51 protein-coding genes (2 of these 51 cut by a window edge) are annotated in these 57,671 nt (G+C 61.2%); 31 read left to right on the top strand and 20 right to left on the bottom strand.

The window, feature by feature from the left end; genetic code table 11:
- The 15 genes from FX982_RS10420 to FX982_RS10350 all read left to right on the top strand — a co-directional run.
- Window positions 1-198 carry the 3' portion of a DUF2946 domain-containing protein gene (locus tag FX982_RS10420; protein WP_172613025.1) on the top strand. It extends 270 nt beyond the left edge of the window, so 198 of the gene's 468 nt are visible here — the last part of the coding sequence; its start codon lies beyond the left edge, outside the window; it ends in the stop codon at window positions 196-198.
- An 83-nt stretch (window positions 199-281) separates the two neighbouring features.
- Window positions 282-1,655, top strand: a complete 1,374-nt coding sequence (locus FX982_RS10415; RefSeq protein ID WP_172610575.1) for a PepSY-associated TM helix domain-containing protein — start codon at window positions 282-284, stop codon at window positions 1,653-1,655.
- A 264-nt stretch (window positions 1,656-1,919) separates the two neighbouring features.
- The gene (locus FX982_RS10410; protein WP_172610574.1) at window positions 1,920-5,384 is read left to right on the top strand and encodes a dermonecrotic toxin domain-containing protein; all 3,465 of its coding nucleotides are present in this window, start codon (window positions 1,920-1,922) and stop codon (window positions 5,382-5,384) included.
- Window positions 5,385-5,631: 247 nt separating this feature from the next.
- Window positions 5,632-6,897 (top strand): urea ABC transporter substrate-binding protein, encoded by a 1,266-nt coding sequence (gene urtA, locus FX982_RS10405; RefSeq protein WP_172610573.1) that lies wholly within the window; start codon window positions 5,632-5,634, stop codon window positions 6,895-6,897.
- Between the two features lie 185 nt (window positions 6,898-7,082).
- Window positions 7,083-8,669, top strand: a complete 1,587-nt coding sequence (urtB, locus tag FX982_RS10400; RefSeq protein ID WP_172610572.1) for an urea ABC transporter permease subunit UrtB — start codon at window positions 7,083-7,085, stop codon at window positions 8,667-8,669.
- The gene (urtC, locus tag FX982_RS10395) at window positions 8,669-9,748 is read left to right on the top strand and encodes an urea ABC transporter permease subunit UrtC (RefSeq protein ID WP_122625656.1); all 1,080 of its coding nucleotides are present in this window, start codon (window positions 8,669-8,671) and stop codon (window positions 9,746-9,748) included. Before urtB ends, urtC begins: the two co-directional genes overlap by 1 nt.
- Window positions 9,745-10,599: an urea ABC transporter ATP-binding protein UrtD gene (gene urtD, locus FX982_RS10390; protein WP_172610571.1), complete on the top strand. Its 855-nt coding sequence runs from the start codon at window positions 9,745-9,747 to the stop codon at window positions 10,597-10,599. The genes urtC and urtD overlap by 4 nt, the downstream gene beginning before the upstream one ends.
- A gap of 154 nt (window positions 10,600-10,753) precedes the next feature.
- Window positions 10,754-11,452, top strand: a complete 699-nt coding sequence (gene urtE / locus FX982_RS10385) for an urea ABC transporter ATP-binding subunit UrtE (RefSeq protein WP_172610570.1) — start codon at window positions 10,754-10,756, stop codon at window positions 11,450-11,452.
- 53 nt (window positions 11,453-11,505) lie between these two features.
- The gene (locus FX982_RS10380; protein ID WP_172610569.1) at window positions 11,506-12,351 is read left to right on the top strand and encodes an urease accessory protein UreD; all 846 of its coding nucleotides are present in this window, start codon (window positions 11,506-11,508) and stop codon (window positions 12,349-12,351) included.
- Window positions 12,352-12,537: 186 nt separating this feature from the next.
- The gene (locus tag FX982_RS10375) at window positions 12,538-12,840 is read left to right on the top strand and encodes an urease subunit gamma (protein ID WP_065987752.1); all 303 of its coding nucleotides are present in this window, start codon (window positions 12,538-12,540) and stop codon (window positions 12,838-12,840) included.
- A gap of 61 nt (window positions 12,841-12,901) precedes the next feature.
- A complete protein-coding gene (locus FX982_RS10370) occupies window positions 12,902-13,453 on the top strand; it encodes a GNAT family N-acetyltransferase (protein ID WP_172610568.1) in 552 nt (183 codons plus the stop codon).
- 26 nt (window positions 13,454-13,479) lie between these two features.
- On the top strand, window positions 13,480-14,016 hold the full coding sequence (locus FX982_RS10365) for a GNAT family N-acetyltransferase (RefSeq protein ID WP_172610567.1): 537 nt from the start codon (window positions 13,480-13,482) through the stop codon (window positions 14,014-14,016).
- Window positions 14,013-14,318: an urease subunit beta gene (locus tag FX982_RS10360; protein WP_065987755.1), complete on the top strand. Its 306-nt coding sequence runs from the start codon at window positions 14,013-14,015 to the stop codon at window positions 14,316-14,318. The genes FX982_RS10365 and FX982_RS10360 overlap by 4 nt, the downstream gene beginning before the upstream one ends.
- Window positions 14,319-14,459: 141 nt before the next feature.
- Window positions 14,460-16,160: an urease subunit alpha gene (gene ureC, locus FX982_RS10355; protein WP_172610566.1), complete on the top strand. Its 1,701-nt coding sequence runs from the start codon at window positions 14,460-14,462 to the stop codon at window positions 16,158-16,160.
- 273 nt (window positions 16,161-16,433) lie between these two features.
- Entirely contained in the window at window positions 16,434-17,567 is a 1,134-nt protein-coding gene (locus tag FX982_RS10350; protein ID WP_172610565.1) for a sensor histidine kinase, read from the top strand.
- Between the two features lie 514 nt (window positions 17,568-18,081).
- Here FX982_RS10350 and FX982_RS10345 read toward each other — a convergent pair.
- Together FX982_RS10345 and cbpA are read right to left on the bottom strand one after the other, a co-directional pair.
- Entirely contained in the window at window positions 18,082-18,378 is a 297-nt protein-coding gene (locus tag FX982_RS10345) for a chaperone modulator CbpM (RefSeq protein ID WP_172610564.1), read from the bottom strand.
- Between the two features lie 2 nt (window positions 18,379-18,380).
- Window positions 18,381-19,340 carry a curved DNA-binding protein gene (gene cbpA, locus FX982_RS10340; protein ID WP_172610563.1) on the bottom strand — a complete coding sequence of 320 codons (960 nt, stop codon included), beginning with the start codon at window positions 19,338-19,340 and terminating at the stop codon, window positions 18,381-18,383.
- 294 nt (window positions 19,341-19,634) lie between these two features.
- On the opposite strand from cbpA, the gene FX982_RS10335 reads away from it, so the two are divergent.
- Window positions 19,635-20,900, top strand: a complete 1,266-nt coding sequence (locus FX982_RS10335) for an Hsp70 family protein (RefSeq protein ID WP_172610562.1) — start codon at window positions 19,635-19,637, stop codon at window positions 20,898-20,900.
- A 169-nt stretch (window positions 20,901-21,069) separates the two neighbouring features.
- On the opposite strand, the gene FX982_RS10330 is transcribed toward FX982_RS10335, so the two are convergent.
- A complete protein-coding gene (locus FX982_RS10330) occupies window positions 21,070-22,080 on the bottom strand; it encodes an AI-2E family transporter (protein ID WP_122533783.1) in 1,011 nt (336 codons plus the stop codon).
- 188 nt (window positions 22,081-22,268) lie between these two features.
- A complete protein-coding gene (locus FX982_RS10325; RefSeq protein ID WP_172610561.1) occupies window positions 22,269-22,559 on the bottom strand; it encodes a PsiF family protein in 291 nt (96 codons plus the stop codon).
- 151 nt (window positions 22,560-22,710) lie between these two features.
- On the opposite strand from FX982_RS10325, the gene FX982_RS10320 reads away from it, so the two are divergent.
- Window positions 22,711-23,595 (top strand): DMT family transporter, encoded by an 885-nt coding sequence (locus FX982_RS10320; protein ID WP_172613024.1) that lies wholly within the window; start codon window positions 22,711-22,713, stop codon window positions 23,593-23,595.
- 26 nt (window positions 23,596-23,621) lie between these two features.
- Here the strand turns inward: FX982_RS10320 and FX982_RS10315 are convergent, their stop codons facing one another.
- Both FX982_RS10315 and FX982_RS10310 read right to left on the bottom strand, forming a co-directional pair.
- The gene (locus tag FX982_RS10315; RefSeq protein ID WP_037015625.1) at window positions 23,622-23,858 is read right to left on the bottom strand and encodes a hypothetical protein; all 237 of its coding nucleotides are present in this window, start codon (window positions 23,856-23,858) and stop codon (window positions 23,622-23,624) included.
- Window positions 23,859-23,916: 58 nt separating this feature from the next.
- On the bottom strand, window positions 23,917-24,807 hold the full coding sequence (locus tag FX982_RS10310; protein WP_172610560.1) for an esterase/lipase family protein: 891 nt from the start codon (window positions 24,805-24,807) through the stop codon (window positions 23,917-23,919).
- Between the two features lie 185 nt (window positions 24,808-24,992).
- Here FX982_RS10310 and osmE point away from each other — a divergent pair, with 185 nt between their 5' ends.
- Window positions 24,993-25,331 carry an osmotically-inducible lipoprotein OsmE gene (gene osmE, locus FX982_RS10305; RefSeq protein WP_122533787.1) on the top strand — a complete coding sequence of 113 codons (339 nt, stop codon included), beginning with the start codon at window positions 24,993-24,995 and terminating at the stop codon, window positions 25,329-25,331.
- Between the two features lie 282 nt (window positions 25,332-25,613).
- Window positions 25,614-26,147, top strand: coding sequence for a ferritin-like domain-containing protein (locus tag FX982_RS10300; protein WP_172610559.1), 534 nt, complete (start codon window positions 25,614-25,616; stop codon window positions 26,145-26,147).
- Window positions 26,148-26,427: 280 nt separating this feature from the next.
- Here FX982_RS10300 and FX982_RS10295 read toward each other — a convergent pair whose 3' ends face one another.
- A complete protein-coding gene (locus FX982_RS10295) occupies window positions 26,428-28,497 on the bottom strand; it encodes an AsmA family protein (protein ID WP_172610558.1) in 2,070 nt (689 codons plus the stop codon).
- A 316-nt stretch (window positions 28,498-28,813) separates the two neighbouring features.
- Between FX982_RS10295 and FX982_RS10290 the strand changes: the two genes are divergently transcribed.
- The 7 genes from FX982_RS10290 (at window position 28,814) to FX982_RS10260 (ending at window position 33,817) form a co-directional block, all read left to right on the top strand.
- Complete coding sequence (locus tag FX982_RS10290) at window positions 28,814-29,035, top strand: hypothetical protein (protein WP_122533791.1); 222 nt, start codon at window positions 28,814-28,816, stop codon at window positions 29,033-29,035.
- 247 nt (window positions 29,036-29,282) lie between these two features.
- Window positions 29,283-29,915, top strand: a complete 633-nt coding sequence (locus tag FX982_RS10285) for a TetR family transcriptional regulator (protein WP_122533792.1) — start codon at window positions 29,283-29,285, stop codon at window positions 29,913-29,915.
- A gap of 207 nt (window positions 29,916-30,122) precedes the next feature.
- Complete coding sequence (gene ureE, locus FX982_RS10280; RefSeq protein WP_172610557.1) at window positions 30,123-30,623, top strand: urease accessory protein UreE; 501 nt, start codon at window positions 30,123-30,125, stop codon at window positions 30,621-30,623.
- Complete coding sequence (locus FX982_RS10275; protein ID WP_122533794.1) at window positions 30,620-31,294, top strand: urease accessory protein UreF; 675 nt, start codon at window positions 30,620-30,622, stop codon at window positions 31,292-31,294. The genes ureE and FX982_RS10275 overlap by 4 nt, the downstream gene beginning before the upstream one ends.
- Window positions 31,295-31,352: 58 nt before the next feature.
- Window positions 31,353-31,967, top strand: a complete 615-nt coding sequence (ureG, locus tag FX982_RS10270) for an urease accessory protein UreG (RefSeq protein WP_172610556.1) — start codon at window positions 31,353-31,355, stop codon at window positions 31,965-31,967.
- A 33-nt stretch (window positions 31,968-32,000) separates the two neighbouring features.
- Complete coding sequence (locus FX982_RS10265) at window positions 32,001-32,573, top strand: HupE/UreJ family protein (protein ID WP_172610555.1); 573 nt, start codon at window positions 32,001-32,003, stop codon at window positions 32,571-32,573.
- Between the two features lie 107 nt (window positions 32,574-32,680).
- Window positions 32,681-33,817 carry an AGE family epimerase/isomerase gene (locus FX982_RS10260; protein WP_172610554.1) on the top strand — a complete coding sequence of 379 codons (1,137 nt, stop codon included), beginning with the start codon at window positions 32,681-32,683 and terminating at the stop codon, window positions 33,815-33,817.
- Between the two features lie 163 nt (window positions 33,818-33,980).
- On the opposite strand, the gene FX982_RS10255 is transcribed toward FX982_RS10260, so the two are convergent.
- The 8 genes from FX982_RS10255 to amaB form a co-directional block, all read right to left on the bottom strand.
- The gene (locus FX982_RS10255; protein ID WP_172610553.1) at window positions 33,981-34,751 is read right to left on the bottom strand and encodes an SDR family oxidoreductase; all 771 of its coding nucleotides are present in this window, start codon (window positions 34,749-34,751) and stop codon (window positions 33,981-33,983) included.
- 771 nt (window positions 34,752-35,522) lie between these two features.
- Window positions 35,523-36,239, bottom strand: a complete 717-nt coding sequence (locus FX982_RS10250) for an ABC transporter ATP-binding protein (protein WP_065987777.1) — start codon at window positions 36,237-36,239, stop codon at window positions 35,523-35,525.
- Window positions 36,236-37,111, bottom strand: coding sequence for an ABC transporter ATP-binding protein (locus FX982_RS10245; RefSeq protein WP_172610552.1), 876 nt, complete (start codon window positions 37,109-37,111; stop codon window positions 36,236-36,238). Before FX982_RS10245 ends, FX982_RS10250 begins: the two co-directional genes overlap by 4 nt.
- The gene (gene livM, locus FX982_RS10240; RefSeq protein ID WP_122533799.1) at window positions 37,111-38,406 is read right to left on the bottom strand and encodes a high-affinity branched-chain amino acid ABC transporter permease LivM; all 1,296 of its coding nucleotides are present in this window, start codon (window positions 38,404-38,406) and stop codon (window positions 37,111-37,113) included. The genes FX982_RS10245 and livM overlap by 1 nt, the downstream gene beginning before the upstream one ends.
- 2 nt (window positions 38,407-38,408) lie before the next feature.
- Entirely contained in the window at window positions 38,409-39,323 is a 915-nt protein-coding gene (locus FX982_RS10235; RefSeq protein WP_037015668.1) for an ABC transporter permease subunit, read from the bottom strand.
- Between the two features lie 184 nt (window positions 39,324-39,507).
- Window positions 39,508-40,644 (bottom strand): ABC transporter substrate-binding protein, encoded by a 1,137-nt coding sequence (locus tag FX982_RS10230; protein ID WP_122625637.1) that lies wholly within the window; start codon window positions 40,642-40,644, stop codon window positions 39,508-39,510.
- A 356-nt stretch (window positions 40,645-41,000) separates the two neighbouring features.
- A complete protein-coding gene (amaA, locus tag FX982_RS10225; RefSeq protein ID WP_172610551.1) occupies window positions 41,001-42,284 on the bottom strand; it encodes an L-pipecolate oxidase in 1,284 nt (427 codons plus the stop codon).
- A 169-nt stretch (window positions 42,285-42,453) separates the two neighbouring features.
- The gene (amaB, locus tag FX982_RS10220; protein ID WP_172610550.1) at window positions 42,454-43,944 is read right to left on the bottom strand and encodes an L-piperidine-6-carboxylate dehydrogenase; all 1,491 of its coding nucleotides are present in this window, start codon (window positions 43,942-43,944) and stop codon (window positions 42,454-42,456) included.
- Between the two features lie 156 nt (window positions 43,945-44,100).
- Here amaB and FX982_RS10215 point away from each other — a divergent pair, with 156 nt between their 5' ends.
- The 4 genes from FX982_RS10215 (at window position 44,101) to FX982_RS10200 (ending at window position 48,614) form a co-directional block, all read left to right on the top strand.
- Window positions 44,101-45,006 carry a LysR family transcriptional regulator gene (locus FX982_RS10215; RefSeq protein WP_172610549.1) on the top strand — a complete coding sequence of 302 codons (906 nt, stop codon included), beginning with the start codon at window positions 44,101-44,103 and terminating at the stop codon, window positions 45,004-45,006.
- Between the two features lie 327 nt (window positions 45,007-45,333).
- Window positions 45,334-46,533 (top strand): nicotinate phosphoribosyltransferase, encoded by a 1,200-nt coding sequence (pncB, locus tag FX982_RS10210; RefSeq protein WP_122533803.1) that lies wholly within the window; start codon window positions 45,334-45,336, stop codon window positions 46,531-46,533.
- Between the two features lie 60 nt (window positions 46,534-46,593).
- A complete protein-coding gene (gene nadE, locus FX982_RS10205) occupies window positions 46,594-47,421 on the top strand; it encodes an ammonia-dependent NAD(+) synthetase (RefSeq protein ID WP_172610548.1) in 828 nt (275 codons plus the stop codon).
- Window positions 47,422-47,585: 164 nt separating this feature from the next.
- Entirely contained in the window at window positions 47,586-48,614 is a 1,029-nt protein-coding gene (locus FX982_RS10200; protein ID WP_172610547.1) for a DUF1338 domain-containing protein, read from the top strand.
- On the opposite strand, the gene azu is transcribed toward FX982_RS10200, so the two are convergent.
- Window positions 48,615-49,061: an azurin gene (azu, locus tag FX982_RS10195; protein ID WP_172610546.1), complete on the bottom strand. Its 447-nt coding sequence runs from the start codon at window positions 49,059-49,061 to the stop codon at window positions 48,615-48,617.
- Window positions 49,062-49,486: 425 nt separating this feature from the next.
- Here azu and FX982_RS10190 point away from each other — a divergent pair, with 425 nt between their 5' ends.
- Window positions 49,487-49,699, top strand: a complete 213-nt coding sequence (locus FX982_RS10190; protein WP_122533807.1) for a hypothetical protein — start codon at window positions 49,487-49,489, stop codon at window positions 49,697-49,699.
- A gap of 157 nt (window positions 49,700-49,856) precedes the next feature.
- Here the strand turns inward: FX982_RS10190 and FX982_RS10185 are convergent, their stop codons facing one another.
- From FX982_RS10185 to FX982_RS10170, 4 genes are all read right to left on the bottom strand, one after another.
- Window positions 49,857-50,753, bottom strand: coding sequence for a transglutaminase family protein (locus tag FX982_RS10185; protein ID WP_172610545.1), 897 nt, complete (start codon window positions 50,751-50,753; stop codon window positions 49,857-49,859).
- Window positions 50,753-53,254, bottom strand: coding sequence for a circularly permuted type 2 ATP-grasp protein (locus FX982_RS10180; protein ID WP_172610544.1), 2,502 nt, complete (start codon window positions 53,252-53,254; stop codon window positions 50,753-50,755). The genes FX982_RS10185 and FX982_RS10180 overlap by 1 nt, the downstream gene beginning before the upstream one ends.
- Window positions 53,255-53,392: 138 nt before the next feature.
- The gene (locus FX982_RS10175) at window positions 53,393-56,686 is read right to left on the bottom strand and encodes a DUF2126 domain-containing protein (RefSeq protein ID WP_172610543.1); all 3,294 of its coding nucleotides are present in this window, start codon (window positions 56,684-56,686) and stop codon (window positions 53,393-53,395) included.
- A 244-nt stretch (window positions 56,687-56,930) separates the two neighbouring features.
- Window positions 56,931-57,671, bottom strand: the final stretch of a protein-coding gene (locus FX982_RS10170; RefSeq protein ID WP_172610542.1) for a YgiQ family radical SAM protein. It continues 1,560 nt past the right edge of the window; only the last 741 of its 2,301 coding nucleotides appear in the window; its start codon lies beyond the right edge, outside the window — the gene reads right to left on this strand; the stop codon is at window positions 56,931-56,933.

The following is a 57,671-nucleotide window of genomic DNA, read 5'->3' as shown; positions in this document are numbered from 1 at the left end:
CACATCATCTGGGCAAAGTGCGGGTATTGCACGCTGCTGTTCAGCTGCCCGGCGCTGACCAAAACCGTGGCCGTCCTGGCGCCTGTCCCGCCGAGACCCGCCGACTTCTACAACGAGGCCACCCAACTCGGCCACGCCCAGCGCAGCGTCTTCCTTAACGCCCGCAGTCGCGCACCGCCCTTCTCGTCAGTCGCCTGAATACCAAATTTAATCGCACCCGCTGACGGCTTTATGGCCGTCCGCGGGTTGCGGCGTGTTTTCCCTGACGGGAGCGTTGCACCATGTCCAAACCGAATGTGTCTTTCTACAACCTGGCGTGGCGATGGCATTTCTATGCCGGCCTGTTCGTCGCGCCATTCATGATCCTGCTGGCGGTCACCGGGATCATCTACTTGTTCAAGCCGCAGCTTGACGCGCTGATGTACGGCGACCTGCTGACGGTCAAACCCGCTCACCACTCACTCAGTGCCGACGACCTGCAAAAGCGCGTGCTGACGACTTATCCGCAGGCCCAGGTGAGCAAATACCTGCCGCCGCTGAATGCCGAGGGCAGCGCGCAGTTCGTGGTCAACAATGACGGCCGCGAGGTGAACGTGTTCATCGATCCGTACAGCGGCACGGTGCTTGGCACTCAGGACGCAAAGCAAAACCTGCAAGCCATCGCGCGCGAACTGCACGGCGAACTGATGATCGGCACGGTCGGCGATCGGCTGGTAGAACTGGCCGCCGGCTGGGGCATCGTGTTGGTGGTTTCAGGTGTGTATCTGTGGTGGCCGCGAGGTCGATCACCGGCCGGCGTGCTCTGGCCTCGCGTCAGCGCGCGAGGTCGCATTCTCTGGCGTGACCTGCACGCGGTGACCGGATTCTGGGGGTCGGTGGCGCTGCTGTTCATGCTGCTGAGCGGCATGACCTGGACCGGCATGTGGGGAAAGGTCTACGCCGATGTCTGGAACACTTTTCCGCCGGCCATGTGGAATGACGTGCCCAAGTCGGGCAAACAGGCTGGCGCCTTGAACAGTGCCAGCGCGCAAACGGTTCCGTGGGCCATGGAAAACACGCCGATGCCGGTGTCGTCGGGGGATCACGCCGAGCACATGAATCACGCGCACATGTCCAGCGCTCCTGCGGCGCCGGGCATTTCCCTTCAGCAAGTGGTGGACATCGCCAGGGCGCGCAACATCGAGCCGGGCTACAGCATCACCCAACCGAAAACGGCTGACGGCGTGTTCACCGTTTCCGTGTTCGCCGATGACCCGCGCAACGACGCCACGCTGCATGTGGATCAGTACACCGGCAAGGTGCTGGCGGATGTGCGTTACAGCGATTACAGCACCGTGTCCAAAGCCACCGAACTGGGCGTAATGCTGCACGAAGGCAAGATGTACGGCTGGGTAAACCAGCTGCTGATTCTGTTCATCTGCCTGATGGTGCTGCTGAGTTCGGTGAGCGGGATCGTGATCTGGTGGAAGCGTCGCCCGCAAAACGGCTTCGGCGTTCCGCCCCTGCGTCATGACCTGCCACGCTGGAAAACCGCAACAGTAGTGATGATCCTGCTGGGCCTCGCGTTTCCGCTGGTGGGCGTTTCAATGCTGGCGGTGTGGCTGCTCGATCGAATAGTGCGTTCGCGCTTTGCCAAAACAGCGACAACAGCTTAGATTGCGTCTCGCGGGGCCTGGAACCCTCTTTGGGTGGTTTAGTGATGAATTCCTCCTCATTCCGGGTTTCAGGTTCCGCACCTGTTTTTTCTGTTCATTAAATGCCCTCCTCCTCCGCGAAAAATCCTACCTGCCTGGTTGCGTTTCCTTCGCGTCCAGAGCTGTCCCCACCTACAGACGCACGCCTCACGCCTTGACTACATGAAACGAGTCGCCGAACCCGTCGGTTCTGCGAGTCATCCCTCATGTATATGAACAGGCGCCATGAATTCCACGAACGTTACCGCTACACCCCTGCTCGACGTCGACAGCTCTGCCTTGACGATTTACACCCTTCCCGATTTCAACCAGGCCCTGGAGCAGACGCTCACTGACTGCCTTCGCCTGAGCCACCCCGAGCTCGCGTTTGATTACGCCAGTGCATGGCTTGTCTGCCAGGAGCGAAGCATCGAACCCGGCGTCACGGAAGTCACCACCCACAGCCCGCTGCTTGCCAGCCTGACAGCGCACTTCACCGGGTTCTTTCGGTGGCAGAACGTCGTGTCTGCCGGGCTCTACACCACTGAGTTTCCTTCGCCGGAAACGTCCCCCATTGGCGGGCTGGACCGCGACGCACTGGCTGCTCTTTATGCAGCCGTCGCGCAAGATCTGCCCGATCGCTATAAACAAACACTCTCGGATCACTGGGCAGAGGTTCAGCCCTCCGGAAAAACGCGGCGTGAGGACTTCCTCGCGGACCGGGTCAAACTGCTCAGGCTGGAAGGCCAGATGCGGGTCGAAAAAGGCGAGTTTCGTCCGCATCTGTTCAGCATGCTCAACGCCACACTGGATTACGGCATGGACACCTCGGCTGATCCCCTGCAGAAACACGACGTGTTCAACCTGTGGCTGGGGACGAGCTCTACTGCACTTTTTCCCCTGACCGGGGCATTTGTGATCACCGAGCAACGCACCGATCAGGTGCCGGCAACCGACGACGAGTCAGTCGGCGAGGTCGTTCTTTACACCCCTGCTGGCAGTCTGGAACGTTTCGATTCAGTGCATCAGCTCACCGACACCCTCACCCGTCGGCTTGCCGACACAACTCAACGCCGCCAATTGCTGGGCCATCTCAGGCTGGACGACGTTGTCGCAATGGCGCTTCCCAATTCTGACAGTGAGCAGCCCCCCATACGCTGGGGCTTGCAAAAGCTGGGCAATAATTTCATGAGCCTGCTGCTGACCTCGCAGGTCATCAAACAGAAGGCAGACTTCGATCACGCGGTGAACATCGCTCAGTCCCTGAGTCTCAATCCACCGTCCTTTCAGCGCCTCATTCTAGACTTGATGGCATCGGATCAACTGTTCGATAACCACCGCATCGAGCAACAGCTGGACTGTGATGTGGTCCGCGAACAGATGCCCGACTGGTGGGGAAAAATGAGTGAGGAGCAGCAGGTCGAATGGACCCGCGATGCGACGGCTTACGCTCAGTCTATCCAGTCCATTCGGCGCATCAGCCTGGACCACTTCAACACGCCGCAAGCTGACAGCGCCCACGTCATCACCGCATACGTCGATGCAACGGTCACCGCCGCACTGGCAGAGAAAAACATTCAACTGTCGCCCCGACAGATTCTGGTAACCGCGATGTTCCACCAGCCCATCCCGGCGCGCTTTTACCCTGTCACCGTGCTGGAAACCGAGACTCACTCGCAGACCTTCTCGCTGCACGCACTGGCCCACGACAACACACTGCGGGCGACAGCTCAGGATGCCAGCGAGTTGCGGGTTGCAGACGAACACGGTGTAGCGATACCGGGACTCTCAGAGGCGTTCGTGAAAGAACTACTGGCGCGAATCGAGATTCCAAAGCGGCTGGATGACTACCTTGCCGAACACCTTGATCACTCCGAGTACGCTGTGCAGTTGAAGCAACAGCACCGCGAGTTGCTGTTGGCACGACTGGGCATGGCGTATAGGGAGAGTCAGCTCAACGGATTTCCCGAGAATCGTCTGCGCTGGATCAAAGCGGCACTGGACGGCCCCGATTCGGAGCAGCGTCAGAAGGTGGACGGGGTCAGCATCGAAGTACGATTACTGCACATCGGTGGGGTCAAGATCCCGGACGTCATGCTGATTGCCCCGGCCGGCAGATTCGACAAGGGGCCTCTGGCCCTTTGCACCCTCAATGCGCCAGATAACGTGGTGTTCCGCGCCTTCAACAGCATGTTCCACCTCACACAGACTTTTCTGGAACACGACACGTACAAATCCTACATGGCGAGGCTGCTGCCCCTGTCGGACAGGCGCCAGGCTCGGCAGATGCTCGATTATGAGGAGTGGCTCAAGCACTGGCGCCTCCCTGACGTACTGACGTCGCTGCCGGGGCCGGTTCCCGTTCCGTCCCACTTGACGCACCCCGTGGTGTTTGTGCCGCAGAAGGGCGATCTGTTGGACGAGTATTTCGCCGTCAGGATCCGCCAGTTGAAAGAGCAGGCGAAATCGCTGCTGACCCCGCCCGACGATGGCGGGTCCCGCTGGCAAAACTTCGACATGGCCGTGAGCGTGTCGCTGTTGCTGTTGCCCGCGCCCGTCATGATTCCCCTCGCCCTCGGAATGGGACTGGCTAATGCCTGGAGCGGCTTTCAGAAAGTGAACGAAAACGACTGGGACGGTGCCGCACAGGAATTCCTCGACGCCGCCGGATATCTGCTGACGGCGGGTATCGGCAAGGCCAGCGGCGCCGCCGTGAAGGGCCATCACCTGACGATGATAAAACGTCCGCATCTGGTTCGCCGCACCGGACGCGGAGGACAGGTGCAGATCGGCTATCTGATGTCCCCCGCCGGAGCGCCCTACTTTGCCGAGTCCGGCATGATCACGCGGCTGGACCCGAATAAATTCACCGAGATTACCCTCGGTTCCGAAACGGGTTACGTGACTCGACGCTTCAACCTGTTCGGACGGTCTCGCCTGTATCGCCTCCATCCTCGGGACCCCGCGCTGCTGATCCATGAAGACGAGTACGTCGTGCGATCAAGCGCCGGTAGCTGGAGGAAACTTTCGCAGCCGTTCGCTCGCCTGAGCCCGCAGGCCGATCGACAGGCCCGGCGTGAGCTGAGGCTGTTGCTCACCGGATGGCCGTTCCCGTCTGAAGGCATCACCCTCGTTGAGCCATCCCTTGATGAACCCCGGTTCCTGGCCCTGGCCGAGCGAGCGCGAGCAGAGCTGTACCCCGACTTGTTGGACTACATAGAAGGCGGTTCTGCAGAGATCAACCAACTCCTGAGAAGCGGAGCGCGAACGCCCAAGACGAAAGCGTTTCTCAACCAGTTCTACCGCCTGCGGTCCTGGAAAGGCGATGCATTCCGTGCCGCGCGCATCACGGACGAGGGTCTGCAGCAGCTGCGCCGCGAGCTGGGTGCAGTATTTGTCGACGCAGGGGTGCAGTCGGCTTCCATCAGCCGGGGAAATGCCGTGCGATGGAGCCTCGACGCATTCGTGACGGACCAGGCACCGAGCAATACGCATCCAGGGTTTCTGATCTTTGCGCCGTCTGTACCGAAGAAGAACATGTTCTCGGGCTTTCTCGCCGACCACGTCGCTATCCCGCCCGGCACTCGCCTGCAACTCAGGGCATTACACGAAGTGAACGGACAGGCATTCGCCTACTTCACCGCGCCGGACACGATGGTGTACGAAACCTTTGATCTATTTACCGGGGAGCGCGAGCTGTTCGTGAGATAGCCGCGTTATCCGGGTGCCTCAACCCCCACCCCGCGGCACCGAACGGTGTCGCACCACTTGAGCGCGCAGGACGCACCAGCCGCCGTACACCGATCCACGTTGGTGCGCGGCGCCCGTTGCAGGCGACGTTTTCATTCCATTTCGCGACGTAAGCAGCCTTGGCCCAGCGTTTGCTAAAGCCTAAGCAGACTCAACTCTGCACCGCCAACAGCCGTCATCTAAAAAAATCAAAGAATGGAGCTAGCCAATGAAGCGTCGTAGTTTGCTGAAAGCGTTCACTTTGTCTGCATCGATCGCAGCGATGGGTTTGACCTGGACCGCTCAGGCGGCCGAGACCATCAAGGTCGGCATTCTGCATTCTTTGTCCGGCACCATGGCCATCTCCGAGACCTCGCTCAAGGACATGGCGCTGATGACCATTGATGAGATCAACGCCAAGGGCGGCGTCAACGGCAAGATGCTTGAGCCGGTGGTGGTCGACCCGGCGTCGAACTGGCCGTTGTTTGCGGAGAAAGGGCGTCAGTTGCTGACTCAGGACAAGGTCGCCGTGGTGTTCGGCTGCTGGACCTCGGTGTCGCGCAAGTCGGTGTTGCCGGTCTTTGAAGAGCTGAACGGCCTGCTGTTCTACCCGGTGCAGTACGAAGGCGAAGAGATGTCACCGAACGTGTTCTACACCGGCGCCGCGCCTAACCAGCAGGCCATTCCTGCGGTTGAATACCTGATGAGCGAAGACGGCGGCGCGGCCAAACGCTTCTTCCTGCTGGGGACCGACTACGTCTACCCACGCACCACCAACAAGATTCTGCGCTCGTTCCTGCACTCCAAAGGTGTCGCGGACAAGGACATCGAAGAGGTCTACACCCCGTTCGGTCACAGCGATTACCAGACCATCGTGTCGAACATCAAGAAGTTCGCGGCGGGCGGCAAGACGGCGGTGATCTCCACGGTCAACGGCGACTCCAACGTGCCGTTCTACAAAGAGCTGGGCAATCAGGGCCTGAAAGCCACCGACGTACCGGTGGTGGCGTTCTCGGTCGGCGAAGAAGAACTGCGCGGCGTCGACACCAAACCGCTGGTAGGCAACCTGGCGGCGTGGAACTACTTCGAATCGGTGAAGAACCCAGTCAACACCAAGTTCGTCGCCGACTGGAAGGCCTACGCCAAGGCGCACAACCTGCCGAACGCCGACAAGGCCGTGACCAACGACCCGATGGAAGCCACGTACGTGGGTATCCACATGTGGGCTCAAGCGGTCGAGAAAGCCAAGTCCACCGATGTGGATAAAGTCCGCGACGCCATGGCCGGCCAGACCTTCGCCGCGCCGTCGGGCTTCACCCTGACCATGGACAAGACCAACCACCACCTGCACAAGCCGGTGATGATCGGCGAAATCAAGGCCGACGGTCAGTTCAACGTGGTCTGGCAGACCAAAGAGCCGATTCGTGCCCAGCCTTGGAGTCCGTTCATTCCGGGCAACGACAAAAAGCCTGACTATGCGGTGAAGAGCAACTAAGCGGCACAGGGTAAACGGTCGGCTGAAATGTTCCGGCTGAACCTATCCCTGTAGGAGTGAGCTCGCTCGCGATTGCGATCTGCCTGTGACGATGATGTCGGCTGGTATACCGCGATCGCGAGCAAGCTCACTCCTACAGGTTCCCCGTCTGACGTTACGTCGCGCGGGTGCTTCCAGGACTCGATATGCCCAGATATTTCCACCTTCTTCTCGCGCTGTGCCTTTGGCTGCCTTTCGCCGCCCACGCCAGCGATGCCGGCGACTTTGTCGCGGCCGACTCCTCCGCGCGCGCCCAACTGCTGGAAAGCTGGGCCGCCAGGCCTGATCCGGCGCGCGTTGAATTACTGGTTGCCCTGCAGGATGGCCGCGTCGCTGCCGACAGCAGCAACCGGCCGTTCATCCAGAACGGCGACAGTTTCATCGCCGTCGACCCTGACGCCCCCGCGCTGGCCGATGCGCCCAACCCAGATACACCCCAAGCCATCAGCCTGAACAACCGTCTGCGCGGCCTGATCAACACCGCGCTCGCAAGCCATCAGCTGCTCGCTGCCGACCCCAAGGTTCGCCTGGCCGCCGCGCAAATCCTGCAAAAAAGCGCCCGCCCGGCGCAGTTGCCCTTGCTGGTGCAACAAGTGGCGAGCGAGCAGGACGACAGCGTTCACTCTGCGCTGAACCTGGCACTGGCCAACCTGCAGTTAGTCGACGTCAGCCCCACCGTGCGCCTCGCCGCCGTGCGCCTGCTCGGTGAAACCGGCGATCCACTGGCCCGCACCCGTCTCGAAACCCTGCTCGAACCCAACGTCGAAACTGACCCCAGCGTGCGTCTGGCGGCGGAGACGAGTCTGGCTCAGGTCAAACGCAAATTGATGTTCGGCGAGATCCTCGGGCAAGCCTTTGCCGGCCTGTCGCTCGGGTCGATTCTGCTGCTGGCGGCGCTGGGACTGGCGATCACCTTCGGCCTGCTCGGCGTGATCAACATGGCCCACGGCGAGATGCTGATGCTTGGCGCCTACGCCACCTACGTCGTGCAGATGATGTTTCAGCGTTACGCCCCCGGGGCCCTTGAGTTTTATCCGCTGGTGGCGCTGCCCATCGCGTTTTTCGTCACCGCCTGCATCGGTATGGCACTGGAACGCACGGTCATACGCCACTTGTACGGTCGCCCGCTGGAAACCCTGCTGGCGACGTGGGGCATCAGCCTGATGCTGATTCAACTGATTCGCGTCGTGTTCGGCGCGCAGAACGTCGAAGTGGCGAACCCGGAATGGCTGTCGGGCGGCATTCAAGTGCTGCCCAATCTCGTGCTGCCCTGGAACCGCATCGTCATCATCGCCTTCGCGCTGTTCGTCGTTGTGCTGACCTGGCTGCTGCTGAACAAAACCCGCCTGGGCCTGAACGTGCGCGCCGTGACCCAGAACCGCAACATGGCCGCCTGCTGCGGCGTGCCCACCGGGCGCATCGACATGATGGCCTTCGGGCTCGGCTCCGGCATCGCCGGGCTGGGTGGCGTGGCGCTGAGCCAGATCGGTAACGTCGGTCCTGACCTGGGCCAGAGCTACATCATCGACTCCTTCCTGGTGGTCGTACTCGGCGGCGTCGGTCAACTGGCCGGCAGCGTCACGGCGGCCTTCGGGCTGGGCATCGCCAACAAGATTCTCGAACCGCAGATCGGCGCCGTACTGGGCAAGATCCTGATCCTGGCGCTGATCATTCTGTTTATTCAGAAACGTCCGCAAGGCCTCTTCGCACTCAAAGGACGGGTGATCGACTGATGAATCAGCCACTGATGGTCACTGCCGCGCAACGCGCCGGCACCCAAGTTACGGTCGCGGTCGGCGTGGTGATTCTCGCCCTGCTGATCGCTTTGCCGTTGCTCTCCCTGCTGCCTGAAAGCAACAGTCTGCAAGTCTCGGCTTACACGCTGACCCTGGTAGGCAAAATCCTCTGCTACGCGATCGTTGCGCTGGCACTGGATCTGGTCTGGGGTTACGCCGGTCTGCTGTCCCTGGGCCACGGGCTGTTCTTCGCCCTGGGCGGCTACGCGATGGGCATGTACCTGATGCGTGAGGCGTCGGGCGATAGCCTGCCGGCGTTCATGACGTTCCTGTCGTGGACCGAACTGCCGTGGTACTGGGTTGGCACGCAGCATTTCCTCTGGGCCATGTGCCTGGTGGTACTGGCGCCGGGGTTGCTGGCGCTGGTGTTCGGCTTCTTCGCCTTCCGTTCGCGGATCAAGGGCGTGTATTTCTCGATCATGACCCAAGCCCTGACCTTCGCCGGGATGCTGCTGTTCTTCCGCAACGAAACCGGCTTTGGCGGCAATAACGGTTTCACCAACTTTCGCAGCATTCTGGGTTTCAGCATCACCTCCCAGGGCACCCGCGCGGTGTTGTTTCTGCTCACGGTAGCGTTGCTCGCGGGCAGCCTGTTCGTCGGCTGGCGTCTGGCGCGCAGCAAGTTCGGGCGCGTGTTGACCGCCGTGCGTGACGCCGAAAACCGCCTGATGTTCTGCGGCTACGACCCGCGCGGCTTCAAGCTGTTCGTGTGGGTGTTGAGCGCGGTGTTGTGCGGCTTGGCCGGGGCGTTGTACGTGCCGCAGGTCGGCATCATCAACCCCAGCGAAATGTCGCCGACCAACTCCATTGAAGCGGCCGTCTGGGTCGCCCTGGGCGGTCGCGGCACGCTGATCGGCCCGCTGCTCGGCGCCGGTGTGGTCAATGGCATGAAGAGCTGGTTCACCGTGGCCTTCCCTGAATACTGGCTGTTCTTCCTCGGCGCGCTGTTCATCGTAGTGACGCTGTACCTGCCCAAAGGCGTGATCGGCCTGATCAAGAAAAGGGGCGACCAATGAAAAGCACTCCGACGCCCGCATTCGATCCAGTGCTCGACCCGAACAGCGATGCCGGCACCAGCCGCGACGCCATCGGTCTCGGTCAGGTGGCTGGCAAAGGGCTGAACACGCTGCACGGCACGATCCTCACGCTGGAAGACATCAGCGTCAGTTTCGATGGCTTCAAGGCCCTCAACGATCTGAATCTGTACATCCGTGTCGGCGAGCTGCGTTGCATCATCGGCCCCAATGGCGCGGGCAAGACCACGCTGATGGACGTGATCACCGGCAAGACCCGCCCCAGTCACGGCAAGGCCTGGTTCGGCGAAACCCTCGACCTGACCAAGATGAGCGAAGTGCAGATCGCTCAGGCCGGGATCGGCCGCAAGTTTCAAAAGCCCACGGTGTTCGAAGCCCTGAGCGTGTTCGAGAACCTGGAGCTGGCGCAGAAGACCGACAAGTCGGTATGGGCCAGCCTGCGGGCGAAGCTCAACGGCGAACAGCGCGACCGCATCGACGAGGTGCTGGAAACCATTCGCCTGACTTCATCGATGTCGCGCCCCGCCGGGCTGTTGTCCCACGGTCAGAAGCAGTTTCTGGAGATCGGCATGTTGCTGGTCCAGGACCCGCAACTGCTGCTGCTCGACGAGCCCGTCGCCGGCATGACCGACGCCGAAACCGAATTCACCGCCGAGCTGTTCAAGCGCCTGGCCGGCAAGCACTCGCTGATGGTGGTCGAGCACGACATGGGCTTCGTCGGCACCATCGCCGACCACGTCACCGTCCTGCACCAGGGCAGCGTGCTGGCGGAGGGGTCACTGGAAGACGTGCAGGCGGATGAACGGGTGATTGAGGTGTATCTGGGGCGGTGAACCGCCCAGCGGCAAGCTTTTAGCGGCAAGCGACAAGCTAGAAGCGCGCACTCCGATCGGCTTTTTCTTGCAGCTTGAAGCTTGGGGCTTACAGCTTGTGAGGAACGAACGCTTTTTCTTGCAGCTTGCAGCTGATGAATCCGAGGAAATCAAATTGTTAACCGTCACTCAGCTGCATCAGTTCTACGGCGGCAGCCACATCCTCCGAGGTCTGTCGTTTGACGTGAAGATCGGCGAGGTCACCTGCCTGCTCGGTCGTAACGGCGTGGGCAAGACCACGCTGTTGAAAGTGCTGATGGGGCTGCTACCGGCCAAAGAAGGCGTGGTGCAGTGGGACGCCAAGCCGATCACCGGCTTCAAGCCCCACCAGCGCGTGCATTCCGGGATCGCCTACGTGCCCCAGGGCCGGGAGATTTTTGGCCGACTGACCGTTGAAGAAAACCTGCTGATGGGCCTGTCGCGGTTCCCGGGCGCGGAGGCCAAGGAAGTCCCGCCGTTCATTTACGAGCTGTTCCCGGTGTTGCTGCAGATGAAGCATCGGCGTGGCGGTGACTTGTCCGGCGGCCAGCAACAGCAACTGGCGATCGGTCGCGCTCTGGCCAGTCGCCCTCGACTGCTGATTCTCGACGAGCCCACTGAAGGCATTCAGCCCTCGGTGATTAAGGAAATCGGCGCGGTGATCAAAAAGCTCGCCGCCCGCGGTGACATGGCGATCCTGCTGGTCGAGCAGTTCTACGACTTTGCCGCCGAGCTGGCGGATCAGTACATCGTCATGTCCCGCGGCGAGATCGTCCAGCAGGGCCGCGGCGAAAACATGGAGGCCGAAGGCGTTCGGGGTCTGGTCACCATTTAATTAATGCGCCGATCAGCTAAGGTACTGACCTTCGATAAAACGATAATCGACTTATGAATCTTCCTGCCCACACCGCCCTGTTCACCCCCAGCTGGCATGCCGAGCTGGAGCTGGCGTATGGGCGTTTCGGCGACAGTACGCGCCCGACCCAGCGACGCCACAAAGGTCCGTTGCGGGTGCAAAAGCATCTGTACGCCGAAGGCCCGCAGGTCTGCCAGCACATCATCGTTCACCCGCCGGGCGGCATTGCCGGCGGCGATCGGCTGGACATCAGCGCCAGCGTCGGCGCCAATGCCTGGGCGCAACTGACCAGCCCCGGCGCCGCGAAGTGGTACCGCGCGGCAGGGCCGGCTTATCAACAGCTGGACATCAAGGTCGCTGCAGGCGGCACGCTGGAGTGGCTGCCGCAGGAGAGCATCGTGTTCAGCGAGGCCAAGGCTGAACTGACCACGCGGATCGATCTGGAAGGCGACGCCCGGCTGTTCTACTGGGACGTGGTGGCGCTGGGCAGGCCGGCCAGTGGCGAGCGTTTCGATCAGGGGCATTTTCAGGCGCATCTGGACATTCGGCGTGACGGCAGCCTGCTGTGGCACGAGCGCCAGCGCATCGTCGGCAATGACGGTTTGCTGGATTCGCCCATCGGCCTGGGCGGCAAGCCAGTGTTCGCGACGCTGATCGTGACCGGAGAAATCGACGCTGAATTGATGGAGCGCTGCCGCGAGCTGGCGGAGCATTCTCCCGTGCGCGGCGACCTGAGCCAGTTGCCCGGCCTGATCATCGCCCGTTGCCTGGCAGCCGAAGCACTGCACGCGCGGGCCTGGCTGCTCGAATTATGGAAACTTCTGCGCCCTGCCCTGCTGGGCCGGGAAGCGGTGGCGCCGAGGATTTGGAGTACATGATGGGCCGCGTTCCCCGATCCGCGCCCTCGGGAACACGCATAGACATCCTGTAGGAGTGAGCTTGCTCGCGATAGCGATCCGTCAGATAGGAATATGTCTCTGACACACCGCAAATCGCGAGCAAGCTCACTCCTACAGATACATTGCAGCGCTGACTCATTCAGTTATTTGAAACGGACAAGACCCATGGATCTGACCCCACGCGAAAAAGACAAGATGCTGATCTTCACCGCAGGCCTGGTCGCCGAGCGGCGGCTGGCACGCGGTGTGAAGCTCAATTACCCGGAAGCGATGGCCTTCATTTCCGCCGCCCTGCTGGAAGGTGCGCGCGACGGCCAGACCGTTGCTGACCTGATGCACTACGGCACCACCCTGCTGACCCGTGACCAAGTGATGGAAGGCATCCCGGAAATGATCCCGGAAATCCAGGTCGAGGCCACCTTTCCGGATGGCACCAAGCTTGTCACCGTGCATCAGCCCATCGCCTGAGCTGCGCATTGAAGCTGAGATGCCCACTGAAACAGCCACACAGGAACCCGTGGAAACGAACATGACCTATTCGATTCGTGACGCATTGCCGACGGACATGCCGGCCGTGCTGGCCATCTACAACGACGCCGTGCTCAACACCACGGCGATCTGGAACGAGCAACCGGTGGACCTCGCCAACCGCGAAGCCTGGTTCGCCGCGCGCCAGGCCCAGGCGTACCCGATTCTGGTGGCGGTCGACGCCGACGATCAGGTGCTGGGCTATTCGTCGTTCGGCGACTGGCGGCCATTCGAAGGCTTTCGCCACACCGTTGAGCACTCGGTTTACGTGCGTGCCGATCAACGGGGCAACGGCCTGGGTCCGCTGCTCATGAAAGCGCTGATCGAACGCGCCCGCGCCTGCGACAAGCACATGATGGTCGCGGCCATCGAAAGCGGAAACGCAGCGTCGATTCACCTGCACGCGCGCGAGGGTTTCATCACCACCGGGCAGATGCCCCAGGTCGGCACCAAGTTCGGCCGCTGGCTGGACCTGACCTTCATGCAGCTGGACCTGTCGCCAGGCGCCTCTGCTCCACCCTCGCAAGCGCCCGGCATCAAGCCTGTCGCCTGAATGTTCATTCTGAAAGGATTTCGCCCATGAATGCCGCCCACTTACGCCGTGTCACGCCAGAAAGTTTTGCCCACTACCGCCCGGGGCTGGTGGCGCTATTGCTCGACGCCGTGCAAGACGGCGCGTCGGTCGGGTTCATGGCGGATCTAGGCGCCGAGGAGGCTGCCGACTGGTGGGACGGCGTCAAAGCCGAGGTCAAGCAGGGCAACGTGCTGCTGTGGGTGGTGGCAGAAGAAGACCAGGTGCTGGCGACGGTGCAATTGGCGCTGTGCCAGAAGGCCAACGGCCTGAACCGCGCGGAGGTGCAGAAATTGCTGGTGCTCAGTCAGGCGCGTCGGCGCGGGCTGGCAACTCAATTGATGACAGCGGTCGAGCAAGCGGCCCAGCAGCATCAGCGCGGGCTGTTGTTTCTGGACACGCTGGCAGGTTCCGATGCTGAAGATTTCTATCGTGCGCTGGGTTACGAGCTGTCGGGTCTGCTGCCGGACTACGCCTGCAACCCTGACGGCGAATACAAGGCCACGGCCATTTACTACAAGTTACTGTCGAGGAAGAGCGCATGATTCCTGGTGAGTACCAGATCCAACCCGGCGACATCGAGCTCAACGCCGGTCGCCGCACCATCACCCTGAGCGTCGCCAACAGCGGCGACCGGCCGATTCAGGTCGGCTCGCACTTTCATTTTTTCGAGACCAACGACGCCCTGACCTTCGACCGCGCCGCCAGCCGGGGCATGCGCCTGAACATCCCGGCCGGCACCGCCGTGCGCTTCGAGCCAGGGCAGGCGCGGGAAGTGGAACTGGTGGACCTGGCCGGGTTGCGGCGGGTTTTCGGGTTTGCCGGAAGAGTTATGGGTGAACTGTAAAACGCGTCCACTTTCCAGCCAGGTCAAGCTGCAAGCGCCAAGCCACAAGCGCCAATCACAGCAGTCCGCGGCGTACACAACATTCGCTTTTACTTGCAGCTTGCCGCTTGAGGCTTGCCGCTTTGATTCGAGGAACGAAGTATGAAGATCAGCCGACAAGCCTACGCCGACATGTTCGGCCCCACTGTCGGCGACCGTGTGCGTCTGGCCGACACCGAGCTGTGGATCGAGGTCGAGCAGGATTTCACCGTCTATGGCGAGGAAGTGAAGTTCGGCGGTGGCAAGGTCATTCGTGACGGCATGGGCCAGGGCCAGGGCGTGGCTGCCGAAGTCGTCGACACGCTGATCACCAACGCACTGATCGTCGATCACTGGGGCATCGTCAAAGCCGACGTCGGCCTCAAGGACGGGCGCATCGCGGCCATCGGCAAGGCCGGCAACCCGGACATCCAGCCCGGCGTGACCATCGCCATCGGCGCTGCGACCGAAGTGATTGCGGGCGAAGGCATGATCCTCACCGCCGGCGGCGTCGACACCCACATCCACTTCATCTGCCCGCAGCAGATCGAAGAAGCGTTGATGAGCGGCGTCACCACCATGATCGGCGGCGGCACCGGCCCCGCGACAGGCACCAACGCGACCACGGTCACGCCCGGCAAGTGGCACATGATGCGCATGCTGCAGGCCGCCGAAGCGTTCCCCATGAACATCGGCTTCACCGGCAAAGGCAACGTCAGCCTGCCCGAGCCGCTGATCGAGCAGGTCAAGGCCGGCGCCATCGGCCTCAAGCTGCACGAAGACTGGGGCACCACGCCGGCGGCCATCGACAACTGCCTGAGCGTTGCTGATCAGTACGACGTGCAGGTGGCGATCCACACCGACACCCTGAACGAATCCGGCTTCGTCGAAACCACCCTGGCGGCGTTCAAGAACCGCACCATTCACACCTACCACACCGAAGGCGCCGGCGGCGGTCACGCACCGGACATCATCAAGGCCTGCGGCTTCCCTAACGTGCTGCCGAGCTCGACCAACCCGACCCGGCCGTTCACCCGCAACACCATCGACGAGCACCTGGACATGCTGATGGTCTGCCATCACTTGGACCCGAGCATCGCCGAAGACGTCGCGTTCGCCGAGAGCCGCATCCGCCGCGAAACCATTGCCGCCGAGGACATTCTTCATGATCTGGGCGCATTCTCGATGCTCAGCTCCGACAGCCAGGCCATGGGCCGCGTCGGCGAAGTGATCATGCGCACCTGGCAGACCGCCGACAAAATGAAACGCCAGCGCGGGCCATTGCCTGGTGACGGCGAGGGAAATGACAACTTCCGCGCCAAACGCTACATCGCCAAATACACCATCAACCCGGCGATCACCCACGGCATCAGCCATGAAGTGGGCTCGGTGGAAGTGGGCAAATGGGCTGACCTGGTGCTCTGGCGCCCGGCTTTCTTCGGCGTGAAACCGACGCTGATCCTCAAAGGCGGGTCGATTGCCGCGAGTCTGATGGGCGACGCCAACGCCTCGATCCCGACCCCGCAGCCGGTTCACTACCGCCCGATGTTCGCCAGCTACGGCAGCTCGTTGCACGCCAGCAGCCTGACCTTCATCAGCCAGGCGGCCTTTGATGCCGGCGTTCCGGAGCAGCTGGGGCTGAAGAAACAGATCGGCGTGGTGAAGGGCTGCCGCAGCGTGACCAAAGCCGACCTCATCCACAACGACTACCTGCCGAACATCGACGTCGACCCGCAGACCTATCAGGTCAAGGCGGACGGCGTGCTGTTGTGGTGCGAACCGGCCGAGGTCTTGCCGATGGCGCAGCGGTATTTTCTGTTCTAAGCGGAGAACTCACTTCCTTGTGGGAGCGAGCTTGCTCGCGAAGGGGCCGGCGCATCCACCCACCCTTTCAGTGGCTGAAATGCCGCCTTGGTGAGCACGGCGGAGCGCGACCCCGGTCTCCTACATGGCTTGTTTTGGCTGCCTGACAGCGCTTCAACTGGACGGCAAGCCGACGCTAAAAGGAAGCGCACGCAAATGCGTGATGCTTCCTGCAACAACATGGCGGTACTATGCGCGCTCTCATTCAGCGCCCCGCCAGCAAGGTAGTCCCCCATGCGTCTTTCGGACTTCATCGTTCAGAATGTGGATCGCATCGTCGATGAGTGGGAACGGTTTGCGGCCACGCTGACGCCCGCAGCCGCCCAGATGAGTTCAGTCGAGCTGCGCGACCACGCCGAGGCGATCCTTCTCGCGGCGGCCCGTGACATGAACACCGCCCAGACCAAAGCCGAGCGCATCGCCAAGGCTCAGGGCGAAGACATCGGCAAAACCCCGACACTCGATCAGGCCGCCTCCAGTCATGGTGAGCTGCGGCATATCGTCGGGTTTGATCTGGTGCAGATGACGTCTGAATTCCGTCACCTTCGGGCCACGGTCGTGCGCTTTTGGGCAGAAAGCCAGAAAGAACCACAGGCCAGTCACCTCACTGACATGATTCGCTTCAACGAAGCCATCGACGAAGCCCTGGCCGAGTCGACGGCCGCCTACGCCGATCGCGTGACGCGTTCCCGTGACATCTTTCTCGCCATTCTCGGCCACGACCTGCGCGCGCCCTTGCAGGCCATCGGCATGTCGTCCGAAGTGCTGATGCGCAAAACCGCGCTGACGGACGCCGATCTTGCGTATATCAAGCGCATCAAGAGCAGCAGTCTGTTGATGGGAACGATGATCAGCGATTTGCTGGAGTTCGTTCGAAGCCGTCTCGGCGTCACGTTGCCGGTCGAACGCAAGCCGATGGAGATGACCCTCGCCTGCCGTGAAGCCATTGACGCGGCCACGGCGGGGCAGCCCGATTGCAACGCAGTGTTCACCAGCACCGGTGAGACCCGGGGCGAGTGGGATCAGGCACGCATCGCGCAGTTGCTGCAGAACCTGATTGGCAACGCCTTGCAGCATGGCGCGGCGACGCGTCGGGTCACCGTCACGCTCACCGGCAGCGAAAACCACGTGAGCCTCTCGGTGCACAACGACGGCGAGCCGATTGCGGAAGAAGCCATCGGCAGCATCTTCGACCCGCTGGTGCGCTCGGCCAATGAAAAGGCCGGCGTCCACAACCCGTCCACCAGCCTGGGCCTGGGACTGTTCATCGTAAAAGAAGTGGTGAACGCCCATGGCGGGGGCATCACGGTCGTGTCCAACGTCGGAGACGGTACGACGTTTACCGTGGAGTTGCCGAAGAAAGGCTAGCAAGCGACTGCGCGAAATCCGCCAAACACCGCGCTGTTGCAGGGGCGCTCGATACCTGTGGAAGTGAGCTTGCTCACGAAGGCGGCAGTCCTGCCGCCGAAGATGTAACGAATGAGAAGGCCTCTTCGCGAGCAAGCTCGCTCCCACAATGACGTCGTCAGCAGGAAGATCGCTATCTGGCAGAAACGCAGCACTGTGGGAATGAGCTTGCTCACGAAGACTGCATCCCTGCTGCCGAAGATGTAGCGGATGGAAGGGCCTATTCGTGAGCAAGCTCACTCCCACAATGACGTCGTCAGCAGGAAGATCGCTATCTGGCAGAAACGCAGCACTTGTGGGAGTGAGCTTGCTCACGAAGGCGGCAGTCCTGCCGCCGAAGATGTAACGAATGAGAAGGCCTCTTCGCGAGCAAGCTCGCTCCCACAGGTTCGTGGTCAGCAGGAAAATCAGCGAGTCGATCCGATTCCTGATAGCAGGCGCCAGCCCGGCTCCGCAAACTTCCTGTGGCGGCCCTTCACTCGAGAAACCGCCCCAGCCGCTGCCTGAGCATGCGGTTTTCCGCCCTCACGTGTTCAAGCTCGTCGAGCAGGTTCAGCGCCAGGGCGACGCCGTCCCACTCCAGCTGCAATTCGTGATGCAATTTGACCGCGCGTTTGGCGATCGACAGCGCCGCGCTATCGAACAGCCATTCGTCCGGCTGCCTTCCCTGGGGTTCGAGGATGCCATGTTCGACAATCTCGATGACGAAGGCGGCCGGCAGGTCGACCACCTGACAGAACTCCTGCATGTCGATGACCAGGGTGTTGCTCATGATCAGTTACTCCATTGAGCCCTCGGATCGAACGCGGCCTGTTCGGCCAGCTTCTCCCACAGCGCTTTGGTAGCCTCATCGGTGGATTTGGGCATGACGATTTTCAGTTGTGCGTACAGATCGCCGCGCTGGCCTTGCTTGTTCAACAGGCCATTGCCTTTGACCCGCAGCCGCTGGCCGTTCTGACTGTCTGGGCGGATGGTCAGGTTGATCTTGCCGGTCAGTGTTGGTACGGCGACCTTGGTGCCCAGCGCCGCTTCCCACGGCGCGATCGGCACCGTGATGATCAGGTCGTGGCCCTCGACGTCGAACATCGGGTGCGGCGCCAGACGGATGATCAGATAGAGATCGCCCTTCTCGCCACCGGCCACGCCGGGAGCGCCCTGCCCTTTCAACCGGATGCGCTCGCCATCGGTGACGCCCGCCGGGATCTTCACGTTCAGCGTCTTGGTGATGTCCGCCATGCGCTGGCCGTTGGCGCTGTGCTGCGGCACCTTGAAGCTGATCTGCTTGGACTCGGTGGAGAGTGTCTCCTCCAGAAACACCGCCAGTTCCATCTCCACATCCTGCCCTCGACGCCCCGGGCTCTGCGCCCGACCGCCTTGCTGCCCCCCGCGATTGCCGAAGATGGAACTGAAGAAGTCGGAGAAATCGCCGTCCTCGAAGCCACCGCCACCAAAGCCCGGACCCGCGCCCGCGCCGCCACGGCCCTGCCAGCCAGGCGGCGGCTGGAACCGGCCCTGACTGCCGTATTTGCGGATCTCGTCGTATTCGGCACGTTTTTCCGGATCGCTCAGCGCTTCATACGCCTCGGAAGCCTCTTTGAATTTGTCTTCCGCGCCAGGCTCTTTGCTGACGTCGGGGTGATACTTGCGCGCGAGCTTGCGATAGGCGGTCTTGATTGTCTTCTCGTCCGCTGTCGGCTCTACGCCAAGAATCTTGTAATAGTCTTTGAAGTCCATCTGACGGTCACCCAATTCTGGAATATCCAGCCCAGTCCGCAGCGTGTTTCACATGTGAATGCTGGCTGCGTTGAACGTTGCAAGGTTATCGGCACGCAGTCTCGCGAATGAAACGCTGTCCAGACCGGCCAAAAAACATGAAGAGTTGCCTGCTAGATTGGGGCTAGACGGCTCAGTTCAAGACACGCACGCGAAATAGATACCGGGCATGCGATAAACCGACGTTTCGCGCTACGCATCCGGCGCGCACTCGCATACACTGCGCGGCCGTTTTTTGACTGGTATGCAAAGCAGATGAGCACTCCATCCCCGGCCCGTGCCCTTGGCATCGACTTCGGCACGTCCAACTCCACGGTCGGCTGGCTACGCCCTGGAGTGGAAACGCTGATCGCACTGGAAGACGACAAGATCACGCTGCCTTCGGTGGTGTTTTTCAACATTGAAGAGCGCCGCCCGGTATACGGTCGCCTCGCCCTTCACGAATACCTCGAGGGCTACGAAGGCCGCCTGATGCGCTCGCTCAAGAGCCTGCTGGGTTCCAAGCTGATCAAGCACGACACCAGCGTGCTGGGTACGGCGATGCCGTTCAAGGACTTGCTCGGGCTATTCATCGGTGAACTGAAAAAGCGCGCCGAAGCCGCTGCCGGCCACTCCTTCGAGCAAGTCGTGCTGGGCCGCCCGGTGCATTTCGTCGATGACGACGCTGCCGCCGATCAGGAAGCCGAAGACACACTGGCCGACGTCGCACGCAAGATCGGTTTCAAGGACGTTTCTTTCCAGTTCGAGCCGATTGCAGCGGCGTTTGACTACGAGTCGACGCTGGACCGTGAAGAGCTGGTGCTGATCGTCGACATCGGCGGCGGTACGTCAGACTTCTCGCTGGTGCGTCTGTCGCCGGAACGTCGTCTGATCGATGACCGTCATAGCGACATCCTCGCCACCGGTGGCGTGCACATTGGCGGTACCGACTTTGACAAGCAACTGAGCCTGCAGGGCGTGATGCCGCTGTTTGGTTATGGCAGCCGGATGAAAAGCGGCGCGTACATGCCGACCAGCACGCACATGAACCTGGCGACCTGGCACACGATCAACTCGGTGTATTCGCAAAAGTCGCAACTGGCGCTGGGCAGCATGCGCTATGACATCGAAGACACCCAGGGCATCGACCGGCTGTTCAAGCTGATCGAGCAACGCGCCGGCCACTGGCTGGCGATGGAAGTGGAAGAGACCAAGATCCAGCTGACCGAAGCGGACAGCCGCCCGGTGCCGATGGACCGCGTCGAGCCCGGCTTGAGCGTCGACCTGACGCGGCAGTTGTTCGAATCGTCCATCGATGCGCTGCTCGAACGCGTGCGCGGTAGCGTGACGAACCTGTTGAATCAGGCAGGCGTGGGCGTGACCGATGTCGACACCGTGTTCTTCACCGGCGGCTCCAGCGGCATCCCGGCCCTGCGCAACAGCGTCGCCGCCATGCTGCCCAAGGCCCGCCACGTTGAAGGCAACATCTTCGGCAGCATCGGCAGCGGCCTGGCGATCGAAGCGAAGAAGCGCTACGGCTGACTCGCGGCTGTCCCGCTTTTTTAGTGGGACCGGCTTTAGCCGGGAAGGCGCCGGGCGTCACGCCGCAAATCTTATGCTGTCCTACCTGGCCTCTTTCCGGCTGACGCCGGTCCCACAAAAACACCGCATGCCGCCGTGAAACGGGTGCACATCTTTTGAGCACCAATCGCTATACCAACTCCGCCCGGCGCAGTTCGCTCTTCAGGTACGCGTAATAAATCGGTCCAGCCACCACCCCCGGCAGGCCGAACGCGGCTTCGAAGATCAGCATCGCCAGCAGCAATTCCCACGATTTGGCGCTGATCTGCCCGCCGACAATCCGTGCGTTGAGGAAATACTCGACCTTGTGGATCACGATCAGATACCCCAACGCCGCCACCGCCACCCAGATCGACAACGACATGCCGACGATAAAGATCAGCGTGTTGGACATCAGATTCCCGACCACCGGAAGCAGGCCCAGCAGGAAGGTCAGCACAATCAGGGTTTTGGTCAGCGGCAAGTGCACGCCACACAGCGGCAGGATCACCGCCAGAAAGATCGAGGTGAACGCCGTGTTCAGGAGCGAGATTTTGATCTGCGCGAAGACGATATTCCGGAACGCCTGACTCAGCAGGTGCAGACGCTCGAACAGCGCCGCCGCCAATGGCTTGCGCTTGGTGACATCGGGGATGCGCTGCAGGGCGATGATCGCGCCCAGCACCATGCCGATCAGCAGGGTGACGAACATGTGCGCCGCGCCTTTGCCGAGCAACTGGAGTTCACCGAGGTGCTTGGTCAGCCAGGCGCTGAGCGACACTTGAAACTCGGTGGCGCTGGCCGGCAGGTAGTTGTCGATAAAGGGCGGCAGCTGACCGCGGGCGCGGTCCACCAGAATCATGAATTTATCCAGCGACGCGCCGGGGTTTTCCGCTTCGTGCAGCAAAAAACTGATCGCGCCGGCAAACAGCAACGCCAATACGGTCACCACCAGAGTGCCCAGCAACGCCACCGCCAGCCACCGCGCGCGTTCGCCGGCAATCAGCCGTTGCAGCTGCGGCGTGAGCATGTCGACCAGTTCGTACACCAGCAAACCCGCCAGCAGACTGGGCAAAAGATTGAGCGGCAGCACCAGCAGCAGCCCGCCGAACACGAGAATGCAACTGGCCAGATAGACTTGACGGGGCGTAAACGTTGGCATACAGCCTCAAAACGAGCGGCGTGAAGGATGGGCAGTCTGCCAGCGTTCTGAGTGGAGAACCAGCGACGCGAAAGCCCTTGAGAGCTCAAGCGTTGGGAGGCTGCGATTGCAGGCCAGATCATCGGCCGCAATCGCTGAAAGTGCAGGGGCTGGCGCCGGAAATCGACGCCCGCGGTTGGCCTGGAAAATTATTTCTTTTTAAGACAATCGCTCATGAAGGCCTTGCGTGCATCGCCCTTGAGCGCCTGAGTGCTGGCCGTGGCGTTGCAGGTCTTCATCTTCTCCTGCTGGGTCACGGCAGGCGCAGGCGTGGCCTTTAAACAGGTGCTCATGAATGCCTTGCGCTCATCGCCCTTCAGCGATTTGGCCGAGGCATCGGCGTTGCAAGTGGTCATCTTGTTTTGTTGCGCGGTGGCGGCAAAACCCTGAGCGCTCAACAGCAAGCCCATCACCAGCAGAGGAATACGCAGCATCGTCATCGGTTCTCTCCGGAAGCGCCACGCACCGGCATGGCTTTAAAGCCAGTGTAGCCAAAGAATGTTGCTGCATATTTCTGCAAATGCGAAGCGTGCGCTGGACGTGCGGACTGACAGGCCGATAATGGCGCCTCATTCAGCCGCCGGTCCGGTCATGCAATACCTTTATCCACTGCTCACCGTCATGATCTGGGCGGGCAACAACGTCATCACCAAAGCCGCCGCCGGGCGTATTTTCCCGGCCGAGATCGGCTTTTACCGCTGGCTGCTGGCGGGCCTGCTGTTCACGCCGTTTCTGCTCGGCCCCGTGCTGCGCAATCGGGCGCAGATCAGGCCGATTATCGGCAAAGTCGTAGTGCTTGGCGTGCTGGGCATGGCGATTTATCAAAGCCTGGCGTATTACGCGGCGAACATCACCACGGCCACGAACATGGGCATCATTCTGTCGCTGGTGCCAGTGATGACCCTGGGCATGTCGATCGCCAGCCTTGGCACACGGCTGACAGCCGGCGCGCTGGTCGGTGCATTCGTGTCATTCGCCGGTGTGTTGTGGGTGGTGTCGCAGGGGAGCTGGAGTTTGCTGGTTGCCCATGGCATCAACGTGGGCGATGTCATGATGCTTGTCGCGACGCTGGCGTATGCGACCTACAGCACGCTGCTGAAGAAATGGCAATTGCGCATGCCGCCGTTGCAGTTGCTCTATCTGCAGATTCTGGTGGCGATCATTGCGCTGTTCCCGCTGTTCCTGATTTCACCGAAAACCGGTTTGAACGCGAGCAACATTCCGTTGGTGCTCTATGCGTGTATTCCGACTTCAATGCTCGCGCCGTTGCTGTGGATGAAAGCGATTTCCATCCTCGGGCCAAGTCGTACCACGTTGTTTTTCAACCTGGTGCCGATCTTGACGGCGCTGGTTGCCGCACTCGCGCTGGGCGAGCAGCTGGCCTCGTATCACTTCATCGGCGGTGCCCTGACGCTGGGCGGAGTGATCCTGGCAGAACGCTGGACCACACCGCTGCGCAAGGCCGCAATCCGTTAAACCTGCCCGTCGGATGAACCAGACCGTCAGGCCTTGTCGTGATCCTCAGCAGCGTGAATCGACACATCGGTAATGCCCAGCACGTGGGGCAGGCCGATGGTGTCTTCACCGGTATCGAACGGATCATCTTCAACGGCCACGTTGTGCTTGAGCGCCAGCTCGTGCACGACCTCGATGATTGGCACGTCGAGGTTTTCAATCAGATCGACATGGTGCTCACCGGCCAGCGTGTACTCGATTTCATAAAGCTCTTTATCGCTCATCGCATCACTTCCTACGCGACCTCACGGGTCGACAGATCACGAACTACGGCCAAATAAGTCAAAGACCGGCGGCTTTGAGGCGCACGGCATGTTCAAGGAACAACCCCACGGGATCGGCTCCCTTGCCCACCAGACCGAAGTGCTGGTTGACGATGTCGAAATGGTCGAGGGGGTAGTCGTCACCGATAACTTTACCCAGGTGAGAACTGAATCTCCCGACCATGCCATCAGATTGACCTCGCTCTTTCGTGAACGTGCGAGCAAATATTCGGCAGGTGAGATTTGACGTATCGAAGAGGTTTTTACCCCGATTGGTGCGTCCTGATTGCAGCGTCCCGGACCACGAGTAATAGCGCACGCCGTTGACCTCTTCGTCACCCTCCGCGCCCCAGTGTTCAGGCAGTCCTTGCGGGAACAGCCGGTTGAATCGCGCTACGCCGCTGGTGGTCAGCGAATGGTGCGCGGCGTTGACATCCACCGGCAGGCGCGAGCCGCGATAACCGGTGTCGAGCAGGCTGGTGATGAGGGTCGTGAGACGAATGGCAGCGTTGACCGCACGCCCTTTCATGGTATGAGGCGGGTAATGCTCCTCGAAGTAATCGGCCAGTTCGGAACCATGATTGGGCCCGGCGATTGAGGTAACTGAGGCGACCAGGTCCGGACGAACGCCCGCGACATACCGAATGGTCAGCGCACCCTGACTGTGACCGATCAGGTTGACCTTGGCCGCGCCGGTTTGCGCGAGGATTTCTTCAACGCGGGCCAGCAGTTGCTCTCCGCGTATCTCGGTGGAATTCACCGCCGAGACCATGACCGGAATCACCTGCGCGCCGCCCCGACGCAGGGCCGGTACGATGCCAAACCAATAGGGATAGATCACCAACTTCACGAAACCCATTAATCCCGGCACCAGGACGATCGGGTAGCGCGTGGCCTGTTCTTGCGGCATAAGAGAGGCGATTCCTGAGGGGCATCGTTGATCAAGGCAGTCAGGTGACGGTAGCCGGGAAACATTCATGAAACATGACAACCAACGGTAATGCCCCATCGCCATCAATTTGATCGAACTCTTTTGCCACTTCAACGCTCCTAACAGCAACGGGCCAACAATGGCCTTTTCGCGGAGCGATTCGAATGTTCAAGCAATCCCTGGCAGTAGTGATTTCCATGGCCGCATTGGCTGGTTGTGCATCGACCACCCTGCCGAACCCGGTTGATTACGCGACCTATCGCAATGAGCCGCTGGTCAAGCAAGTTGAAGAAGGCATGACCAAGGAACAGGTTCTGACCATCGGCGGTACGCCATCGACGACTGTTCAGCGTCGCGCCCACCCAGGCACCTGCAACAACTACGTGCTGAACCGCGAAGGCCATCAGCAGGCTTACTACGTTACCTTCGACAACAATGGCCGCGTCAACAGCAAGGGTTTCATGACCTGCGAGCAGCGTGACACCAACGAACGCGCCATGTGATCTGATGCCATTCGTTTGAATGGTTGATCCCGCCCGCGATCACGAGCGCAGGGGCATCGCAAGGATGCCCCGTATTGCCATGAACGCGGGCGGTCCGCTGTAAGGATCCTTCCCCGGCCCCAGCGGCAAACTGCCTCCGCGTCAAAAAGTCCCCGAACAAAAATCAAACTTTTGCCAGTCGCCACCACTCACACCTTAAGACCCGATCCTGCCGGGCGCCTGCTTTACGCATGGCGCAACAGAGCGCGACGGAAAAAACCGTAAAAGCCCTGGAGAAATCTGATGATCAATCTGCACCCAATGACCGACGTCGCTACCCTGCGAGAGCGCGCGCGCAAAAACGTTGAAGACGGCGCCGTCACTGAAAGCTATAACGCTGACCGTGAAGAGGTCCTGCGTTTGCTGAACGCGTCGCTCGCGACTGAACTGGTCTGCACCCTGCGTTACAAGCGTCACTACTTCATGGCCAAGGGCATCAAGTCCCACGCTGCGGCGGATGAGTTTCTGGAACACGCCAATCAAGAGCTCGAACACGCAGACAAGCTAGCCGAGCGCATCGTGCAACTGGGCGGCGAGCCGGAATTCAACCCGGACCTGCTGAGCCAGAATTCACACGCGCAGTATGTGGCCGGTAACACGCTGAAAGAGATGATCACTGAAGACCTGGTGGCCGAGCGCATCGCAATCGACAGCTACCGCGAAATCATTCAGTACATCGGCGACCAAGACCCGACCACCCGCCGCATCTTCGAAGAGATCCTGGCGCAGGAAGAAGAGCACGCCGACGACATGGCCGACTTGCTCGACGGCCTCTGATACGCACCACGCAATGCAAAAAGCCAGGGCACATGCCCTGGCTTTTTTGTGGGTAACTTTCAGGCGGGATGTGTGGATTCAAGGGTTCCTTCGCGAGCAAGCTCGCTCCCACAGGGCAGTGGTTGACTCGATATCTCGGGCGCGCCACTGGAACTGTGGGAGTGAGCTTGCTCGCGAAGAGGCCAGTACATCCCGGACATCTCATGTGTCTGGAATGCAGTCTTCGCGAGCAAGCTCACTCCTACACGAGCGGACTATGGCGCTGAATCATCTGCCGTACTTATTTCACCGTCTTCGGCGCCTTGCCCGAGCGCATCTGCTCCAGCAATGCGGTGCACTGGTTAGGCGCATCCCCGCTGCTGGGCGCTACGAGTGCCAGCAATCCCGCCGCCGGTCCGACGGCCGCGCCCAACAGCACCATGCCTGCGCCACGCAGCAACAGCGGACCTGACTCGACACCCGCATTGGGCTTGCTGAACGGCCCGCGCACATACAGCGGCGAACGCAGGGAGAAGACCCGGAAGCCTTTGGATTCGGGCGTGATCTTCATGTCCAACTGCTCGCTCTTCAGGTTCGCCGTACCATCGACATAAATGATCGCGTTCTCGGTATCGAACACAAACACTTTGGTGCTCGCCAAGCCGTCCTTGAAGCCCACATCAGTGGCCGCACAGTTGATCTTCACGTCCTTGTCGCCAAACAGCTTGCCGACCACGTAATTGCCCACGTTAAGCCCGGCGATCTCCATCAGGCCACGGCTGACAGCGCCGTCATTGACCAGCATTTTCAACTCGCCGTTTGAGGTGCCCAACAACGCCGCGACCGAATTGCCACGACCGCTGAGGTCCGCGTCACCGTTAAGCTCGCCAAAGCTGGTCTTCATCGGTTCGAAGGTCGGGAACAATTGCTTGAGCTTGAAGCCGCGTGCCGACAGCTTTGCGCGTCCTTCCAGTGGCTGAGTGTGACCATTGAGCTTGATGTCCGCGTCGAGCTTGCCGCCCGCCACACCGAAACGCAGAGGCTCCAGACTCAACACGCCGTCGTTAAGCACCACATGGGTATAAAGGTCGGTGAATGGCAGGTCGGCGCTCTGCACGATGCGTTTGCCAGTGAACTCTACATCGGCGTCCATGGCCGCCCAGCGATCGGTCTTGAACTCCTCGACCGGCAGCACTTTGTCCGTGGGTTGCTTGCTCTCGCCGCCCCGGGTTTTCTGCTCGGCATTGGAGTCGGCGCCGATCAGCGGCTTGAGGTCCGCCATCAGCAATTGATTGGACACCAGCGCGCCGGTGAGCTTGGGACGGGGTTCGCTGGCGACAAAGCCCAGGTCGCCATGGATATCGCTGTCGCCGATCTTGCCGTTGAAGCCCTTGTACTGGAACGACGCACCCGCCGGGTCATGCAGTTTGGCGATCAGACGGCCATCGGTGGAGTACGGCGGGGAATCCGGCAAAGTGACGCCCGTCAGCGGATACAGATTGCTGAGGCTGTCGCCGGAGAGTTTCAGGCGCAGATCCAGTTCTCCCAGGTTCTGCGGATCGGTCACGGTGCCCGCGACGGCAACACGCAAGGCGCCAGCACTGACATCTGCCTGTACCGGGAATGGCAGCGCGGCGTCTTTCAGCGCCAACAGCCCGCCTACCTTGCCGCTGCCGTTAAGTTTCTGGCCGTGGTACTGGCCTTTGGCGGTGAAGCCGAAGGCGTAATCCTGCGCCGAAGCGCCCTTGTCCTGGACCTTCTTCGCCTCGCTACTGCCGACAATGTCGCTGTACGGAATCGGCTTGCCCAGCATATCGATGACGACATCGACGGCCGTGTTGATCTTCTGGTCGTTGTAGCTCACGAAGCCCTTATCGAATCCGATCGTGCCGATGTCGATCACCCAGCTCGACGGCTCGGCGTTCGGGTCGCTCTTGGGCAGATCAAACACCCAATTGGCGCGGCCATCGGCCAGACGCTCGATTTTCGCGTTGGGCTCGGTCAGGTTGATGCGCGGAATGACGACGCGCTGGGCGAGCAACGGCAAGGGAGACAAGCGCAGATCGACGCGTTTGAGCGTGACCATCTGCGGCGTCTTCGACCATTCCGGGTTGCCCAGTGCGATGTCTTCCGCCGACATGTGCGGCCACGGCACCCAGGCGCGCCAGCCGCCTTCATCCGGCTCACGGTGCCAGCTCACGGCCAGATTGCCGTTGATGGCAAAGGGGCGATGCAGTTCGGCAGACACCTTCTCATTGATGGTCGGCTTGAGCCGGTTCCAGTCGAAAGTCGCGATCACAATGATCAGAATCACCAGCAACAGCAGCAGGATTGCGGCTGTCCAGGCGAAGATTTTACGGCCTCGCGTCATTGCGTTGTCTCCCCAAAAACCGACGCGCCGTCCAGGGCGCGTCTCGTACGTCGTAACGGTTCGACTAAGAAAACCCGCGTCGGTTTGATGAAATCTGTATTCAGGGTCAGAAAAGTTCCGCCCCCTGCCCATACCGTACGTCCAGACGGGCTCGGCGATCGACCTGAAACACGTTGAAAGGCCCGCCGTGCAAGGGGTCGTAATTCGCATCATTTCTGTCGATGGTCACCATCAGCCCGCTGAACTTCTTTATCGAGGGGGCAGGGGTAAAATCGCCAGCACGTTCACATAACCCTTTACACCCGAGCATCCTTCCATGAAACGCCAATTGATTGCCCTGACCCTTTCCCTACTTGCCTCGAGTGCGTTCGCGATGCCTGCCAGCGAACAAGCGATCCTCGGCGAAGCGAAGGCGACGCAGCACTCCGGTTTGCCGACCGTTGCGCAGGACGGCCCGGATCGCTTGATCAATCAATACCAGCGCGTCGCCGACAACGGCCCGGATCGGCTGATTCAGCAGTATCAGCGGGTCTCCTGAGCGACACCCGCTGGGATCAAAAGCTTTCCGGCTAAAGCCAGTCCTACGGAAACAACGCAGCGCTTGATTAGTGGGACGGCTTAGCCGGGAAGAGCTGGTTTGAGCGACCTCAATCTGCCGGCATAAGCACGAGAACAGCCCGGCCCTGATCGCCGGGCTTTTTATTGCCCGACGCAAAACCGGGTTCGACGTCACGCAAACGCATTTGCTAAAGTTGCGGCCCATGCCTTCATCAGATACACGCCCCATGCTGCCCCGTGCCGAACAGAAACAGCAGACCCGCCACGCCCTGCTTGATGCAGCCCGGGGCCTGATGGAGAGCGGGCGGGGTTTCGGCAGTCTGAGCCTGCGCGAAGTGGCGAAAACCGCCGGCATCGTGCCCACCGGTTTCTATCGGCATTTCGATGACATGGACCACCTCGGCCTGGCGCTGGTCAGTGAAGTTGGCCAAACCTTCCGCGAAACCATCCGCCGCGTGCGCCACAACCACAACATCGACAGCGGCATCATCGACGCGTCCATCCGCATCTTTCTGGATGTGGTCGCTGCCAACCGCTCGCAGTTTCTGTTTCTGGCGCGCGAGCAATACGGCGGCTCGCTCAAAGTCCGTCAGGCACTCGGCGCGCTGCGCGAAGGCATCATCGCCGACCTCGCGACCGACTTGGCCTCGATGCCCAAATTCCAGCACCTGAACACCGACGACCTCTCGGTCATGGCCGACCTGGTGGTAAAGAGCGTATTCGCCATGCTCCCGGAGCTGATCGACCCGCCGCCCCCGGCCCTGGCCAAGCACCTCACTCCCCGGGCGAAAATAACCCAGCAGCTTCGCTTCATCTTCATTGGCGCCAAGCGCTGGCAGGGCTTGGGCAGTACCGAGTGATCGCGAAGCTCCAGGGTGCTGCGTCAGTCTCTGACCACACCTCCCCGCACCACGGCGGTGCATCGCCCCAACCGTCGCACCGATAGGTCGCACCTTCGTGATCAGCCCTCCCCTGACTGCACCGTATTCTGGCAATTTCTGTCCTGCGCGCCTGTTGGCAAGCCACTTGCTCTAGCCCTTGCATCGCACATTGCTGGAAGCTTTCTGATGCTGGTGATTCATCAACGGACCGAACCTCAGGCTGAATGGGCCGCAGAGCTGCATTTGATATTCGAGGCGCGGAGCAAAAGCCGACTGCGCTGTTTCAGTGCCGAGGGCGAAGACGTCGGGCTTTTCCTCGAACGGGGTCATCCGCCGTTGCGTGACGGCGACTTTCTCAAGGCTGAAGACGGCCGAATCGTCCGCGTCTGCGCACGCCCTGAGCAGTTGATGCACGTGACATGCAGCAGCCCGTTCGAGCTCACTCGCGCGGCGTATCACCTGGGCAACCGCCATGTGGCGCTGCAAGTGGGTGATGGCTGGCTGCGCCTGCTCGACGACTACGTGCTCAAAGCCATGCTTGATCAACTGGGCGCTACCACCGAATCCCTCGAAGCGCCCTTCCAGCCGGAGCACGGGGCGTACGGTGGTGGCCATCACCACTCCCGCGCCGGGGAAGAAGACTTCAATTACGCGCCACGCATTCATCAATTCGGCGTCCGCACGTGAACGCGGCCTGGGCGCTGCTGCGTCTGGCGAGCCCCCAGCTGCCCATCGGCGGCTACAGCTATTCCCAAGGCCTGGAAATGGCGGTCGAGCAATCGACTGTCCACGATTCGGCCAGTGCCGCCCGCTGGATCGGCGACCAATTGCTGCTCAACCTCGCGCGATTTGAAGCGCCGCTTTTACTGGCGCACTGCACGGCGGCTGCCCAAAACGACTGGGCGGCGTTGCTGCAATTGAGCGAGGCACACCGCGCCAGCCGCGAGACCCGGGAGTTGCACCTGGAAAGCCGACAGATGGGCTATTCGCTGCAGCAACTGCTCAACGGCCTGCCGGAAATGGATCAGCCCGCGCGGGACTTTCTACAGCGTGTGGGCGAGCCGCATCTGGCGCTGGGTTGGGCACTGGCTGCGCGCGCCTGGCAGATCGGTCCTCAGGACGCCCTCGCCGCCTGGCTCTGGAGCTGGCTGGAAAACCAGTTGGCAGTGCTGATGAAGACCCTCCCGCTGGGACAGCAAGCCGCGCAGCGCCTGACCAGCGAATTATTGCCGCTGCTGCAAAACGCCCAGCAACACGCGACCGCGCTGAACCCTGACCACATCGGCAGCGCGCCATTTGGTCTGGCGCTGGCGAGCATGAACCATGAGCGGCAGTACAGCCGCCTGTTCCGATCATGAGGTGGCCGCCATCGCCGCAGCGCCTCGAACCGCACAACATGCTTAACGGAGAGAACGAATGAACAGCCAACCTTTACGCGTCGGCATCGGCGGTCCGGTCGGTTCCGGCAAAACCGCGCTGACCCTCGCGTTGTGCCTGGCCCTGCGCGATCGCTACAACCTGGCGGTGGTCACCAACGATATCTACACCCGTGAAGATGCCGACTTTCTGGTGCGCAACGAAGCCCTGGCTCCAGAGCGCATCATCGGCGTGGAAACCGGCGGTTGCCCGCACACGGCGATTCGCGAAGACGCTTCGATCAATCTGGAAGCCGTCGACCAGCTTAATCGTCGCTTCGAGGGGCTGGACCTGATCATCGTCGAGTCGGGCGGCGACAATTTGTCTGCGACGTTCAGTCCGGAGCTGTCGGACCTCACCATTTATGTGATCGACGTGTCGGCGGGCGACAAGCTGCCGCGCAAGGGCGGCCCCGGCATTTGCAAATCCGATCTGCTGGTGATCAACAAGATCGACCTCGCGCCGCTGGTGGGGGCATCGCTGGAGATGATGGACCGCGACACGAAGAAGATGCGCGGCGACAAGCCGTTCGTGTTCAGCAACCAGAAAACCGGTCAGGGCCTGGAGCAGATTATTTCGTTCATCGAGCGTCAGGGCCTGCTGACTGCTGCCTGATTCGTACATCCACAGGACTCAAGGAATTCATTCATGAACGGCAAAAAAGTATTCGGCGCGTTGGCGCTGCTCCTCGTACCGGCAATCGCCTTCGCTCACCCCGGCCACGATGAAAGCGGTCTTGTGGCCGGCATCAGCCATCCATTGGGCGGCATCGATCACCTGCTGGCGATGATCGCTGTCGGGCTGTGGGCTGCACAGCAAAAAGGCGCCGCGCGCTGGGCGCTGCCGTGCACATTCGTCGGCACCATGCTGATTGGCGGCTTGCTCGGGTTTGAAGGCCTGGCGTTGCCGGCGCTGGAGAGCGGCATTGCGGCGTCGGTGTTTGCGTTGGGCCTGGCGGTGGCACTGGCGGTGCGTCCGCCACTGTTCGTGGCCGTGGCGGCGACTGCACTGTTTGCGATGTTCCACGGCGTGGCCCACGGTCTGGAACTGCCGGAGATGTCGAGCCCGTGGGGTTACGCCCTCGGTTTCGTCGGCGCGACCGCTGCGCTGCATGCGGCGGGTTATGCCGTGGTGCGGTTTCTGCCGACAGCGGCGGCGCCGGTTGTTCGGATCGCAGGCGCACTGTCGGCCGCCACCGGCGTCTGGTTGTTCGCAGGGTAAGTCAGCGTCTGCTGCGCTCGAGCGGGGATCAATCGATCCCCGCTGCCCCGCCCGCCTCACCTCCTGCTACCATGTCGCGCAATTTGCCCTTGCCGTGACGCCATCCAATGCCTGACGCTTCCCTTCCCACCGCCAAGTCTGAACTGTCCGCCCTGTTCACTGAGCTGCAGCAGCACTTCATGCGCGTGGTCGTGCCGTTGTGGCAGGGCCCGGGATGGAATGCCGAGATGGCGCTGCCGTTCGAGGCGGTCGACGCTCAGCATCGGCCGTTGCCGCCCCAGCGCTACCGGGCCATGGCCTGTGCGCGTCAGCTGTTCCTGTTTTCAAGCCTGATCGATCACCCCGACGTGCCCGACGCCGCCACCCGCGCGGCCGCGCTGTTTCGTTCGTTGCAGCAGCACTTTCACGATGCCGAGCACGGCGGCTGGTTCTACAGCATCGATCCACAAGGCGCGCCGCTGGACCGCCGCAAGGATCTCTACACCCACGCGTTCATCGTCTTTGCTTGCGCGCATTACTGGGGCAAGGTCCGCGAGCCGTTGGTGGAATCAGTGCTCAACGCCGCGCTGAACGTGGTCGCAGAGCGCTTTGCTGATGGCGATGGCTTGTACGAATCCGTGCTGGCCGAGGATTGGTCTTCGCTCAACGCCGGCCCGCTGCAAAACCCGCTGATGCACCTGGCCGAAGCATTTCTCGGCACGCTGGCCGTACGTGATGACGCTGACACGCAGGCGGCGCTGGATGCGCTGGTGGAAGGCATGCAGCGACGTTTTGTGGATGTCGAACACGGGGTAATGCTGGAGAAACCGCTGGACGCTGTGGATAACTGGTCCGAGCCGGGTCATCAGTTTGAATGGTTTTATCTGCTGGCATCGTCCGCGCGGCTGCGGGGCACGCCGCTGTACCGTTCGCTGGAGACTGCGTTCACCCACGCCGAGGCACAGGGCGTCGATCAAACGACCGGCGCGGTTGCGGCCATGCTGGAAGTGGACGGTTCGGTGAAAGACGGCACGCAGCGCATCTGGGCCCAGGCCGAATACCTGCGCGCGTTGACCTTGCGGCCTGATAGCGAGCACCTGCTGGCGCGCCAATTGAAGGCGCTGCAAGCACAATTCCTGCACTCCACCGGCTGGAACGAGTGCCTCGACAGCCAGGGGCAGATCAGCCGCAGCGACATGCCGTCGACGACGCCGTATCACCTGGCGACCTGCTACATCGGACTGGCCGATTACTTCAGCGGCTAATCAACTCCCTGCTGATCGTCCCCACGCTCTGCGTGGGGATGCAGCCTAGGAAGCTCCGCGTCCCAGCCGCCGGTGACGCGGAGCGTCGGTCAGCGCATTCCCACGCGGAGCGTGGGAACGATCAGCGGAGCGCGGGAACGATCATCACGATCGGTAGAACTACTTACTTATCCCCACGACTGCGATCAATCGCGAACCCGGCCCAAGTCTGGCTAACGGGCATCAGCTCCAGGCTGTTGACGTTGACGTGGGCCGGCGTATTCATGATCCAGAAGATGGTCTCGGCGATGTCCTGAGGCTGGATCGGCTCAGCGCCCGCGTAGGTCGCGTCGTACTTGGCCTGATCGCCACCGAAACGCACCAGCGAGAACTCGCTTTCACACAAGCCAGGCTCAAGGTTGGTCACCCGCACGCCGGTGCCGACCAGGTCATTGCGCAGGTTCAGCGAGAACTGTCCGACGAACGCTTTGGTGCCGCCATACACGTTACCGCCCGGGTACGGATAATTCCCCGCTACCGAGCCGAGGTTGACGATGCTGGCACCGCGGCCGTAAGCGATCAGACGCGAAAGCAGCGTGCGCGTCGTGTAAACCAGCCCTTTGATGTTGGTGTCGATCATGGTGTCCCAGTCATCCAGATCGCACTTGGGTGCAGGATCGATCCCCAACGCCAGGCCTGCGTTGTTGATCAGGCCGCGAATCTTCGCGAATTCAGCCGGCAGGCTTTCCACGGCGCGCTCCACACCCGCCCGATCACGCACATCCAGCGTCAGCGTATGCACCTTGGTTTGCTTCGACAGCTCGGCGCTCAGCGCCTGCAAGCGGTCTTCACGGCGACCGGTCAGCACCAGCGACCAGCCCGCCTCGGCAAAACGACGGGCGCAGGCTTCGCCAAACCCGGAAGTGGCCCCGGTAATGAATACGGTAGAGGTCATTTCTTTCTCCTGACTAACGATGCGGGCTTATCAAGCCAAGCGGGAATGTCACGCAAGCAGCGCTGCGTGTAGGAAGGTTCTGGAGAATGCCCGCGCTAACAGGCCGGGATCAAGCACCATCAGCAACATCGTCATACGACCGTTCTGGTGTATAAAAAACAACCAACTTCCCCAAGCCCTTATTCCGTATGGCCTACAGATACTTTTGCCCACCTTATCCACAGTCAGGCAACCATTTTCTGGGGGCAACTCGAAACGCCGAGAGTCCCGGCATACGGGGCGTGTGGGTAACTTGAACGATGTTTTTACTTGACCGGCCATGGGCCATCTGCCGTCGACTTCGCCCAGGACTTGGGCGCATGGACAGGAATACGCGGGCGAGGCCACAGATTGCGCTACCTGCGGCGGTCTTTCCAACGGTTGCGCACAGACTTATCCACAGGCAGGCGCCGAATAAAGACTGTATAAAAAAACAGCCACAAGAACGTTGACAAACCCCATTAAAATACCGGCCGAAACAACTGGTCAAATATTGATCAACAGGCTGTAAGCCCCGTAAATAAAGGCCTCCAGCTAGCTGCTCCCAACTTATTCACAGTCACTTCCACAGTAAAACTGAACAAGTCAAAAGCGTGACAAAACAGCGATTTGCAGCGGCTATATGTCGCGTTTTCACTGCTCTTCAAAATTGTTTTCCACAATTCGGGTATGCTATAAAAAAGCCCCGGAAGTTATCCACCCGGGGCTTGTTTTTACAGCAGTGATCAGGAATCAGTGCCCGCCAAGATAGGCGTTCCTGACCTCCTCATTGGTGAGCAATTCCTTACCCGTGCCCGTCAGCCGAATCTCGCCGTTGACCATCACGTAAGCACGGTCCGACAGCTTCAACGCATGGTTGGCATTCTGCTCGACCAGGAAGATCGTCATGCCGGTCTGCGCCAATTCACGCAGTGTCGCGAAGATCTGCTTGACGATGATCGGCGCCAGACCCAGGCTCGGCTCGTCCAGCAGCAGCAACTTGGGACGGCTCATCAGCGCGCGAGCGATGGCGAGCATTTGCTGCTCGCCGCCGGACATGGTCATCGCCCGCTGATTGCGACGCTCCTTGAGCCGCGGGAACATCTCGAACATACGCTGCATGTCTTCGCTGGCATGTTTGTCGCCAATGGGGATGGTGCCCATCATCAGGTTTTCTTCCACTGACATGTCCGGGAACACGCGGCGGCCTTCCGGCGACTGCGCGATGCCATTGGAAGCAATGTAGTGCGACGACTTGTGGGTGATGTCGGTGCCCTGATAGATGATCTGGCCACTGGCCGCGCGCGGCTGGCCGAAGATCGACATCAGCAGCGTGGACTTGCCCGCACCGTTGGAGCCGATCAGGCTGACCGTCTCGCCCTCATCAATGTGCATCGAGACTTTCTTGAGGGCCTGGATCGGCCCGTAATACACATCGATCTCTTTCAGTTCGAGGATCGGCTTGCTCATACCAGCTCCTCTTCATCAGCGCCCAGATACGCCGCGATCACTTTCGGATCGTTGCGGATCTGCTCCGGTTTGCCTTTGGCGATCACGTTGCCGTGGTCGAGCACGACGATGTCGTCGGAAATGCCCATGACCATGCCCATGTCGTGTTCGATCAGCACGATAGTCATGTCGTGATCGTCGCGCAGGTGGCGAATCATGCCGCTCAGCGCCTCGGTTTCCTGAGGGTTCAGGCCAGCGGCGGGTTCATCCAGGCAGATCACCTGAGGGCGCGTGCACATGGCGCGGGCAATCTCAAGACGACGTTGCTGGCCGTAGGAAAGCTCACCGGCCAGACGGTTGGCGCAGTCCACCAGATCTACCACTTCGAGCCAGTAGAACGCCGTGTTCATCGCGTCCTCTTCGGCCTTGCGATAGGCCTTGGTGTTGAGGATGCCGGCCAGCATGTTGCGGTTGACCCACATGTGCTGTGCGACCAGCAGGTTCTCGACGACGGACATTTCCTTGAACAGGCGAATGTTCTGGAAGGTACGCGCCAGCCCTGCACGGTTTACCAGGTGCGTGCCGCCAAACATCTTGTAGTACAGCCGGCTGCCGAAGCGCTTCGGCGACGCGAAGTCCGCGGCGCGAAATTGCTCTCCGAGCAACTGAATGACGTTGGTTTTCTTGCCTCGCGCATTGAGCTCGATACGCCCGCCGGTGGCTTTGTAGAAGCCGGTCAGGCAGTTGAACACGGTGGTCTTGCCGGCGCCGTTCGGGCCGATCAGGGCGAAGATCGAGTTGCGCCGCACTTGCAGGCTGACGTCGCTGAGGGCCTTGATGCCGCCGAAGTGCATCATCAGGTTTTCGACGGACAGAACGATTTCTTCGCTCATTACGCGCCCTCCACTTTGGCCAGCACGCCTTTGCGTGGCTGCACGCCGGTACGGCTGATGCGGATCAGGCCACGGGGACGCCAGATCATCATCAGCACCATGAGGATGCCGAACAGCAAGACGCGGTATTCCGCGAAGCTGCGCAAGAGTTCCGGTGCGACGGTCAGCACGAATGCCGCGATGACCACGCCGACTGTCGAGCCCATGCCGCCGAGCACGACGATGGCGAGAATCAACGCCGACTCGAAGAAGGTGAACGAGGTCGGGTTGACGAAGCCTTGATAGCTGGCGAAGAACACGCCCGCCAGACCGGCCGTTGACGCGCCGATGGTGAAAGCCGACAGCTTGACCAGCACGTGATTCAGGCCCATGGAGCGGCAGGCAATTTCGTCTTCACGGAGGGCTTCCCACGCGCGGCCGACCGGCATGCGCGTCAGGCGGTGCTTGACGTACAGCACAGCCAACACGACCAGGAACAGCACGGTGTAGATGAAGATGAATTTCAGGTCCGGGTTGTATTCGAAGCCGAAATACTCGTGGATCGGGATGCCGCCGTCTTTGGCGCGACGCCCGAACTCCAGACCGAAGAAGGTCGGCGCAGGCACCGGCACGCCGTTCGGTCCGCCGGTGAACGACAGCCAGTTGTTGAGCACCAGACGAATGATCTCGCCGAAGCCCAGGGTCACGATAGCGAGGTAATCCCCATGCATGCGCAGCACTGGAAAACCGAGGATGCACCCGGCAAGCGCCGCCGCAATCGCTGCCAGCGGCAGCGCCGACCAGAACCCCAGGCCCAGATACTGATAACCCAGGGCCAGGCCGTACGCGCCAATGGCATAGAAGGCCACGTAACCCAGATCGAGCAGACCGGCGAGGCCGACCACGATATTAAGGCCCAGGCCCAGCAGCACGTAGATCAGGCCGAGAATCACCACGGTCAGCACGTACTTGTCGGCGAAGATCGGAAAGATCACCGCGATCAGGATCATCAGCGGAATGATGAAGCGCAGCCGCGTCTTGTAGCCCGGCGGCAGCACGTGCACGCCGGAGCCCGAACTTTCAAAGCTCTGCGCGATGGCCACGCCCTTCGGCGTCTGCAGGAACAGGCTCATGAAGAAACGACCGACGACGACCACGCCAACGAGCACGGCCACGCGTCCTGGTTGCAGGTTGAAGCCGTAGCCGTCCAGTACGATACCGACGATCGGACCGAACACGATCAGCGCCAGCAAGCCGGCGATCACCGCGTCGATCAGGCTTTGTTTGATATCAATGGGTTTAGTAGGTGCAGACATGGTTATACCTTCGCCACGAGTGGGCGACCCAGCAGGCCTTGGGGACGGAAGATCAGAATCACTACCAGCAGGCCGAAACTGAACACGTCTTTGTAGTCGGAATTGATCAGACCGGAGAACTGCGACTCGGCAACCCCGAGGATCAGCCCGCCGAGCATGGCGCCCGGCAACGAACCAATGCCGCCCAGTACCGCCGCGGTAAACGCCTTGATGCCAATGACGAAGCCGGCGAAGAAGTCGAAGGTGCCGTAGTTCATGGTGATCAGCACGCCAGCCAGTGCCGCCATGGCCGCGCCAATGACGAACACGTAGGAAATGACGCGGTCGGTGTTGATGCCGAGAATCGAGGCCATCTTGCGATCCTGCTGCGTGGCGCGGCACATCCGGCCCAGCTTGGTGTACTTGATGATGTAGGTCAGTACGCCCATGCCGACGAAGGCAGCGATCAGGATGAAGATTTTGGTGTAGGTGATCTGTACGAAACCGCTGCCGACATCGAAGCGCATGGCGCCTTCGAGCAGGGTCGGTACGCCTTGCTGGCGTGGGCCCTGAGCGATCTGCGCGTAGTTCTGCAGAATCAGGGAGATGCCGATCGCGCTGATCAGTGGCGCCAGACGGGTCGAGTTACGCAGCGGTTTGTACGCCACACGCTCGATGACGAAACCGTACACACCGGTGACCACGATGGTGAAGATCAGTGTGCCAAGAATCAGAAAGGGGAATGACTCAACGCCGAAGAAAGACAGCACGGCAAGGCCGATGGCTGCGAGGTAGGCGGAGATCATGTACACGTCGCCGTGGGCGAAGTTGATCATGCCGATGATGCCGTAGACCATCGTGTAACCGATGGCGATCAGGCCATAGACCGAGCCCAGTGTCAGGCCGTTGACCATTTGCTGCAGGAAAATACCGTCCATCACGCACGCTCACGAACTTGAAAGGCCGACCTGGCGCGCGCGACCATTCCCTCGTGAGGAATAGAGCGGCGCACACAGTGGCAACAGAAGAAATCCGGCGCCGCCGTCAGACAGCGCCGATTACCGGATCAGGCTGTTTCCTGGCTCACCCCCGGGAAACAGCAGATCCGACTAAGCGCTTAACTCACTTCTGCTTTTCGAGCTGGTGGTATTTGCCGTCCTTGTCCCACTGGTAAACCACGTAGTCAGAGACTTTCAGGTCGCCCTTGGTGTCCCAGGCTTTCTCGCCCATGACGGTTTTGACCGGGTGAGCCTTGAGGAACTTGGCAGCGTCTTCGCCTTTGTTCGACTTGGCACCGTTGAAGCCGGCGGCCAGGGCCTGAACCGAAGCGTACGCGTAGAGGGTGTAGCCTTCTGGCTCGTAGCCGGATTTGCGGAACTGCTCAACCACGGCCTTGCTGTCTGGCAGCATGCGCGGGTCGGCGCCGAAGGTCATGTACACGCCATCGACGTATTGCGCGCCGCCAGCGGTGGTCACCAGTTCGTCGGTCACGACGCCGTCGTCAGACATGAACTTGACGTCTTTCAGGCCTTGCTCACGCAGTTGGCGAACCAGTGGACCGGCTTCCGGGTGCAGGCCGCCGAAGTAAACGACGTCAGCGCCAACCGAACGAATCTTGGTGACCAGGGCGCTGAAGTCTTTTTCGCCACGGGTCAGACCTTCTTCCAGCACCGGCTTCACGCCGCGAGCGGTCAGCTGCTTGGCGGTGGCGTCTGCCAGGCCTTTGCCGTAGGTGTCTTTGTCGTTGATGACGGCGATTTTCTTGCCCTTGAGCACGTCGACGATGTAGTCGCCGGCCACGATGCCTTGCTGATCGTCACGGCCGCACATACGGAACATGGCGCTCAGGCCGCGCTCGGTCACGGTCGGGTTGGTGGAGCCAGGGGTGATCGCGATGATGCCGGCTTCGTCATAGACTTCCGACGCAGGGATGGTCGAGGAGGAGCAGAAGTGACCGACAACGCCGGCAACTTTGTCGGACGCGGCCTTGTTGGCAACGGCAACGGCCTGTTTCGGTTCGCAAGCATCGTCGTAGGCGGTCAGGACGATTTTATCGCCGTTGACGCCGCCCGCAGCGTTGATGGCATCGGCAGCTGCTTGAGCGCCCTTCATGTATTGCTCGCCGAATGAGGCGTTGGCGCCGGTCATCGGGCCTGCAACGCCGATCTTGATGTCGGCTGCCTGCGCAAATGAAGCCGCACCCATGGCAGTAGCCACTGCGAGTGCGAGAAAGCCTTTTCTGTAGAACGTCTGCGACATGAGTTGGTGCTCCTGGGTTTTTTAATTAGCACTGCGACCACAGAGCTGCTGCGAGCAAGTGGCGTGCCATCGGTTTTTTATTCTTGAGAAACTCGTCGTTTTGTTGCTATCCGACTGATTTCTGCCCTTTTTTACAGGGCGTGCAACCGTCTAAACCGCGCAAGGTGCAACCTCACGACTTTAAAAGAGCAACCCTGGCGACGCAGGCGCGCAACTGCTCCATCCGCACCTGTACAACCCTGTTGTTACAGCCTGCGTCACCGAACTGCACACCGTCGGTGCGGTTCCGCTACGGGCCGCACCATTTGAGGGTAGTGGATGTGGGAGAAAGCGTTGTTTTGGAGAGAGAATTCTTCTCAGATCACGATTCTGAGGCATTGGCCCGCATGGTATAGCGAAAAGCCAGCCTCGTACAAAGAGCTGCGCAGTCCGACGGCCGCCAGCGGCTGCATCTGCGCAAAGGGGATGGGTAAGACACTGGCGTTGCCGCTGCACAGATAATCGGCGAAGGCTTTGCCAACGACTGTCCCTGTGGTGTTGCCCCGTCCGTTGTAACCGGTAACCGCGACCAGTCCCGGGGCAGGCTCGAACATTCGCAGGAGGTGATCGGGCGTGAACGCGATGCAGCCGGTCCACTTGCATTCCCACTCAACCGGTTTGAGGTACGGGAAATAATGCTGCTGCACCCGATCGGCCCACGCTTTGAGAAACCAGCCGGGCTTCTGATTGCCATTGCCCAGACTGCCCAGCAACAGACGGCCATCGGCATCGCGACGAATGCTGCTGAGCACCTGACGCGTGTCCCAGGAGCCCTGCCCGCCCGGCAAAATCTGCTGCGCCGCGTCTTCGACCAGGGGCGCGGAGGCCACTTGATAGTAGTAGCCGGGGAAGAAGTTGCGCCGAAGCTCGGTCCACTCGCCCTCGGTGTAGGCGTTGGACGCGATCACGACTTGCTCGGCAAGCACCGCGCCGTTTTCGGTGATCACGCACCAGCGCGCGCCTTGTCGCTCCAGGCGTTTGACCGGCGAGTGATCGAAACGCTGACCACCCAATTGCGTGACGGCCGCCGCCAGCCCGCTGGTGTAGGCCATCGGGTTGATGGTGCCCGCGCGGTGATCGAGTAAAGCGGAGGTAATCTCGGTGGTGCCGGTCGCTTCCTGGCAGGCTTTGCCGGTGAGCAATTCCACAGGCGCGCCGCGACGTTTCCATTGTTCTTCACGGCTGCGCAGGTCCTGCTCGCCTTTGGCGTTGTGGGCCATGTGCAGTGTGCCTTTGCGCGTCGCCTGGCAGTCGATGGCGTATTTTTCGATCAGGCTGAACACCAGTGACGGCGCATTGCCGAGCATGGTGTTGAGCTGGCTGCCGACTTTTTCGCCGAAGCCGACTTCGATTTCGTCAGGGGGAATCCACAGGCCCGCGTTGACCAGTCCTACGTTCCGTCCCGACCCGCCCTGCCCGGTGCGATGGGCTTCAACAACCGCGACCGTCTTGCCCTGTTCAAGCAGATGAATGGCCGCCGACAAACCCGTGATGCCTGCGCCGATGACACACACATCGACCGTCACTTCCCCGCTCAACGCAGGCGCTTCCGGCCTTTGCGGCGTCAGCGTTTCCCACAGACATTCTTCGCGTAACGGCATCGCAAACCCTCGGAAAGAGACAGCCGGACCTGATCGTTCCCACGCTCCGCGTGGTAATGCAGCCAGCGACGCTCCGCGTCACAAAAATCGGGCGCAGAGCGCCTGGGGATGCGTACCCACGCAGAGCGTGGGCACGATCATCTGTCAGAACGCGGTCGACCAGATGGCATCAATCAAACGTAATCCCTTGCGCCAGCGGCAGTTCGCGGGAGTAGTTCACCGTGGCAGTCTGGCGACGCATGTAGCCTTTCCACGAGTCCGAGCCGGACTCGCGGCCGCCGCCGGTTTCTTTCTCGCCACCGAACGCACCACCAATCTCTGCACCACTCGGGCCAATATTGACGTTGGCAATGCCGCAATCGCTGCCCAACGCCGAAATGAACTGCTCGGCCTCGCGCACGTCGGTGGTAAAGATGCAGGACGACAAACCCTGGGGCACATCGTTATTCAGGCGCACCGCCTCGCTGAATTCCTCGTAGCCCACCACGTACAGAATCGGCGCGAAGGTTTCGCTGCGCACCACATCGCTCTGCTCCGGCATCTCGACGATGGCCGGCGAAACGTAATAAGCGTTCGGGAATTTCTCCTGCAGCTGGCGCTTGCCACCAAACACCTTGCCGCCTTCGCTTAGCGCCTGTTCCAGCGCCTCCTGCATGTTTTCATAGCTTTGCTTGTCGATCAGCGGACCGACCAGATTGCCTTCCAGCGGATGCCCGATGCGCACCTTGGCGTACGCCGCTTTCAGGCGCTCGACGAACTCGGCCTTGACCGACGAATGCGCGATCAAACGCCGCAGGGTGGTGCAACGCTGACCGGCCGTCCCGACGGCACTGAACAGCACCGCGCGCACGGCCAGGTCCAGATCGGCACTTGGGGTCAGAATCATCGCGTTGTTGCCGCCCAGCTCCAGAATGCTGCGGGCGAAGCGTGCAGCGAGCTTCGGCGCCACTTCGCGACCCATGCGCGTACTGCCAGTGGCGCTGATCAACGCGACGCGGAGGTCATCGACCAACGCCTCACCGGCTTCGCGGCCGCCGACGATACACTGGGTGAGGTACTGCGGGGCGTCGGAAAATTCAGCGACGACTTTATCAAACAATGCCTGACAGGCCAGCGCGGTCAGCGGGGTCTTTTCCGACGGTTTCCAGATCACCGAGTTACCGCAGACCAGCGCCAACGCGGTGTTCCACGACCAAACCGCCACCGGGAAGTTGAACGCGCTGATGACGCCGACGACGCCCAGCGGGTGCCAGGTTTCACGCATGTGGTGGCCCGGGCGCTCGGAAGCGATGGTCAGGCCGTACATCTGGCGCGACAGCCCGACGGCGAAGTCGCAGATGTCGATCATTTCCTGCACTTCACCCAGCCCTTCCTGTTTGATCTTGCCGGCCTCCCACGACACCAGCTCGCCCAGGTCGGCCTTGTGCTTGCGCAGCGCTTCGCCAAACAGGCGGATCAGCTCGCCACGCCGGGGCGCAGGGACTTTGCGCCACGCTTCGAAGGCGTGGTCGGCGCGGGTGATGCGCTGCTCGACTTCGGCGGCGCTTTCCCAGTTCACCGACGCCACCTGACTGCCATCGATAGGCGTGTGAACAGGCTTGTCGCCCTGTTGATAAAGCGCGGCATCGACACCGAGTCGGGTAAGCAGGTCGTTGAGCATGGTTTCTCCTGAAACTGATCGTAAGCGCGGAAGCGGAATGCCAAATATGGGTTATTTCGTCAGCCTCTAGTAATAGCTGGCGGGCGGCACTGCAACAAACGACGATTAAGCGAGATATCATTCCGTTTTTTCATGCTGACGCTTAACGAGCCGAATATGCTGAGCAAACGCCATTTCCCGTCGGTCACCGCGCTGCAATGTTTTGAAGCGGTGACCCGCCACCTGAGTTTTACCCGCGCGGCCGAGGAGCTGAACCTCACCCAGAGCGCGGTCAGCAAGCAGGTCGCCCAGTTGGAAGAATTGGTGCAACACCTGTTGTTTCGAAGGGTTCGTCGGCGCCTGCAATTGACGCCAGCCGGTGCGCTGTACCTGGGCGAAGTGCGCAAAGTGCTCACGCAGATGGAAATGTCGACGCACTTCCTGCGTTCCTACGGCGGCGAAACCGAAGTCCTGCGGGTGTCGACACCCTCGACCTTCGGTGCCCGCTGGCTGGTGCCGCGACTGAAGGGCTGGCGCATGCGTCATCCGCACATTCATCTGGATCTGGTCAACGAACAGGAAAGCGATGACCTCGCCCAGAGCCGTTGCGACCTGTCGTTCTATTTCGGCGGTGGCGCCCGACCCGGTGCCGAGAGCGTGAAGCTGTTCAGCGAAGAGCTGATCCCGGTCTGCGCCCCCGGCAGTTTACCGATTGAGCCCTTCACAGATCCTACGCAGTTGACCGATCTGGTCCTGCTGCAAAACGCGCATCGTCCCCAGGCCTGGCATGACTGGTTCGAGAGTCAGGGCTACCAGACGGAACACAGCTACCACGGCCCGCGTTTCGAAACGATCTACATGTGCATTCGCGCGGCGCAAGTGGGATGCGGCGTCGCGCTGCTGCCCCGGTTTCTGGTCGAAGAAGAACTGGCTGACGGCAAACTGATCATCCCATGGCCACACGCCCTGCCGAGTCAGGACGCCTATTACCTCGCCTACCCGGAGCACGCGGCCGAAGTGCCGAAGATTCGCGTGTTTGTGGAGTGGATGCTCGAACAGCTCAACGAGCCAACGCCGCAGTGACAGCTTCCCGGCTAAAGCCGGTCCCACCAGTTGGGACCCAGTCAGTCCCTTTGGATGCACGCGATGTTCGTAGGACAGGCTTCAGCCGGGAAGAGGCCAGTTTGCCCGTCATCAACTCTGCGGTGTGACGACTGAAGCCTTCCCGGCTAAAGCCGGTCCCACAATCGCTGAAACATTTCTGCCCCTCTTCCACGACGACTGGCATTATGTCGGCCATCGTCAATAACAAACCGGACGTACCGCCACAGCGCTACCGCAAGGTTGTATGCGACACCCAATTGAATCCCGGGCCGCACCTTGGCGGCCGCTGCTGGCTGGAGCGACACAATGAGTGAGAGCGCTTTCGCGGACCGCATCGTGCAGAACCTGCTCGATACCGACCTCTATAAGCTGAGCATGATGCAGGCCGTGCTGCACAACTACCCAAACGTCGAAGTGGAGTGGGAGTTTCGCTGCCGCAACGGTGAAGATCTCCGGCCGTACCTGACCGAAATCCGCCATCAGATCGAGCAGCTCTGCGAACTGTCGCTGAGCGTCGAGGAGACCGGTTTCCTCGAACGCATCAACTTCATGAAGCCCGACTTCCTGCGTTTCCTCGGGCTGTTCCGCTTCAACCTGCGCTACGTCCAGACCACCATCGAAAACGACGAACTGTGCATCCGCCTTTCAGGCCCCTGGCTGCACGTGATCCTCTTCGAAGTGCCTGTCCTGGCCATCGTCAGCGAAGTCCGCAATCGCCATCGCAACCCCGAAACCCTGCTCAGCCAGGCCCGGGACCAGCTGTATCGCAAATTCGACTGGCTGAATGCAACCGCCACTGCCGACGAACTGGCGGAATTGAAAGTGGCTGACTTCGGCACGCGCCGGCGCTTCTCCTACGCGGTGCAGGAGGACGTCGTTTCGGTGTTGAAAAAGGATTTCCCCGGCCAGTTCGTCGGCACCAGCAACGTGCACCTGGCGCGCAAATTCGACCTTAAACCCCTCGGCACGATGGCCCACGAATGGATCATGGCCCATCAGCAACTTGGCCCGCGCCTGATTGACAGCCAGATTGCCGCGCTCGATTGCTGGGTGCGCGAATACCGCGGCTTGCTGGGTATTGCACTGACAGACTGCATCACCACCGATGCCTTCCTCGGCGACTTCGACCTGTTCTTCGCCAAGCTCTTCGACGGCCTGCGCCACGACTCGGGCGATCCTGTGCAGTGGGCCGAAAAATGCATCAGGCACTATCAGAAGCTGGGCATTGAGCCGATGAGCAAGACGCTGGTGTTCTCTGATGGCCTGAACCTGCCGAAGGCGCTGGAAATATTCCGCGCGCTGCGTGGTCGCATCAACGTCAGTTTCGGGATCGGCACCAACCTGACCGCCGACATCCCGGGGATCCAGCCGATGAGCATCGTGCTGAAAATGACCGCCTGCGCCGGCCAGCCCGTCGCCAAGATTTCCGACGAGCCCGGCAAAACCCAGTGCAAGGACCCGGAATTCGTGTCCTACCTGCTCCACGTATTCAAGGTGCCGTCCTGAGTCGAGCACCGACCGCCGCCTCTTTTCCATGCCATTCCTTTTTTGCTCAAGGAGTCAATCATGCAAGACGTACAGCGCGAGATCGCCCGGCAGCTCAACGTCCAGCCGCCTTTCGCCGATGACGGAGCGCTGCAGGCGGAAGTCAGCCGCCGCGTGCAATTCATCAAGGACTGCCTGAATAACGCCCGCCTGAAAGTGCTTGTACTGGGCATCAGTGGCGGCGTGGATTCGCTGACAGCGGGTTTGATGGCCCAGCGCGCCATCCGCGAGCTGCGTGAAAGTACAGGCGACGATGCTTACACCTTCATCGCCGTGCGCCTGCCGTATCACATCCAGCACGACGAACATGAAGCTACGGCCTCGGTGGATTTCATCAACCCGGACGAGCGCCACACGGTGGACATCGCGCCCTCGGTGAAAGGGCTGGTTGATCAGATCAAAGCCTTCGAAGGCCAGGCCGCCAGTGCCGTGGATTTCGTCAAGGGCAACATCAAGGCCCGGGCGCGGATGGTCGCGCAGTACGCCATTGCCGGCGTAAAAGGCGGTCTGGTCATCGGCACCGACCATGCGGCTGAAGCGGTCATGGGGTTCTACACCAAGTTCGGCGACGGCGCTTGCGACCTGGCGCCGTTGAGCGGTCTGGTGAAGAACCAGGTCCGCGCAATCGCGCGCAGCTTCGGCGCGCCGCAAAACCTGGTCGAGAAAGTCCCCACCGCCGACCTCGAAGAACTGGTCCCCGGCAAACCCGACGAAGCGGCCCACGGCATCAGCTACGCCGAGATCGACGCCTTCCTCCACGGCGAGCCGGTAAAACAGGAAACCGCCGAGATTATTGTCAGCACCTACCGCAAGACCCAGCACAAACGGGATCTGCCGTACGCGCCATAACGCGTAGCAATGAATGCGCCCGATGGGTTTTGCATAAAAAATCCATCGGGCAGCAAACGCGCTGCATTCAAAAACGGAATGAACCCGTTATTTCTTTTCGCTTGATGGCGCCCGTCATCACGGCTTACATAGCGCTCTGACTTCCCCGCCCAGAGCCGCTATCCATGACTCCTTTCCAAGGCCTCTTCACCCTCGTTGCGTCCACCGTTGGCCAGCCCGCTGCGGCGTGGCTCGAACATCGCGTCGAAGTGCCACAAGCCTTGGGTGGTTTCTCCTGGTCTGACGAGGCGGTCCATCGGGCCTGGCTGGCCGAAGCGTTGAACCTCTGCCTGTTCCACAAGCTGGTAGAGGCCGTACCCGATGGGCTTCGCTATGTGGACGAGCAATTCGAGGGCGGCCGCAAGGTGGTGTTCGACCATGGCGCCATTCGCACCGTCGATTGGGCGGACAACGGCGAATTGCCACGCGGGCGTCAGGCCTTCTCGCGCCTGCTGGAGCCGCTGGGCTTCACCGATGTGCGTACTTACCCGCTGACCAAACTGAACATGACCGGCTGGGGCTATCGCCAGATGGACCTGCCGGAAGACATCGCGCAGTTCTTCGTTTCCGAACTGCACCCCGGCCGACTCAGTCAGTCGTTCCAAGACGCGGTCAGCCGTGTCGTCGGTGCCAGCCGCGACCCGTTGAGTCCTGAAGACCTGAGCATCCTCAATCGCCTGCGCACCACCCGGCATTGCAGCGTCGCCGAAGCCACCCGTCTGCTGCCGGCGCTGTATCGCGCGTTTGACCGCCAGCACGGCGTTGTTCGGGAAGATGACTATCGCCAGTTGCTCAGCGAAAGCGCGGAGATGGCGTGGATCGCTACCGAAGGCAACAGCTTCAATCACCTGACGGACCGGGTGGCGGATCTGGAAGCGACGGTGGCCGAACAGAATCGGCGCGAGCGGCCGATGAAGGACAGCATTGAAGTGTCTGGTTCGGGAAGGGTCATGCAGACCGCATACAAGGCCTGCACGGTGAGCAGAGGGCTGTTGAATGCCGAGGGCGTCGTGGTGATGCACAAGGTGCCCGGCTCATTCGTTGAATTCATTCAACGCAAGATCGACCCTGACAACGGCAAGATCGATCTCAATTTCGACAGCAGCAACGCCCAGGGCATCTTCAAGATGACAGACTCGAAGCAGGCCCAGTGATCACTTCAGCGTGACAGTGCCTTTCATCATGCCGATGTGGCCGGGGAAGGAGCAGAAGAAGCCGTATTTCTCGGCCGGGTCCAGTTTGGAGACGTCGAAGGTGACCGAATCCGACTCTCCCCCGCCGATGACTTTGGTGTGGGCAATGACGCGCGAGTCACCGTCCTTCAGATAATCCTTATCGATGCCAACGCTCATGCCGTCAGTGGCGATCTGCGACATGTCATCGTATTTGCTGATGACCACGTTGTGGCCCATGACGGCCTTCGGCAGGCTGCCGGAGTGTTTCAGGTTGACGGTGAACTGCTTGCAGCTCTTATCGATTTCAATGGCCTTGGTGGTGAACGTCATCTGATCGGTGGAATCGACCTCGACCGAGCATTCGGCCGCCAGCAGGTGCCCACTGGCCAAAGTCAGAACGGATGCAGCGACAAGCTTGCGAATCATGGTGCGTCTCCTGGTGGGGTGGCCTTTGATTTCGTATACAAAGACAGCCCTGAATTAGAACAATTCAACAACCGTTATTGCCGGTCATCTCTGCGAGGCCTCTATCAGGGCCATCGAGACAATCAAACAGTCAGCGCTAAGATGGCTGCATAAGATCGCCCTGTCACCCACCTTCAGGACGATCCCATGCAACTTTCCAGCATTTTCCGCAGCCTGCTTGCCGCTTACGCCTGTGGCGCATCGGGTAGTTACGACCGCGCCAGCCAGGCTTACGGCGTCTATCAACGCGCTGTTTCCAACGGCTGAGACCTGTAACGGCGGGGGACTGACCGGCATCGATGACCGGGTGAGGAAAAATACCACGCCGGTTTTGCACCATTCTCAGGCAGAATGTGCTGACTTATCGTCTGCCTCGAGGACTGCCCATGGCCAAACCCAATTATTCCTTCGCCAAACGCCAACGTGATCTGGCAAAAGAGCAAAAGAAAGAGGAAAAAGCACAGCGCAAGCAGGCCGAGAAGGCTGAAGCAGAGGCTGGAGAAGGTGCAGCCGTAGACGGCGAAAACGCTGAAGGCGCTACCGAAGCTGAAGGCTCCGTCGAAGTAAAAGGCTCCGCTGAAGAAAAGCCTGCCGAGTGATCGTCTGATTCAGCGCAATGGGATGGATGAACGCGAAAGCCTGCAGGCGTGAGCTTGCTCCCGACGAGGCTTTTACCGTGATCCATCCATTGGCTGACAATCCTGCTCGCACGACATCGCGCGCGTGCTTACCTCCCCCAGCGACGTCTTCGTCCGCCTACCTCGCAATCGGCATCACCGTCACGCGCACTTCCGGGTCGTGGCTCCCGCCTCCCAGAATCACCCCCCGCAACGGCGACACGTCCGAAAAATCCCTCCCCCACGCCAGACTGATGTGCTCAAGCGCAGGCTGAACGTTGTTGGTCGGATCGAAATCCACCCAACCCAGCACCGGACAGAACACCGACACCCATGCGTGTGAGGCATCGGCGCCAATCAGCCGCGGCTGCCCTGGCGGCGGCTGGGTGAGCAGATAGCCGCTGACATACCGCGCCGCCAGACCGCGCGAGCGTACGCACGCCAGCATCAGATGAGCGAAGTCCTGACAGACGCCACGGCGGGTTTCCAGCACTTCCACCAGCGGCGTGGCCACTTGAGTCGCCTCGCCATCAAAGGTGAACTCTTCGAATATCTTCTCCATCAGCGCCTGCGCGCATAGCAGCATCGGCCGCCCGGCAGGAAAGCAGCTGGCGGAAAACTCGACGAACGTCTGCTTCAGGTGAACGTACGGGGATTCAAAGCGATAGCGACAGGCCTCAAGGATGTCCGGCGCCATTCTCGACGCGCTGTAGGTCAGCCGGTGCTGCGCCTCATCCCACGAAGTGGAAACATTGAAATCCAGCCGCGGCCGTTCCAACACTTCAATATGCAGGCGCGCGTTGACCTGCAGCTCATCGTGCGGGCGCTCGAATGCCAGGCGCGTCAGCGGATTGCCAAACACGTCCAGCTCATCGCGACGCGTGGTGGGCGTCGGGCTGATGATCAGGTGCTGCTCCAGGCAACGCTGCCAGGGACTGCGCCGCGGCCATAGATGCGCAAGCTGCTGGGCCAGGGAAACCGGGCTGTCGTACTTGTAGTGCGTGTCGTGGAGGATCTGATAATGGGCACTGTTCATCAGACAGACACCGTGCGCTGACTGACATCGTCGACGTGGGCAAAATGACGCAGCGCAAGCCGGTCAGAAACATGGCCGCTGGTTTCACCGATGGTCTGCAGCAGATCCGCCAAGCCGTCCAGCGCTGCCTTGACGCTGCTCTCACCAAACAGCCCTTCTTCCAGGCAACCCAGATCGAAGACCGAGAGCCGCTGAATCAGCGTCGCGAGGCTGTTGTCCTGAGGCACACCGAAATCCTCGTTCATGCGTTTCACCGAGCGGGCCACCAGCTTGAGCTGGAACAACACTGCGTGGGGGTTCTGATCGTCCAGCACCAGTAAATCGAGCACCGGGATCAGCTGCGGTACGGCCAGATAACGAGAGCGGTAAGTGATGCCGCTGTTGCCCAGTTCGAGCAGCCCGTCCAGAGCGTCCTGATGAAACACTGCCTCGCTGCGCAGAAAGGCCGCCAGCGTCGTACACAAAAACTGCAAGCGCTCGATGCGCCGCCCGATCATCAGGAAGCGCCAGCCCTCGTCGCGGGTCATGTCGTCCAGAGCGAAACCGGACAGCGCCGCCAGTGACATCACCAGGCGGTTGAGAAAGTCCAGCAGCTCGCCGAAATCAGGGCTCTCGGTTTCTAGATTCATGGCTTCGTGCTGCAATTCCACCAGCGCCTGCCAGTTCTCGCGGGACAACTTGCCGCGCACCTGGGACGCCGCCCATTGCAAGCGCTGCAAGTTGGAGCGCAGGCTGAACGGCCAGTCGTCACCCAGCAAAGCTTCAAGCAAACGTTCATGTAGCTCGCGCGGCTCCTCTTCGTCCTGGAGCGGCAGAAGATTAAGTCGCTCGGCCAGCTCGACCGCTGCTTGCAGGGCGACGGGGTCATCGCCGTCGACATAGCGCGTGAGCATGATCCGCAGCAGGCGCGCGCTGTTGTCGCAGCGCTCGCAGTAGCGGCCGAACCAGAACAGGTTTTCCACCACACGCGACGGCAGATACGGGTCGCGCCGAATCAGGTCGTGCACCCCCAGCGAGTGGCGGTTTTTCCACGGTTCGCTGCCCAGTGGGCGTTCACCGAGAATCCAGGTGTCTTTACTTGCGCCGCCCCGTTGCATCGACACCACGTCGGCGTCGGCGTCGGCGGCCACACGGGTCAATCCGCCCGGCAGGACGCGGTAGCCATCGGCCGTCGCCACTGCGTACACGCGCATACCGATGGCGCGGGGCTGCAGCTGACGGTCCTCGCCGTGCCAGACCGGCGCGTGGGACAACTGCGCCAGTTCCTGCGCGACGTAGGCATAGGGCCGGGCCTGCATGCGCGCGGCCAGGGCCTTGCGCTCTTCGTCGCTGAGGTCACGGCCGAATACCGGGGCGAAACTCTGGGACGGGAACGCAGGCTTGATCAGCAGCTCCGGCATCTTCTCCAGGGCTTGGGCCAGCACCGGCGGCTCGCCACACCACCACGTGGCGATCGACGGCAGCAGCAGCTCTTCACCAAACAGGTGTTCGTTGATCTTCGGGAGAAACCCCAGCAGCCCCGGTGATTCCAGCACGCCGCTGCCCAGGGCATTGGCAACCAGCACGCGGCCCTGTCGCACCGCTTGCAGCAGGCCCGGCACGCCCAGCGCCGAATCGGTGCGCAATTCCAGCGGATCGCAAAAATCGTCGTCCAGACGGCGCATGATCGCGTGAACACGACGCAACCCGCTGAGGGTTTTCAGGTACACCGTGGCGTCACGCACTGTGAGGTCGCTGCCTTCCACCAGCGGATAGCCCAACTGACCGGCCAGATAAAGATGCTCGAAATAGCTCTCGTTGAAACGCCCGGGCGTCAGCAACACCACCAACGGGGCTTCGTGGCTGGTCGGTGCCTGACGCGCGAGGGTTTCCTGCAGCGACCGAAAGAAATTCGAGAGGTGCTGGACCTGCAGATCCCGGTACAGCTCGGGGAATGCCCGCGACACAATCAGACGGCTTTCCAGCGCATAACCGGCACCCGACGGCGCCTGAGTCCGGTCGGCGGTGACCCACCAGCGGCCATCGGGCGTGCGCGCCAGGTCAACCGCGTACACATGCAGAAAAGTGCCTTCAGGCGGCTTTACGCCCTGGCATGGCCAGAGAAAATTGTTGTGACCGAACACCAGCTCCGCCGGCAGCAGACCTTCGGCGATCAGTTCCTGCGGGCCGTAGAGATCGGCCAGCACGGCATTGAGCAGACGCGCGCGCTGGGCGATGCCGGCCGCCAATGGCTGCCATTCTTCCGTTGGAATCACGTGGGGCAGCATGTCCAGTTCCCAGGGCCGATCGGCACCCTTGGGGTCGGCGTAGACGTTGTAAGTGACGCCGTTTTCCTGAATCTGCCGGGCGAGCAGCGCCTGACGCTGGATCAGCTGCGCAGGTGTGCTGCGCTGGAGATGCTCGTACAAACGCTGCCAATGGGGCCGAACGGCGCCGCTGGCATCCAGCATCTCGTGGTAGGTACCCGGGGTGAGCGGATAGTGGTCAAGCAGGTCAGGCATGGAAGGCTCGGCAGACAACAAAGGGACTCGAATCAACTGCGCTTAGACTAGCGCAGACAACATGACACGCAGGCGCCGCTTTCCACGTTTTATACGTGCGGCACGGCGACCTGATCTCACGTCAGGTCGCCGGCGCGGCTACCGATGCAGGCGTAAATCCAGGGTCATCGGCAGTTCATCGTTGAGGGTCAGTGCAGGAACCTGCAGTTTGCCGGGGCTGTGGCCGATCCGGAAGAACCGCGCCAGACGTCGGCTTTCCGCTTCATTGGCGTTCACCGGCAGCGTCTCGTAATTGCGCCCGCCGGGATGGGCGACATGGTACTCGCAGCCCCCCAGCGAGCGCTGCATCCAGGTGTCGAGGATGTCGAAGACCAGCGGCGCATGCACCGGGATCGTCGGCTGCAAGGCATTGGTCGGCTGCCAGGCGCGGTAACGCACCCCTGCGACGAACTCGCCGACGCGCCCCGTCGATTGCAGGGGCACCGGCACGCCGTTGCAGGTGAGCATATAACGCTGCGGCGGCAGACCCGTGACCTTCAGCTGCAAGCGCTCAAGTGACGAGTCCACGTAGCGAACCGCGCCACCCGCTGCACCCTCCTCGCCCAGCACGTGCCACGGTTCCAGCGCCTGACGCAGTTCCAGCTCGATGCCGCTGACGGCGTAGTCGCCAACCTTTGGGAAGCGAAACTCCAGATGCGCCGCGAACCACTCGGCGCGCACGGGATAACCGGCGCTGTTGAGCTCGGCGATGACGTCTGCGAAATCCTGCTGGATGAAGTGCGGCAGCATGAAGCGGTCGTGCAGCTCGGTACCCCAGCGCGCCAGTTTCGCCGGTGCATAAGGCTCGCGCCAGAAACGCGCGACCAGTGCCCGCAGCAACAGCTGTTGCGCCAGGCTCATCCGGGCGTGCGGCGGCATCTCGAACGCGCGCAGCTCCAGCAGGCCCAACCGGCCAGTAGCACCATCGGGCGAATACAGCTTGTCGATGCAGAATTCTGCGCGGTGGGTGTTGCCGGTCACGTCGATCAGCAGGTTGCGCAGCAGCCTGTCCACCAGCCACGGCGCGCATTCTTCGCCCGGCTCGGGCATTTGTGAAAAGGCGATTTCCAGTTCGTACAACGAGTCGTTACGCGCTTCGTCGACCCGCGGCGCCTGCGAAGTCGGCCCGATGAACAATCCAGAGAACAGGTAGGACAGCGACGGGTGGTTATGCCAGTAGCTCAACAGGCTGCGCAATAGATCCGGCCGACGCAGGAAGGGCGAATCGCCCGGCGTCGCGCCACCGAGGACAAAATGGTTGCCGCCGCCGGTGCCGGTGTGGCGCCCGTCGATCATGAATTTCTCGGTGGTCAGTCGGGTCAGGCGCGCTTGCTCGTAGAGAAACTCGGTGCGTTCCACCAGTTCATCCCAGGTGGACGAGGGCTGTACGTTCACTTCGATCACGCCCGGATCCGGGGTGATGCGGAAGTTCGCCAGACGCGGATCGCTCGGCGGTTCGTACCCTTCCAGTAACACCGGGCAGCGCATGTCTTCAGCCGTCGCTTCGATGGCGGCGACCAGTTCCAGGTAGGCCTCAAGGGATTGCAGCGGCGGCATGAACAGATACAACCGTCCGCCCCTCGCTTCGGCGCTCAATGCGGTGCGGGTCAGCCAATCGGCGGACTCGCCGATCTCGGGTTCGCGGTCGACGCTGGGGTCGCCCTGCTCTGCCAGGCTGTCCAGTCGCGACTGAACCTCGTCGCGGTCGGGCAACTCGGCAAATGCCTGGTTGTGGTCGGTCGGGTGTATGTAGGGATACTCGGCCGCCTTGACCCACGGCTGCGAGGCCAGCGGCAAGCGATAGCCGAGGGCAGAATCTCCGGGTACCAGGCGGCAATGCTCGTCGCGCAGGTACCAGCGACCACTCTGCCATTGATCGTCGGCAGCGGTTCGCGCCAGTGGCAGAACGTGGCCAATGATGGTGTCCAGCCCTTGGGAAAACACGTTGCGCAGGCGCGCACGTTCGAGGGGGTCCTCAAGGCGCGAATCGTCGGCGCTGACGTTTTTGGGCAGCGCGCCCTCACGCCACAGGTAATAGAAACGGTCTTCGTAGGCCGGGAAAACGTAACGCGCCGGCAGCTTCAGCCGCTCGGCCACGCTGCGCAGGAAACTGCCCGCCATCTCGCTGTCGGCGCCGTAGTCCCGGGTTTCGTCAGCGACCAGCGCATTGTTGCGCCACACGGGCTGCCCATCTCGGCGCCAGAAGCAGTTCAGTGACCATCGCGGCAGTTGCTCGCCGGGGTACCACTTGCCCTGACCGAAATGGACGATGCCCTGGGGCGCGTAATGGTCCCGCATGCGCCGATACAACTCGGCCGAGAGCAGGCGCTTCTTCGGACCCAGTGCGGCGGTGTTCCATTCATCGCCATCACGGTCGTCGATGGACACAAAGGTCGGCTCGCCACCCATGGTCAGGCGCACGTCGTGTGCCATCAGGTCGTTATCGATTTGCCGGCCCAGCGCCTGAATGTCCTGCCACTGCTCTTCGGTATACGGCTTGGTGACGCGCGGCGCCTCCCAGATGCGCTGCACCGACATCTCGTGGGTAAACTCGGTTTTGCAGGGCTCGACCATGCCACTGATGGGCGCCGCCGAAGAAGGCTCGGGACTGCAGGCCAGCGGAATGTGGCCCTCACCGGCAAACAGGCCGGACGTCGCGTCAAGGCCCACCCAGCCGGCACCGGGCAGATACACCTCACACCAGGCGTGCAAGTCAGTGAAATCGACGTCGGTGCCGGAGGGTCCATCCAGCGCTTTGACATCAGCCTTGAGCTGAATCAAATACCCGGACACAAACCGCGCAGCCAGCCCCAGATGACGCAGCAACTGCACAAGCAGCCACGCCGAATCACGGCAGGAACCAGAAGCGTTTTCGAGGGTGTATTCAGGCGTCTGAATGCCCGGTTCCATGCGGATCAGGTAACCGATATCGTTGGCCAGACGCTGATTAAGGCCGACCAAAAAGTCGATCGCCGGAATCGGCGTGCGGTCGATGCTGTCCAGGTACGCCTGAAACCTTGGGGTCAGCGGCAGCTTTTCCAGATAGGGCTGCAGCTCGTGATGCTCTTCGCGGGCATAGGTGAACGGGATCTTGTCGGCGTAGGGCTCAAGGAAGAAGTCGAAGGGATTGAACACTGCCATTTCGGCGACCAGGTCCACTTCGATGCGCAGCTCGCTGGTCTTTTCCGGGAACACCAACCGCGCCAGGTAATTACCCTGCGGGTCCTGCTGCCAGTTGATGAAGTGGTTTTCAGGATGGACTTTCAGCGAATACGACAATACCCGCGTACGGCTGTGAGCCGCCGGGCGCAAGCGGACGATTTGCGGCCCCAGCTCTACCGCGCGTTCGTAGCGGTAATGCGTGACGTGGTGCAAGGCAATGTGAATCGACACGGCGTGCCTCCTGCGAGCCTGGACGGTAACGGAGCTGCGCAAGACTTATGCCACCCCGGCAAATCAGGCGCCTCCGGCCTGGAGGTAGCATGTTCAGCCAAGCACAGCACCAAAATCGCGCCCGCTTCAACGAATGGTGCAAGGGTCGCACGGAAATGAGGCGGGTGGGGTTATTTGCAGTGGAATGCAAAACGCCAGCTCGAAAGCTGGCGTTTTGTTGTTCGGTATCGCTTAGCGCGGGACCTTATCGTGGGAAAACCGGCTGGCGCGAAGGCTTCTTGCCTTTGCCGGGTTTGGCCGCATCCGAACGATCCTTGGCTGCCTGCTTGTTACGAGCAGCCGCCGCAGCCTTGGCCTCTTCGCGCTTGTCCCAAGGCTTGCTGCCGTCGCTTGCGCGCTGAGGCAAGCCGGTGTGCTGCGTCAGGATCTTGGTGGTCCTGGCAACCTTGTGGCTACCAGCCGGCGTCGAGTTCTTGCGGCGCGCGCTCTGATAGGTGTCGGTTTCCGGCTGGCGCAGCGGGATCAGCTGATGCTTGCCCGGCCCGATCAGATCGGCACGGCCCATACGCTCCAGTGCCTCACGCAGCATCGGCCAGCCCTTCGGATCGTGATAGCGCAGGAACGCCTTGTGCAGACGGCGCTGCTCTTCGCTCTTGACGATGGTGACCGAATCGCTCTTGTACGTGACCTTGCGCAGCGGGTTCTTGCCAGAGTGGTACATGGCCGTCGCACTGGCCATCGGCGACGGATAGAACGCCTGCACCTGATCCGCGCGAAAGCCGTTGCCCTTGAGCCAAAGCGCAAGGTTCATCATGTCTTCGTCGGTCGTGCCCGGGTGAGCCGCGATGAAGTAAGGAATCAGGTACTGCTCTTTGCCCGCTTCCTTGGAGTACTTCTCGAACATGCGCTTGAACTTGTCGTAGCTGCCAATGCCCGGTTTCATCATCTGGTTGAGCGGACCTTCTTCGGTGTGCTCAGGCGCAAT

This window comes from Pseudomonas graminis, assembly GCF_013201545.1.
In the GTDB taxonomy this organism is placed as follows: domain Bacteria; phylum Pseudomonadota; class Gammaproteobacteria; order Pseudomonadales; family Pseudomonadaceae; genus Aquipseudomonas.
Note: the sequence above shows the minus strand (reverse complement) of the source record. Positions and strands in the feature narration are given on the sequence as shown.

Bases quoted from the DNA above. Each gene is read 5' to 3' on its own strand.
- FX982_RS10375 (WP_065987752.1), top strand. From the start codon at position 12,538: ATGGATCTGACCCCACGCGAAAAAGACAAGATGCTGATCTTCACCGCA.
- FX982_RS10235 (WP_037015668.1), bottom strand. From the start codon at position 39,323: ATGGACGGTATTTTCCTGCAGCAAATGGTCAACGGCCTGACACTGGGC.
- FX982_RS10290 (WP_122533791.1), top strand. From the start codon at position 28,814: ATGAAACGCCAATTGATTGCCCTGACCCTTTCCCTACTTGCCTCGAGT.
- amaA (WP_172610551.1), bottom strand. From the start codon at position 42,284: ATGCCGTTACGCGAAGAATGTCTGTGGGAAACGCTGACGCCGCAAAGG.
- urtA (WP_172610573.1), top strand. From the start codon at position 5,632: ATGAAGCGTCGTAGTTTGCTGAAAGCGTTCACTTTGTCTGCATCGATC.
- FX982_RS10300 (WP_172610559.1), top strand. From the start codon at position 25,614: ATGATCAATCTGCACCCAATGACCGACGTCGCTACCCTGCGAGAGCGC.
- amaB (WP_172610550.1), bottom strand. From the start codon at position 43,944: ATGCTCAACGACCTGCTTACCCGACTCGGTGTCGATGCCGCGCTTTAT.
- urtC (WP_122625656.1), top strand. From the start codon at position 8,669: ATGAATCAGCCACTGATGGTCACTGCCGCGCAACGCGCCGGCACCCAA.
- FX982_RS10200 (WP_172610547.1), top strand. From the start codon at position 47,586: ATGACTCCTTTCCAAGGCCTCTTCACCCTCGTTGCGTCCACCGTTGGC.
- FX982_RS10185 (WP_172610545.1), bottom strand. From the start codon at position 50,753: ATGAACAGTGCCCATTATCAGATCCTCCACGACACGCACTACAAGTAC.
- FX982_RS10335 (WP_172610562.1), top strand. From the start codon at position 19,635: ATGAGCACTCCATCCCCGGCCCGTGCCCTTGGCATCGACTTCGGCACG.
- azu (WP_172610546.1), bottom strand. From the start codon at position 49,061: ATGATTCGCAAGCTTGTCGCTGCATCCGTTCTGACTTTGGCCAGTGGG.
- urtB (WP_172610572.1), top strand. From the start codon at position 7,083: ATGCCCAGATATTTCCACCTTCTTCTCGCGCTGTGCCTTTGGCTGCCT.
- FX982_RS10380 (WP_172610569.1), top strand. From the start codon at position 11,506: ATGAATCTTCCTGCCCACACCGCCCTGTTCACCCCCAGCTGGCATGCC.
- FX982_RS10350 (WP_172610565.1), top strand. From the start codon at position 16,434: ATGCGTCTTTCGGACTTCATCGTTCAGAATGTGGATCGCATCGTCGAT.
- FX982_RS10255 (WP_172610553.1), bottom strand. From the start codon at position 34,751: ATGACCTCTACCGTATTCATTACCGGGGCCACTTCCGGGTTTGGCGAA.
- ureE (WP_172610557.1), top strand. From the start codon at position 30,123: ATGCTGGTGATTCATCAACGGACCGAACCTCAGGCTGAATGGGCCGCA.
- cbpA (WP_172610563.1), bottom strand. From the start codon at position 19,340: ATGGACTTCAAAGACTATTACAAGATTCTTGGCGTAGAGCCGACAGCG.
- FX982_RS10180 (WP_172610544.1), bottom strand. From the start codon at position 53,254: ATGCCTGACCTGCTTGACCACTATCCGCTCACCCCGGGTACCTACCAC.
- FX982_RS10325 (WP_172610561.1), bottom strand. From the start codon at position 22,559: ATGACGATGCTGCGTATTCCTCTGCTGGTGATGGGCTTGCTGTTGAGC.
- ureG (WP_172610556.1), top strand. From the start codon at position 31,353: ATGAACAGCCAACCTTTACGCGTCGGCATCGGCGGTCCGGTCGGTTCC.
- osmE (WP_122533787.1), top strand. From the start codon at position 24,993: ATGTTCAAGCAATCCCTGGCAGTAGTGATTTCCATGGCCGCATTGGCT.
- FX982_RS10285 (WP_122533792.1), top strand. From the start codon at position 29,283: ATGCTGCCCCGTGCCGAACAGAAACAGCAGACCCGCCACGCCCTGCTT.
- FX982_RS10330 (WP_122533783.1), bottom strand. From the start codon at position 22,080: ATGCCAACGTTTACGCCCCGTCAAGTCTATCTGGCCAGTTGCATTCTC.
- ureC (WP_172610566.1), top strand. From the start codon at position 14,460: ATGAAGATCAGCCGACAAGCCTACGCCGACATGTTCGGCCCCACTGTC.
- FX982_RS10345 (WP_172610564.1), bottom strand. From the start codon at position 18,378: ATGAGCAACACCCTGGTCATCGACATGCAGGAGTTCTGTCAGGTGGTC.
- FX982_RS10250 (WP_065987777.1), bottom strand. From the start codon at position 36,239: ATGAGCAAGCCGATCCTCGAACTGAAAGAGATCGATGTGTATTACGGG.
- FX982_RS10260 (WP_172610554.1), top strand. From the start codon at position 32,681: ATGCCTGACGCTTCCCTTCCCACCGCCAAGTCTGAACTGTCCGCCCTG.
- FX982_RS10310 (WP_172610560.1), bottom strand. From the start codon at position 24,807: ATGCCGCAAGAACAGGCCACGCGCTACCCGATCGTCCTGGTGCCGGGA.
- FX982_RS10315 (WP_037015625.1), bottom strand. From the start codon at position 23,858: ATGAGCGATAAAGAGCTTTATGAAATCGAGTACACGCTGGCCGGTGAG.
- FX982_RS10415 (WP_172610575.1), top strand. From the start codon at position 282: ATGTCCAAACCGAATGTGTCTTTCTACAACCTGGCGTGGCGATGGCAT.
- FX982_RS10370 (WP_172610568.1), top strand. From the start codon at position 12,902: ATGACCTATTCGATTCGTGACGCATTGCCGACGGACATGCCGGCCGTG.
- FX982_RS10190 (WP_122533807.1), top strand. From the start codon at position 49,487: ATGGCCAAACCCAATTATTCCTTCGCCAAACGCCAACGTGATCTGGCA.
- livM (WP_122533799.1), bottom strand. From the start codon at position 38,406: ATGTCTGCACCTACTAAACCCATTGATATCAAACAAAGCCTGATCGAC.
- FX982_RS10365 (WP_172610567.1), top strand. From the start codon at position 13,480: ATGAATGCCGCCCACTTACGCCGTGTCACGCCAGAAAGTTTTGCCCAC.
- FX982_RS10265 (WP_172610555.1), top strand. From the start codon at position 32,001: ATGAACGGCAAAAAAGTATTCGGCGCGTTGGCGCTGCTCCTCGTACCG.
- FX982_RS10360 (WP_065987755.1), top strand. From the start codon at position 14,013: ATGATTCCTGGTGAGTACCAGATCCAACCCGGCGACATCGAGCTCAAC.
- FX982_RS10245 (WP_172610552.1), bottom strand. From the start codon at position 37,111: ATGAGCGAAGAAATCGTTCTGTCCGTCGAAAACCTGATGATGCACTTC.
- FX982_RS10230 (WP_122625637.1), bottom strand. From the start codon at position 40,644: ATGTCGCAGACGTTCTACAGAAAAGGCTTTCTCGCACTCGCAGTGGCT.
- FX982_RS10410 (WP_172610574.1), top strand. From the start codon at position 1,920: ATGAATTCCACGAACGTTACCGCTACACCCCTGCTCGACGTCGACAGC.
- urtD (WP_172610571.1), top strand. From the start codon at position 9,745: ATGAAAAGCACTCCGACGCCCGCATTCGATCCAGTGCTCGACCCGAAC.
- pncB (WP_122533803.1), top strand. From the start codon at position 45,334: ATGAGTGAGAGCGCTTTCGCGGACCGCATCGTGCAGAACCTGCTCGAT.
- nadE (WP_172610548.1), top strand. From the start codon at position 46,594: ATGCAAGACGTACAGCGCGAGATCGCCCGGCAGCTCAACGTCCAGCCG.
- FX982_RS10295 (WP_172610558.1), bottom strand. From the start codon at position 28,497: ATGACGCGAGGCCGTAAAATCTTCGCCTGGACAGCCGCAATCCTGCTG.
- FX982_RS10320 (WP_172613024.1), top strand. From the start codon at position 22,711: ATGCAATACCTTTATCCACTGCTCACCGTCATGATCTGGGCGGGCAAC.
- FX982_RS10215 (WP_172610549.1), top strand. From the start codon at position 44,101: ATGCTGAGCAAACGCCATTTCCCGTCGGTCACCGCGCTGCAATGTTTT.